52 protein-coding genes (2 of these 52 cut by a window edge) are annotated in these 57,525 nt (G+C 56.5%); 30 read left to right on the top strand and 22 right to left on the bottom strand.

Annotated features, from left to right (window positions below; translation table 11 throughout):
* Both K0H48_RS22285 and fnr read right to left on the bottom strand, forming a co-directional pair.
* Positions 1–4, bottom strand: partial view of an adenine phosphoribosyltransferase gene (locus tag K0H48_RS22285; protein WP_138814379.1) — the beginning only. It extends 545 nt beyond the left edge of the window; 4 of the gene's 549 nt are visible here — the first part of the coding sequence; it begins with the start codon at positions 2–4; the stop codon falls past the left edge of the window.
* 81 nt (positions 5–85) lie between these two features.
* Complete coding sequence (gene fnr / locus K0H48_RS22280) at positions 86–820, bottom strand: fumarate/nitrate reduction transcriptional regulator Fnr (RefSeq protein WP_056861531.1); 735 nt, start codon at positions 818–820, stop codon at positions 86–88.
* Between the two features lie 153 nt (positions 821–973).
* Here fnr and K0H48_RS22275 point away from each other — a divergent pair, with 153 nt between their 5' ends.
* The gene (locus K0H48_RS22275) at positions 974–1,447 is read left to right on the top strand and encodes a hypothetical protein (protein WP_219269205.1); all 474 of its coding nucleotides are present in this window, start codon (positions 974–976) and stop codon (positions 1,445–1,447) included.
* A 6-nt stretch (positions 1,448–1,453) separates the two neighbouring features.
* On the opposite strand, the gene hemN is transcribed toward K0H48_RS22275, so the two are convergent.
* The 6 genes from hemN to ccoG all read right to left on the bottom strand — a co-directional run bounded on the left by hemN (position 1,454) and on the right by ccoG (position 8,410).
* Entirely contained in the window at positions 1,454–2,836 is a 1,383-nt protein-coding gene (gene hemN, locus K0H48_RS22270; protein ID WP_219269203.1) for an oxygen-independent coproporphyrinogen III oxidase, read from the bottom strand.
* 103 nt (positions 2,837–2,939) lie between these two features.
* Entirely contained in the window at positions 2,940–3,623 is a 684-nt protein-coding gene (locus K0H48_RS22265; RefSeq protein WP_219269201.1) for a sulfite exporter TauE/SafE family protein, read from the bottom strand.
* Positions 3,616–3,828, bottom strand: a complete 213-nt coding sequence (gene ccoS, locus K0H48_RS22260; RefSeq protein WP_017134806.1) for a cbb3-type cytochrome oxidase assembly protein CcoS — start codon at positions 3,826–3,828, stop codon at positions 3,616–3,618. The genes K0H48_RS22265 and ccoS overlap by 8 nt, the downstream gene beginning before the upstream one ends.
* A gap of 22 nt (positions 3,829–3,850) precedes the next feature.
* Entirely contained in the window at positions 3,851–6,301 is a 2,451-nt protein-coding gene (locus tag K0H48_RS22255; RefSeq protein WP_219269200.1) for a heavy metal translocating P-type ATPase, read from the bottom strand.
* A 124-nt stretch (positions 6,302–6,425) separates the two neighbouring features.
* Positions 6,426–6,965, bottom strand: coding sequence for a FixH family protein (locus K0H48_RS22250; protein WP_056861526.1), 540 nt, complete (start codon positions 6,963–6,965; stop codon positions 6,426–6,428).
* 17 nt (positions 6,966–6,982) lie between these two features.
* Positions 6,983–8,410 carry a cytochrome c oxidase accessory protein CcoG gene (ccoG, locus tag K0H48_RS22245; protein WP_219269198.1) on the bottom strand — a complete coding sequence of 476 codons (1,428 nt, stop codon included), beginning with the start codon at positions 8,408–8,410 and terminating at the stop codon, positions 6,983–6,985.
* A gap of 588 nt (positions 8,411–8,998) precedes the next feature.
* On the opposite strand from ccoG, the gene K0H48_RS22240 reads away from it, so the two are divergent.
* The gene (locus K0H48_RS22240) at positions 8,999–9,472 is read left to right on the top strand and encodes a hypothetical protein (protein ID WP_219269196.1); all 474 of its coding nucleotides are present in this window, start codon (positions 8,999–9,001) and stop codon (positions 9,470–9,472) included.
* A gap of 169 nt (positions 9,473–9,641) precedes the next feature.
* On the opposite strand, the gene ccoP (K0H48_RS22235) is transcribed toward K0H48_RS22240, so the two are convergent.
* The 8 genes from ccoP (K0H48_RS22235) to ccoN (K0H48_RS22200) form a co-directional block, all read right to left on the bottom strand.
* Positions 9,642–10,619, bottom strand: a complete 978-nt coding sequence (gene ccoP / locus K0H48_RS22235) for a cytochrome-c oxidase, cbb3-type subunit III (RefSeq protein WP_219269195.1) — start codon at positions 10,617–10,619, stop codon at positions 9,642–9,644.
* The gene (locus K0H48_RS22230; protein ID WP_005790274.1) at positions 10,616–10,801 is read right to left on the bottom strand and encodes a CcoQ/FixQ family Cbb3-type cytochrome c oxidase assembly chaperone; all 186 of its coding nucleotides are present in this window, start codon (positions 10,799–10,801) and stop codon (positions 10,616–10,618) included. The genes ccoP (K0H48_RS22235) and K0H48_RS22230 overlap by 4 nt, the downstream gene beginning before the upstream one ends.
* Before the next feature lie 5 nt (positions 10,802–10,806).
* Positions 10,807–11,415, bottom strand: a complete 609-nt coding sequence (gene ccoO / locus K0H48_RS22225) for a cytochrome-c oxidase, cbb3-type subunit II (protein ID WP_056861521.1) — start codon at positions 11,413–11,415, stop codon at positions 10,807–10,809.
* A complete protein-coding gene (gene ccoN, locus K0H48_RS22220; RefSeq protein ID WP_219269193.1) occupies positions 11,415–12,857 on the bottom strand; it encodes a cytochrome-c oxidase, cbb3-type subunit I in 1,443 nt (480 codons plus the stop codon). The genes ccoO (K0H48_RS22225) and ccoN (K0H48_RS22220) overlap by 1 nt, the downstream gene beginning before the upstream one ends.
* Positions 12,858–13,207: 350 nt before the next feature.
* Positions 13,208–14,155, bottom strand: a complete 948-nt coding sequence (gene ccoP, locus K0H48_RS22215; RefSeq protein ID WP_219269191.1) for a cytochrome-c oxidase, cbb3-type subunit III — start codon at positions 14,153–14,155, stop codon at positions 13,208–13,210.
* A complete protein-coding gene (locus K0H48_RS22210; protein ID WP_138814390.1) occupies positions 14,152–14,352 on the bottom strand; it encodes a cbb3-type cytochrome c oxidase subunit 3 in 201 nt (66 codons plus the stop codon). The genes ccoP (K0H48_RS22215) and K0H48_RS22210 overlap by 4 nt, the downstream gene beginning before the upstream one ends.
* A gap of 3 nt (positions 14,353–14,355) precedes the next feature.
* On the bottom strand, positions 14,356–14,964 hold the full coding sequence (gene ccoO, locus K0H48_RS22205) for a cytochrome-c oxidase, cbb3-type subunit II (protein WP_017134815.1): 609 nt from the start codon (positions 14,962–14,964) through the stop codon (positions 14,356–14,358).
* Positions 14,965–14,974: 10 nt separating this feature from the next.
* The gene (ccoN, locus tag K0H48_RS22200; RefSeq protein WP_219269188.1) at positions 14,975–16,399 is read right to left on the bottom strand and encodes a cytochrome-c oxidase, cbb3-type subunit I; all 1,425 of its coding nucleotides are present in this window, start codon (positions 16,397–16,399) and stop codon (positions 14,975–14,977) included.
* A 79-nt stretch (positions 16,400–16,478) separates the two neighbouring features.
* Here ccoN (K0H48_RS22200) and K0H48_RS22195 point away from each other — a divergent pair, with 79 nt between their 5' ends.
* Positions 16,479–17,171: an alpha/beta family hydrolase gene (locus K0H48_RS22195; RefSeq protein ID WP_219269185.1), complete on the top strand. Its 693-nt coding sequence runs from the start codon at positions 16,479–16,481 to the stop codon at positions 17,169–17,171.
* Positions 17,172–17,249: 78 nt separating this feature from the next.
* On the opposite strand, the gene K0H48_RS22190 is transcribed toward K0H48_RS22195, so the two are convergent.
* On the bottom strand, positions 17,250–18,815 hold the full coding sequence (locus K0H48_RS22190; RefSeq protein ID WP_219269183.1) for a PAS domain-containing methyl-accepting chemotaxis protein: 1,566 nt from the start codon (positions 18,813–18,815) through the stop codon (positions 17,250–17,252).
* 475 nt (positions 18,816–19,290) lie between these two features.
* Between K0H48_RS22190 and K0H48_RS22185 the strand changes: the two genes are divergently transcribed.
* The 15 genes from K0H48_RS22185 (at position 19,291) to K0H48_RS22115 (ending at position 37,439) form a co-directional block, all read left to right on the top strand.
* Positions 19,291–20,145, top strand: a complete 855-nt coding sequence (locus K0H48_RS22185) for an SDR family oxidoreductase (RefSeq protein WP_219269181.1) — start codon at positions 19,291–19,293, stop codon at positions 20,143–20,145.
* A 17-nt stretch (positions 20,146–20,162) separates the two neighbouring features.
* Positions 20,163–21,173, top strand: coding sequence for a polysaccharide biosynthesis protein (locus K0H48_RS22180; RefSeq protein WP_219269178.1), 1,011 nt, complete (start codon positions 20,163–20,165; stop codon positions 21,171–21,173).
* The gene (gene wecB, locus K0H48_RS22175; protein WP_219269175.1) at positions 21,166–22,287 is read left to right on the top strand and encodes a non-hydrolyzing UDP-N-acetylglucosamine 2-epimerase; all 1,122 of its coding nucleotides are present in this window, start codon (positions 21,166–21,168) and stop codon (positions 22,285–22,287) included. The genes K0H48_RS22180 and wecB overlap by 8 nt, the downstream gene beginning before the upstream one ends.
* Before the next feature lie 40 nt (positions 22,288–22,327).
* Complete coding sequence (locus K0H48_RS22170) at positions 22,328–23,953, top strand: class I SAM-dependent methyltransferase (protein WP_219269173.1); 1,626 nt, start codon at positions 22,328–22,330, stop codon at positions 23,951–23,953.
* A complete protein-coding gene (locus K0H48_RS22165; RefSeq protein WP_219269171.1) occupies positions 23,950–25,164 on the top strand; it encodes a glycosyltransferase family 4 protein in 1,215 nt (404 codons plus the stop codon). Before K0H48_RS22170 ends, K0H48_RS22165 begins: the two co-directional genes overlap by 4 nt.
* Positions 25,161–26,384, top strand: a complete 1,224-nt coding sequence (locus tag K0H48_RS22160; RefSeq protein ID WP_219269170.1) for a glycosyltransferase — start codon at positions 25,161–25,163, stop codon at positions 26,382–26,384. Before K0H48_RS22165 ends, K0H48_RS22160 begins: the two co-directional genes overlap by 4 nt.
* A complete protein-coding gene (locus K0H48_RS22155; protein ID WP_219269168.1) occupies positions 26,381–27,178 on the top strand; it encodes an ABC transporter permease in 798 nt (265 codons plus the stop codon). Before K0H48_RS22160 ends, K0H48_RS22155 begins: the two co-directional genes overlap by 4 nt.
* A gap of 8 nt (positions 27,179–27,186) precedes the next feature.
* Entirely contained in the window at positions 27,187–28,566 is a 1,380-nt protein-coding gene (locus K0H48_RS22150) for an ABC transporter ATP-binding protein (RefSeq protein ID WP_219269167.1), read from the top strand.
* Between the two features lie 7 nt (positions 28,567–28,573).
* Entirely contained in the window at positions 28,574–29,617 is a 1,044-nt protein-coding gene (locus tag K0H48_RS22145; protein ID WP_219269166.1) for an acyltransferase, read from the top strand.
* A gap of 51 nt (positions 29,618–29,668) precedes the next feature.
* Positions 29,669–30,472: a glycosyltransferase family 2 protein gene (locus tag K0H48_RS22140; protein WP_219269164.1), complete on the top strand. Its 804-nt coding sequence runs from the start codon at positions 29,669–29,671 to the stop codon at positions 30,470–30,472.
* A gap of 30 nt (positions 30,473–30,502) precedes the next feature.
* Positions 30,503–32,941: a YfhO family protein gene (locus tag K0H48_RS22135; protein WP_219269162.1), complete on the top strand. Its 2,439-nt coding sequence runs from the start codon at positions 30,503–30,505 to the stop codon at positions 32,939–32,941.
* 192 nt (positions 32,942–33,133) lie between these two features.
* Positions 33,134–34,141, top strand: coding sequence for a lysylphosphatidylglycerol synthase transmembrane domain-containing protein (locus K0H48_RS22130; protein ID WP_219269160.1), 1,008 nt, complete (start codon positions 33,134–33,136; stop codon positions 34,139–34,141).
* 9 nt (positions 34,142–34,150) lie between these two features.
* On the top strand, positions 34,151–35,182 hold the full coding sequence (locus tag K0H48_RS22125) for a glycosyltransferase (RefSeq protein ID WP_219269159.1): 1,032 nt from the start codon (positions 34,151–34,153) through the stop codon (positions 35,180–35,182).
* A gap of 53 nt (positions 35,183–35,235) precedes the next feature.
* Positions 35,236–36,201 carry a glycosyltransferase gene (locus tag K0H48_RS22120; RefSeq protein WP_219269157.1) on the top strand — a complete coding sequence of 322 codons (966 nt, stop codon included), beginning with the start codon at positions 35,236–35,238 and terminating at the stop codon, positions 36,199–36,201.
* Positions 36,198–37,439, top strand: coding sequence for a glycosyltransferase family 4 protein (locus K0H48_RS22115; RefSeq protein WP_219269155.1), 1,242 nt, complete (start codon positions 36,198–36,200; stop codon positions 37,437–37,439). Before K0H48_RS22120 ends, K0H48_RS22115 begins: the two co-directional genes overlap by 4 nt.
* On the opposite strand, the gene K0H48_RS22110 is transcribed toward K0H48_RS22115, so the two are convergent.
* A complete protein-coding gene (locus K0H48_RS22110) occupies positions 37,413–38,201 on the bottom strand; it encodes a CPBP family intramembrane glutamic endopeptidase (RefSeq protein ID WP_219269153.1) in 789 nt (262 codons plus the stop codon). The two genes, K0H48_RS22115 and K0H48_RS22110, sit on opposite strands and share 27 nt — an antisense overlap.
* A gap of 411 nt (positions 38,202–38,612) precedes the next feature.
* On the opposite strand from K0H48_RS22110, the gene K0H48_RS22105 reads away from it, so the two are divergent.
* The 4 genes from K0H48_RS22105 to rfbC all read left to right on the top strand — a co-directional run bounded on the left by K0H48_RS22105 (position 38,613) and on the right by rfbC (position 42,470).
* The gene (locus K0H48_RS22105; RefSeq protein WP_219269151.1) at positions 38,613–39,473 is read left to right on the top strand and encodes a DMT family transporter; all 861 of its coding nucleotides are present in this window, start codon (positions 38,613–38,615) and stop codon (positions 39,471–39,473) included.
* A gap of 571 nt (positions 39,474–40,044) precedes the next feature.
* Positions 40,045–40,941, top strand: coding sequence for a dTDP-4-dehydrorhamnose reductase (gene rfbD, locus K0H48_RS22100; RefSeq protein WP_219269149.1), 897 nt, complete (start codon positions 40,045–40,047; stop codon positions 40,939–40,941).
* Positions 40,942–40,943: 2 nt separating this feature from the next.
* Entirely contained in the window at positions 40,944–41,828 is an 885-nt protein-coding gene (gene rfbA, locus K0H48_RS22095) for a glucose-1-phosphate thymidylyltransferase RfbA (RefSeq protein WP_219269147.1), read from the top strand.
* 96 nt (positions 41,829–41,924) lie between these two features.
* Positions 41,925–42,470 carry a dTDP-4-dehydrorhamnose 3,5-epimerase gene (rfbC, locus tag K0H48_RS22090; protein WP_219269145.1) on the top strand — a complete coding sequence of 182 codons (546 nt, stop codon included), beginning with the start codon at positions 41,925–41,927 and terminating at the stop codon, positions 42,468–42,470.
* A gap of 60 nt (positions 42,471–42,530) precedes the next feature.
* Here the strand turns inward: rfbC and K0H48_RS22085 are convergent, their stop codons facing one another.
* Together K0H48_RS22085 and K0H48_RS22080 are read right to left on the bottom strand one after the other, a co-directional pair.
* Positions 42,531–43,427, bottom strand: coding sequence for a DMT family transporter (locus K0H48_RS22085; RefSeq protein WP_219269142.1), 897 nt, complete (start codon positions 43,425–43,427; stop codon positions 42,531–42,533).
* Positions 43,428–43,491: 64 nt separating this feature from the next.
* Entirely contained in the window at positions 43,492–45,117 is a 1,626-nt protein-coding gene (locus tag K0H48_RS22080; protein WP_219269140.1) for a methyl-accepting chemotaxis protein, read from the bottom strand.
* A gap of 387 nt (positions 45,118–45,504) precedes the next feature.
* Here K0H48_RS22080 and aceK point away from each other — a divergent pair, with 387 nt between their 5' ends.
* The 5 genes from aceK (at position 45,505) to K0H48_RS22055 (ending at position 53,972) form a co-directional block, all read left to right on the top strand.
* A complete protein-coding gene (aceK, locus tag K0H48_RS22075; RefSeq protein WP_219269138.1) occupies positions 45,505–47,214 on the top strand; it encodes a bifunctional isocitrate dehydrogenase kinase/phosphatase in 1,710 nt (569 codons plus the stop codon).
* Between the two features lie 405 nt (positions 47,215–47,619).
* Complete coding sequence (gene hrpA, locus K0H48_RS22070; RefSeq protein ID WP_219269137.1) at positions 47,620–51,531, top strand: ATP-dependent RNA helicase HrpA; 3,912 nt, start codon at positions 47,620–47,622, stop codon at positions 51,529–51,531.
* A 334-nt stretch (positions 51,532–51,865) separates the two neighbouring features.
* On the top strand, positions 51,866–52,987 hold the full coding sequence (locus K0H48_RS22065) for a beta-ketoacyl-ACP synthase III (RefSeq protein ID WP_219269136.1): 1,122 nt from the start codon (positions 51,866–51,868) through the stop codon (positions 52,985–52,987).
* A 143-nt stretch (positions 52,988–53,130) separates the two neighbouring features.
* Complete coding sequence (locus tag K0H48_RS22060) at positions 53,131–53,745, top strand: RNA polymerase sigma factor (protein WP_016973332.1); 615 nt, start codon at positions 53,131–53,133, stop codon at positions 53,743–53,745.
* Positions 53,739–53,972, top strand: coding sequence for an anti-sigma factor (locus tag K0H48_RS22055; RefSeq protein ID WP_138814421.1), 234 nt, complete (start codon positions 53,739–53,741; stop codon positions 53,970–53,972). The genes K0H48_RS22060 and K0H48_RS22055 overlap by 7 nt, the downstream gene beginning before the upstream one ends.
* A gap of 120 nt (positions 53,973–54,092) precedes the next feature.
* On the opposite strand, the gene K0H48_RS22050 is transcribed toward K0H48_RS22055, so the two are convergent.
* Positions 54,093–55,415, bottom strand: coding sequence for a putative porin (locus tag K0H48_RS22050; RefSeq protein WP_017134842.1), 1,323 nt, complete (start codon positions 55,413–55,415; stop codon positions 54,093–54,095).
* Positions 55,416–55,697: 282 nt separating this feature from the next.
* On the opposite strand from K0H48_RS22050, the gene K0H48_RS22045 reads away from it, so the two are divergent.
* The 3 genes from K0H48_RS22045 to K0H48_RS22035 all read left to right on the top strand — a co-directional run bounded on the left by K0H48_RS22045 (position 55,698) and on the right by K0H48_RS22035 (position 57,405).
* Positions 55,698–56,822: a GNAT family N-acetyltransferase gene (locus tag K0H48_RS22045; RefSeq protein WP_219269135.1), complete on the top strand. Its 1,125-nt coding sequence runs from the start codon at positions 55,698–55,700 to the stop codon at positions 56,820–56,822.
* Positions 56,823–56,900: 78 nt separating this feature from the next.
* The gene (locus K0H48_RS22040; RefSeq protein ID WP_058422112.1) at positions 56,901–57,179 is read left to right on the top strand and encodes a BrnT family toxin; all 279 of its coding nucleotides are present in this window, start codon (positions 56,901–56,903) and stop codon (positions 57,177–57,179) included.
* Positions 57,157–57,405: a BrnA antitoxin family protein gene (locus tag K0H48_RS22035; RefSeq protein ID WP_219269134.1), complete on the top strand. Its 249-nt coding sequence runs from the start codon at positions 57,157–57,159 to the stop codon at positions 57,403–57,405. Before K0H48_RS22040 ends, K0H48_RS22035 begins: the two co-directional genes overlap by 23 nt.
* Before the next feature lie 54 nt (positions 57,406–57,459).
* Here K0H48_RS22035 and aqpZ read toward each other — a convergent pair whose 3' ends face one another.
* Positions 57,460–57,525: the final stretch of an aquaporin Z gene (aqpZ, locus tag K0H48_RS22030; RefSeq protein WP_017134844.1), read on the bottom strand. The gene runs 636 nt beyond the window's last position; the window shows 66 of its 702 coding nt (coding positions 637–702); the start codon falls outside the window, past its right edge; it ends in the stop codon at positions 57,460–57,462.

Here is a 57,525-nt window from a genome sequence, read left to right as displayed (position 1 = left end):
TCATCGTCGAAGAGTCCTGGGAGCGGAAAACGGACTCGAAGTATACCTGCGGCCTTGCCGATTGGCGCGGCCGCAAGCGTCTGCCTCAGACTTCCAGCGAGCCTCCGGCCAGTGCGCACAGCTGGATCGGGTCGAGGATATGCACTTCCTTGCCTTCGGCGGCAATCAGCTCGTTTTGCTGGAAACGGGTAAACACACGGGATACGGTTTCCACCGCCAGGCCCAGGTAATTGCCGATTTCGTTGCGCGACATGCTCAGGCGGAACTGGTTGGCCGAGAAGCCACGGGCACGGAAACGTGCCGACAGGTTGACCAAAAACGTGGCAATGCGCTCGTCGGCGGTTTTCTTCGACAGCAGCAACATCATCTGTTGGTCGTCACGGATCTCGCGGCTCATCACCCGCATCAACTGGCGGCGCAGTTGCGGCAGTTGCAGGGCCAATTCATCCAGGCGCTCGAAGGGGATTTCGCACACCGAGGTCGTCTCCAGGGCCTGGGCCGACACCGGGTGAATCTCGGTGTCCATGCCGGACAACCCGACCAGCTCGCTGGGCAGGTGGAAGCCGGTGATCTGCTCTTCGCCGCCGTCGCTAAGGCTGAAGGTCTTCAACGCGCCTGAACGTACTGCATAAACGGAATCGAACTTGTCGCCCTGGCGAAACAGAAACTCGCCTTTTTTCAGCGGACGACCGCGTTTAACAATTTCGTCCAGCGCTTCCATGTCTTCCAAATTCAACGAAAGTGGCAGGCAGAGGGGGGCCAGGCTGCAATCCTTGCAGTGAGCCTGGCTGTGAGCGCGCAGTTTAACTGGCTCGGACATTTCTTAAATCCTTGTGGGAAAACACACATAAGACGTAAGGGTAACGCACCGGGGGACTGTGAGGCCAGCGTGTACAAAAAAGCAGCAAAGATATAAAGCTTTTTGTATCGGGGTCGATACAAGATCACAACTCAATAACCGTGGACCAGAGCCATGTCTTCCATCATGGGTGTCAATCCTTCAAGTATTCGTATTCCTGCTGCGCCACAACCCCAAAAGGACGCGGTGGCAGACAACACCAACAGCGCTTCGACACCGCAGGTTGATTCCGCGGCGGTCGAAGGTGTGGCGGTTACAATTTCCGGCGCGGCGATGAAAGCTGCGGCGGATGAGAAAACCTCCAACAGCGATATCGACGACAGCGGCCTGGCGGATAACGTCAAGAATCTGCTGAAGATGATTCGTGAGATCAAAAAGCAGATTGCCGAGAAGCAGGCTGAGATGGCTGCGCTGATGGCAGATAAAAACCTCAGCCCTGATCAGATGCGAGCCCGCCTCTCCGGTCTGCAAAGTGCGTTGAGCGCCTTACAAGCCAGCTTGGTTGGCATGCAGACGTCTTTGACTAAGGCGATGAAAGACATGAGCGCGAGCGACGCAGCTAAGACCGCTGCCCTGGCAATGAAGTAGCTGCCCTTAGATCACCCGCGAGAATCGCTGCCTGTTCTGGTGCTCCAGGTAGGCATCGAACACCATGCACACCGAGCGCACGAGCAAGCGCCCGGCGGGCAATACGCGAATGCCGTGTGCATCCAGTTCGATCAGGCCGTCGGCGGCCATTGTCTCCAGCTGTGGCCAGAGTTCGTCGAAATAGCCGCGAAAATCGATGTTAAAGGCCTGTTCGATCCGCTCGAATGCCAGGCTGAAATTGCAGATCAGCTGCTGAATCACTTCCCGCCGTAAACGATCGTCCGTGGTGCATACCAAGCCACGGCTGGTAGCCAGTTGCGCGCCGGCCAGGGCGTTCTGATAGTGATTGAGGTCGCTGCTGTTCTGGCAATACAGGTCGCCGATCTGGCTGATCGCCGACACACCCAGCCCAATCAAATCGCAATGCCCGTGGGTGGTATAGCCCTGGAAGTTACGCTGCAGCGTGCCTTCTTCCTGGGCCACGGCCAGTTCGTCATCCGGCAGGGCAAAGTGGTCCATGCCGATGTAGCGGTAGCCCGCGCGGGTCAGTTGTTCGATGGTGGTTTGCAGCATCAGCAGTTTTTCTGCCGGTGAGGGCAACTCGTCGCTGTTGATGCGCCGCTGCGGCATAAAGCGCTCGGGCAGGTGCGCGTAGTTGAATACCGACAGGCGATCCGGTTGCAGGTTGATCACTTCTTCGACGGTGCGCGCAAAATTCAGCGGCGATTGCTTGGGCAGACCGTAGATCAGGTCGATATTGATCGAGCGAAATTGCAGGGTACGCGCCGCATCGATCACTGCGCGGGTTTCTTCCAGGCTTTGCAGGCGGTTGACCGCACGCTGCACCTCGGGGTCCAGGTCCTGCAGGCCGATGCTCACGCGGTTAAAGCCCAGTTCACGCAGCAGCCCCATGGTCGCCCAGTCGGCTTCGCGCGGGTCGATTTCGATGCCGTAGTCGCCAGAATCGTCATCGAGCAAGTTGAAGTGCTGGCGCAGGCGCGTCATCACTTGGCGCAGTTCGTCGTGGCTGAGAAAGGTCGGCGTGCCGCCGCCGAAGTGCAGTTGCTCCACGGGCTGTTTCGGGTCCAGGTGGCAGGCCACCAACTGGATTTCCTGCTCCAGGCGTTGCAGGTAGGCCTGGGCACGGCCACGGTCCTTGGTGATGACCTTGTTGCAGGCGCAGTAGTAGCAGATGTTCGCGCAAAACGGCACATGCACATACAGCGACAAGGGCCGTACGGCCTTGCGGCTGTCGCGCAGGGCGTGGAGCAGGTCGAAGGTGCCGACCTGGCTGTCGAATTGTACGGCGGTGGGGTAGGACGTGTAGCGCGGCCCCGCCAAGTCGTAGCGGTGAATCAGATCTGTGTCCCAACGAATGGCGTCGAGCATGCGGGCGGTCCCCCGGATTGGCTAGTGGGCCGAGTCTAGGGGCGCGCCGCCGGTGCCATCTTGATTTGCATCAACGGGGAGCGGCGCTATGCCACATGGCGATTTAATGGCCCATTAGCCAGTGTTGATGCGGGCCTGGCAACGTCCAGACGCCGAAGAGCATAACCAGCACGCCACCGGCCACACGCACGCTGCGTTTGCGCAGCACCGCAGTGACACGTTCCGCCGCCAAGCCAGTAGCCAGCAGTACAGGCCAAGTTCCAAGCCCGAAGGCCAGCATCAGCACTGCACTGTCCAGCGCATTACCCTGGCTCGCCGCCCACAGCAGCGTGCTGTAGACCAACCCGCACGGCAACCAGCCCCACAGCGCGCCCAGCAGTAATGCGCGTGGCAGGCTGGACACCGGCAGCAAACGGTTGGCGACCGGCTGTATGTAGCGCCACAGGCCGCGCCCGAGGCTTTCGATACGGGTGAGGCCGCTCCACCAACCGGCCAGGTACAAGCCCATGCTGATCAGCAACAACCCGGCGAGCACGCGCATAAACATCGCCGCCGGGCTGTTGGCCACCGCCCAGCCGGCCAGGCCGATCAATAACCCGGCAGCGGCGTAGCTGAGGATACGCCCCAGGTTGTAGGCGAGCAGCAGGCGAAAACGGCGGCTGCGTTGTTCTTTGGGGATTGCCAGGGTCAGCGCGCCCATCAGCCCGCCGCACATGCCCAGGCAATGGCCGCCGCCCAAGAGCCCGAGGATCAAGGCCGAGACCAGCAGTGGCGCCAGCTCAAGCATGGGGCGGGTCTTTGGGCGGTTGCTCGGCCCGGTTGGCTTCGTCGACGCCCGCCAGGTGGTTCGGGTCCTGATCGTCGAACAGCACGCTGTGGGCCGGGCCGTCGAGGTCGTCGTACTGGCCGCTGTCCACCGCCCAGAAGAAAATGTAAATGGCCACGCCCACTAACAGCAGCGCCGCCGGAATCATCACGTAGAGAGCTGGCATCTGTACTCCAGGCCCGCGCGGCTCAAGCCGGCAGCGGGCGGGTGACTAAGGTGGCACTGCTAACCTGCGGGCTCGGCAGGCGGGTCAGGCGCAAGGCGTTGAGCACCACGGTCAACGAGCTGAGCGACATGCCGATCGCGGCCCAGATCGGGGTGATCCAACCGAGGGCGGCAAACGGCAGCATAAGGCCATTGTACAGCCCGGCCCACAGCAGGTTTTCAAGGATAACTCGGCGGGTGCGTCGCGCCAGGGTAAATGCCTGCACCAATGCATCCAGGCGGTTGGACAACAGCACGGCATCGGCGCTGGTTTTTGCCAGGTCGGTGGCCGAACCCATCGCCACGCTGATATCGGCGGCGGCGAGCACCGGCACATCGTTGACGCCGTCGCCGAGCATCAGCACCTTGCGGCCTTGCTGGTGCAATTGTTGCAGCACCTGCAGTTTGTCGTCGGGGCGCAAGCCGCCTTTGGCCTCGTCGATGCCAAGCTCCAGCGCGACACTGGCGACCATCGGCGAGCTGTCGCCCGACAGCAGCAGCGTGCGCCAGCCTCGCGCTTTGCACGCAGCCAGCAGGGCGGGCGCATCGCTGCGCAGGCGGTCGTCCAGCACGAACCAGGCGAGGGCGCCGTTACCGTCGCCCAGCAGCAGCCATTGGCCTGCTTCGTGCGGCGAAGCGGGAATTGCGCAGCCGCTCAATTGGCACACAAAGCCAGGCTGGCCGATGCGCAATTGGCGCTCGCCCACACGACCTTCCAGGCCCAGGCCCGGGAAGCTCAGGACTTCCTCGGCGGCCAGCGGCGCACGCCCGAAGGCACGGGCAATCGGGTGTTCGGAGCGGTTTTCCAGCGCGGCGGCGAGGCCCAGGCAATCATCGCTGTTCAGTGCGCTCAACGGGCGGATGGCACGCACGGCCAGGCGGCCTTCGGTGAGGGTGCCGGTCTTGTCGAAAATCACCGTGTCGATCTGGTTCAGGCCTTCCAGCACATGGCCGCGGGTCAGCAGCAACCCGAGTTTGTGCAGCGTGCCGGTGGCAGCGGTGAGGGCGGTCGGTGTGGCCAGGGACAACGCGCAGGGGCAGGTTGCCACCAGCATCGCCAACACAATCCAGAACGCCCGTGACGCGTCCAGCTCCCACCACAGCAGGCCGATCAGCGCGGCCGCGATCAGCGAGCACAGCAGAAACCACTGGGCAGCGCGGTCGGCGATTTGCGCCAGGCGCGGTTTCTCGGCCTGGGCCCGTTCCAGCAGGCGCACGATGGCAGACAGGCGGGTGTCATGCCCCAAGGCGCGCACTTCGACGCTCAGCGCACCTTCGACGTTGAGTGTGCCGGCGGTGACCGCATCGCCGACGTTGCGCGGCTGCGGCAGGTATTCGCCGGTGAGCAGGGATTCATCAATGCTCGACTGGCCGTCGAGAATCACTCCGTCGGCCGGCAGCACGGCGCCTGGATGCACCAGTACGCGGTCGCCCACGGCCAATTCGCTGAGCAGGATGCGCTCGCTCTGATTGTCACCTTTAAGCCGTAAGCACGAAGCCGGCAACAGGTTGACCAACTGCGCGGTGGCGGCGGCGGTGCGCTCCCGCGCCCGGCGCTCCAGATAGCGCCCGGCGAGCAGGAACAGCGCGAACATACCCACCGCGTCGAAGTACAGCTCGCCGGTACCGGTGATGGCCGTCCAGATACCCGCCAGGTACGCGCCGCCAATCGCCAGGGACACCGACACATCCATAGTCAGGTGGCGCGTGCGCAGGTCGCGCAGGGCGCCTTTGAAGAACGGCGCACAGCTGTAGAACACGATGGGCGTGGTCAGAAACATCGCCACCCAGCGCAGGATCACGTGCAACTCCGGGCTCAGGTCGATATTGAATTCCGGCCAGGTCGCCATGGTCGCCATCATCGCCTGGAACCACAGCAACCCTGCCACGCCCAGTTGGCGCAAGGCCCGGCGGTTTTCGCTGGCCAGTTGCTCGGCGGCGCGATCGGCCTGGTAAGGGTGGGCGGCATAGCCGATATGGCGCAGCTCGCTGAGCACCTGGCTCAGCGGCAATTGCCCGTCGGCCCAGCGCACGTGCAGGCGGTGATTGGACAGGTTCAGTCGCGCCTCGGCGACGGCGGGCAGGCTGCACAAGTGTTTCTCGATCAGCCAGCCACAGGCGGCGCAGCTGATGCCTTCCATCAGCAGAGTGGTTTCAGCCAGCTCGCCCTCGTGGCGCACAAAGGGTTGTTGCACGTCGGCGCGGTCGTACAGCGCCAGTTCGTCGACGAGTTGCACCGGCAACGCCTCAGGGTTGGCCGAGGCTTCGCTGCGGTGCTGGTAATAGCTTTGCAACCCACCGGCTACAATCGCTTCGGCCACTGCCTGGCAGCCTGGGCAGCACAGTTCGCGGCGCGCGCCGAGGATTTCGGTGGTAAACCGGCTGCCGGGCGGGACGGGCAGGGCGCAGTGGTAGCAGGGGGTTGGGCTGGTCATGGTTCAATTCCACAGATCGTTCCCACGCTCTGCGTGGGAACGCCTCGCTGGACGCTCCGCGTCCGCTTTTGTGACGCAGAGCGTCACGGGCTGCATTACCACGCGGAGCGTGGGAACGATCAAGCTACTTTTTCAGGTCTTCGGCACCCTGCAATGGTTCATCACCCAGCAGCAAGTCCTTGTCGTGGCTGACCTCTTCTTCTTCGAACAGGCGCCAGGTCTTGTCGCCCTCCACGCCGAGCAATTCCACGAAGCGCCGGCCCTCTACCTTGTCGGTGACCTGGCCGATGTAGCGGCCGGGTTCGCTGTCGCTGCGGGTCAGGTTGATCTTGCGGTCTTTCTCCGGCTGGGTCGGGGAAATCAGGTTCAGTTCCAGAGTGTTCGGGTTGCTGTAGCCGGTCAGTTGCAGTTCGACTTCACCGGTGAGCTCGTCCAGGTGCAGCTTGCCGCGCAGTTGCAGGGTCTGGGCCAGCCGCTCACGGTCCAGGGAGCGGTTGATGCCTTTGCCGGCCTCGTAATAGTTGTCGTTGACCAGGTTGTCCGGGTTCTTCACCGCAATGGTCACCATGGACAAGGTCAAGGTCACCGAGCAGGCCAGGATCCCAATAATGATCCAGGGCCAGAGGTGCTTGTACCAAGGGCTTGCGGCAGTAGCTGCGGGCATTGTCGTGCTCTCTTTTATTAGCGGACTTGTGGGCCGATGAATCGGCTCTTGGCTTCAATGTGGACGCTGTCGTCATCGGCATCCCTGAGTATGAATTTCACCTCGTTGGTGCTCGATGGCAGTTGCTCAGGGGCGCTGGACAGCTCTACCGGCATGGTGAAGATGTCCCCGGCGGCGACCTTGATCTCGCGCCGGCCTTGCAGCTTGAGGTCGGGCAAGCCCGAGGCGTCAAGCACGTAAGTGTGGTCGCGCTGGTCCTTGTTCATGATCTTCAGGCTGTAGACGTTTTCGATGCGGCCTTCGGCGTTTTCGCGGTAGAGCACGCGGTCTTTGCTGACGTCGAAGCCCACCAGCGAGCGCATGAAAAATGCACCGGCCAACAGACCGATCATCGCCAGCAGCACCAAGGCATAACCGATCAGGCGCGGGCGCAGCTTATGGGTTTTCTGCCCGGAAAGGTTGTGCTCGGTGGTGTAGCTGATCAGGCCGCGTGGGTAGTCCATCTTGTCCATGATGTTGTCGCAGGCGTCGATACAGGCGGCGCAGCCGATGCACTCGATTTGCAGGCCGTCACGGATGTCGATGCCAGTAGGGCACACCTGCACGCACATCGTGCAATCGATGCAATCGCCCAGGCCCTGAGCCTTGTAGTCGATGCCCTTTTTGCGTGGGCCACGCACTTCGCCACGGCGCGGGTCGTAGGACACGATCAGGGTGTCTTTGTCGAACATCACGCTCTGAAAACGTGCATACGGGCACATGTAGATGCACACCTGTTCGCGCAACCAGCCGGCGTTGCCGTAGGTAGCCAGGGTGAAAAAACCGACCCAGAAATACGACCAGCCATCGGCCTGGCCAGTGAAGAAGTCGAACACCAGTTCGCGGATGGGCGAGAAGTAGCCGACGAAGGTCATGCCGGTGACAAAGCCGATCAGCAGCCACAGTGTGTGCTTGCTGAATTTGCGCAGGAATTTGTTCGCGCCCATCGGCGCTTTGTCGAGCTTGATGCGCTGGTTGCGGTCGCCTTCGGTGACCTTTTCGCACCACATGAAGATCCACGTCCACACGCTTTGCGGGCAGGTATAACCGCACCACACGCGCCCGGCGTACACGGTGATAAAGAACAGGCCAAAGGCCGCAACAATAAGAATGCCCGAGAGCAGGATGAAATCCTGGGGCCAGAAGGTCGCGCCAAAAATGAAGAATTTACGTTCCGGCAGGTTCCACCACACCGCTTGGTGGCCACCCCAGTTCAGCCACACGGTGCCGAAGTAGAGCAGGAACAAACCGGCGCCGCCGAGCATGCGCAAGTTGCGGAACAAGCCGGTGAAGGCGCGGGTGTAGATTTTCTCGCGCGAGGCGTAGAGGTCGACAGTCTTGGTGTCAGAGCTGCTCGCGTTTTTGGCAGGCGGGGTAACGTCATGTACCGGTATCTGGTTGCTCATCATTGCATCCCACGGCGGTGGAGATTTGCCTCGGCCAGTACGTGCCAACCGGGGTCAAATTGGGGGTGTTGCAGTGGCGTAATGATACGCCTCTAGTACAGCTGAACAGGTGCGACCTTTGGTCGCGTTGGGGGAAATCAATTGATGGTGTACGTGATCTGGATCAATTGACTTGGGAAGTATGGCCGGTTTTTGTGGGTAGGCAGGTCATTCGTCCTTTGGATCGGTCAGTGGGGGACCGTTGAATCTGACGTCGCTGGCGTACGGGTGACGACGTAAAGCCTATGCCTCAATGCTCGGGTGGCAATCAGCGCGTCACGTTCATTGACTGAATCGGTTATGTGTTTTTTTGTTGTGCGATTTATAAAGAATTAGCACATGAAGTGCAAAGTATTCCCGCTAGGATAATAGTCGGTCGGTAAGCGGTAAATATATATTTTATTTATATATTCAATGTTGATCTGCGTAATAGGGCGGCTGAGAGTAAACGTGTAATTTTGTTTTTCTGGGCGGAACTGTTGGATGCTTTTTGCGAATAATCAGATATCTGCGCAAGGTCGCAGATCTCTTTTTATGTTGAGGTGAAAAATGACTGCTATTACTCCATATTCGCACGGATTTCCGTGCACACTTCCATGGTCACGCCCAGGTAAAATTCCAAGTAGGCCGCCAGCACCCGTTGAGACTCGTGCCGCTGCAGAGCTGAGGGCGGCGATAAATTTGGCGCATGACTTTGAAATATTCGAAGATCCCAAGTTGCCCGGGAGCATTACACTCAAGTCGCTCTGGGCCGTGGCCACCGGCGAGAAACCGGGGGTGTCAAAAGCGCATCAAGCATTAGCCAAGAAAATGTTTATGCTGCCAGGCTTCCTCATTAAGCTGGATGTTATAAATGGGTCGTCCCCAACGCTTTATGATAAGTCTGATGGTGTGATCAAGCGCGCCAATATAGAAAGTTTTATAGGCTCGCACCCATTGCGTCTGACTGCGCCCGCACCGGTAAATTCACGGCCTCATTGCGGCGGAGCACAAGAACACAATTCATGCAAGCCGAAATATTGAAAGATTGGAGTTCTACTAAAGTGCCAAACCGCTCCAGTGTTGATGTTGAATAAATAGGCGGCGCATTGATGTCGCGAAAAAGTTGCAGCGGGCGATGTGCCTGACTTGCTGCTTATGCATGAAAAAGCCTCGCCAACGAAAAGTGGCGGGGCTTTTTTATCTGTCAACTTTACTGCGGATCAGGTGTTTTTTCCCCATGGGATAAACTGTAAACATACGCCGCCAGCAAGTGCACCTTGTCATTGCCTTGCAGCAACTCCTGCGCCGGCATCTGGCCCTGACGGCCATAACGAATGGTCTGCTGCAGTTGCGCGAAGCTTGAGCCGTAGATGAATGCGCCAGGGTGAGTCAGGTCTGGCGCGCCCATTGCTGGCGTGCCTTTACCGGCCGGGCCGTGGCAGGCCACGCAGTTGGCGGCGAAGAGTTTCGCGCCGTTGGCCACATCGGCCTTGGTGCCTTCCGGCAGTTTGCGGCCATCGAGGTTGGTCACCACAAAGCCCGCGACGTCGGCCACGCCTTGCTCGCCAATGACCTCGGCCCAGGCCGGCATCACCGCGTGGCGGCCTTTCATGATCGTCTCTTTGATGGTGGCCGGCTCGCCGCCCCAGCGCCAGTCGGCGTCGGTCAGGTTGGGAAAGCCGTAGGCGCCCTTGGCGTCGGAGCCGTGGCACACCGAGCAGTTGGAGGCGAACAAACGGCCGCCCATCTTCAAGGCTTGCGGGTCTTTGGCGACTTCCTCAATCGGCATTGCGGCGAATTTGGCAAAGATCGGGCCGAACTTGGCGTCCGACTTGGCCATCTCCTTTTCCCATTCGTGTACGCCGGTCCAGCCGGTCTGGCCGTTGGCGAAGGGCGTTTGCTTGTCGTTGTCGAGGTAGTTGTAGCCCGGCAACAGGCCTTTCCAGTTGCCCAGGCCGGGGTACAGCGCCAGGTAGCCGAGGGCAAAAATGATGGTGCCGACGAACAGCATGAACCACCACTTGGGCAGTGGGTTGTCGTACTCCTCGATACCGTCGAACGAGTGGCCGACGGTCTCGTCCGTCTGTTCGGTGCGCTGGCCCTTGCGGGTCGACAGCAGCAGCCAGGTCAGGGCGAAGATGGTACCCAGACTGAGGACTGTGACGTACAGACTCCAGAACGTAGTCATTCTTTGTTACTCCTAGAAGCTTGCTCGACGTGCTTGATGGCCTCGGGATCATCTGCAAAGGGCAGCATGGTCGCGTCGTCAAACTCCGACTTGCGGCGTGGGCTGAACACCCACAGCGCCAGGCCGACAAAGGCCACCATCACCACAACGGTGCCCAGGCCACGAATCATCCCGATATCCATGAAGATCACCGTTTGCTTTTGATGATGGTGCCAAGGCCTTGCAGGTAGGCCACCAATGCGTCCATTTCGGTCTTGCCCTTCACGGCAGCGGCTGCACCGGCGATGTCTTCATCGGTGTAGGGCACGCCCAGGGTGCGCAAGACTTCGAGCTTCTTGGCGGTGTCCTTGCCGTCGAGCTTGTTTTCCACCAGGAACGGGTACGCCGGCATTTTCGACTCAGGCACTACGTTGCGCGGGTTGTACAGGTGCGCGCGCTGCCAGTCATCGGAGTAGCGTCCGCCGACACGGGCGAGGTCCGGGCCGGTACGTTTGGAACCCCACAGGAACGGGTGGTCCCACACGCTTTCACCGGCCACCGAGTAGTGGCCGTAACGTTCGGTTTCGGCGCGGAACGGGCGGATCATCTGCGAGTGACAACCCACACAGCCGTTGGCGATGTAGACATCGCGGCCTTCCACTTCAAGGGCGGTGCGCGGCTTCATGCCTTCGACCGGCTTGTTGGTCACGTCCTGGAAAAACAACGGAACGATCTGGGTCAGGCCGCCGATACTCACGGCGATGACCATGAAGAAGGCCAGCAGGCCGATATTCTTCTCGACTACTTCATGCTTCATCAGTGAGCTCCCACAACGGCGATCTTGGCGGCGGCTTCGGCTTCTACCGGGTCGGAGGCACGCACGGTGCGCCAGACGTTGTAGGCCATCAGGAACATGCCGGAGGCAAAGAATGCACCGCCCAGGGCGCGCACGATGTAACCCGGATGGCTGGCTTGCAGCGCTTCGACGAAGGAGTAGGTGAGGGTGCCGTCATCGTTGATGGCGCGCCACATCAGGCCCTGGGTGATGCCGTTGACCCACATCGAGGCGATGTAGAGCACGGTGCCGATGGTGGCCAGCCAGAAGTGCGCGTTGATCAGCCCGACACTGTGCATCTGCACACGGCCGAACAGTTTGGGGATCATGTGGTACAGCGCGCCGATGGAGATCATCGCCACCCAGCCGAGCGCGCCGGCGTGTACGTGGCCGATGGTCCAGTCGGTGTAGTGGGACAGCGAGTTGACCGTCTTGATGGCCATCATCGGGCCTTCGAAGGTCGACATGCCGTAGAACGCCAGCGATACCACCAGAAAGCGCAGGATCGGGTCGGTGCGCAATTTATGCCAGGCGCCTGACAGCGTCATCATGCCGTTGATCATGCCGCCCCAGCTGGGTGCCAGCAGGATGATCGACATGGCCATGCCCAACGACTGCGCCCAGTCCGGCAACGCGGTGTAGTGCAGGTGGTGGGGACCTGCCCAGATGTACAGGGTGATCAGCGCCCAGAAGTGCACGATGGACAGGCGATACGAGTAGATCGGGCGTTCGGCCTGCTTGGGCACGAAGTAGTACATCATCCCCAGGAAACCGGTGGTGAGGAAGAACCCTACAGCGTTGTGGCCGTACCACCACTGGATCATCGCGTCGGTTGCCCCGGCATAGGCCGAGTAGGACTTGAACCAGCTCACCGGCAAGGATGCGTGGTTGACGATGTGCAGCATCGCCGTCACCAGGATGAAGGCACCGTAGAACCAGTTGCCCACATAGATGTGCTTGGTCTTGCGCTTGACGATGGTGCCAAAGAACACCACGGCATAGGTCACCCAGACGATGGCGAGCAAAATCGCGATCGGCCATTCCAGCTCGGCGTATTCCTTGGTGGTGGTGTAGCCCAGCGGCAGGGTGATGATGGCGCCGAGGATCACGGCTTGCCAGCCCCAGAAGGTGAAGGCGGCGAGGCCATCGGAGATCAGTCGCGTCTGGCAGGTTCGCTGCACGACATAGTAGGAAGTGGCAAATAACGCACAACCACCGAAGGCGAAAATCACCAGGTTGGTGTGCAGCGGGCGCAGGCGGCCGAAGGTCGTCCATGGCAAGCCGAAATTCAACTCCGGCCACACCAGTTGCGAGGCGATAAACACCCCGAGCCCCATGCCAAGGATCCCCCAGACCACCGTCATCATGGCGAACTGGCGGACGACCTTATAGTTATAAGCAGTCGGACTGATTGCTGTGCTCATTCTAAGGTTCCACGGTTTAGGTTTTTTTATAGGTAAAATCGGCCGCAAGTATGTAGAAAGCGAGGGGCCATTGCAACGCAATGACTGACCTGTATCAATGCGTTCCGAGCCAGATTCTGCGCCCTTTCCATGTTTTGCGTAGGGACAAAATCGGAAATGGAAAGCTGATCGAGTGGACAAGAAAATTTCGGGGTCGCAACGGGAGTCGTTGCGTGTGCCGGAATCGGTCCGCTGTGCAAGCAAGCGTAGACCCGAATGGCGGGAGGGGAAAGTTGGTGTTCAGAAGGGTGCGACACTTGGTCGCTTAAAAACAATGAGCTGCCGCCCCATCTTGGGGCGGCAGTCGGTGATTACTCGGCCTGGCTTTCTGGCGTTGCGCCATCAGCGGTATGGGACAAGCTGTACACATAGGCCGCCAGCAGGTGCACCTTGTCATTGCCTTGCAGTACATCCTGTGCAGGCATCTGGCCTTGGCGACCGTGGCGGATGGTCTGCTGCAACTGGGCCAGGCTGGTGCCGTAGATGAAGCCGGCGGGCTCGGTCAGGTTCGGCGCGCCCATGGCTTCCATGCCGTGGCCTTGTGGGCCGTGGCACGCCACGCAGGTGGTGTTGAATGCGGCTTGGCCGGCCACCAAGTCGGCCGTGTTGTCGGCCGGCAAGGGCAGCTTGGCCAAGTCATGACGCACATAAGCGGCGACATTCTTCACGCCGTCCTCACCGAGTATTTCACCCCAGGCCGGCATTGCCGCGTGGCGCCCGCTCATGATCGTCGACTTGATCGCTTCAGCCGAGCCGCCCCAGCGCCAGAGGTTGTCCGCCAGGTTCGGGAAACCATACGCGCCCTTGGCATCCGAACCGTGGCACACCGCGCAATTGGACGCGAACAGGCGACCACCCATTTTCAGCGCCTGCGGGTCTTTGGCCACGTCTTCCACCGGCATGGCCGAGAATTTGGCGAAGATCGGCCCGAACTTGGCGTCGGCCCTGGCCATTTCCTTGTCCCATTCCTTGGTCTGGGTCCAGCCGTCTTCATAACCCGGCAACACGCCTTTCCAGTTGCCCAGGCCCGGGTAGAGGATCAGGTAGCCGACCGCAAACACCAACGTGCCGGCGAACAGCATGAACCACCACTGGGGCAGCGGGTTGTCGTATTCCTCGATACCGTCGAAGGCGTGGCCCATAGTCTGGTCCACGCTGCCTTTGGTCTCGCCCTTGCGGGTGCCGACCAACAGCCAGGTCAGCCCGATCAGGCTGCCGAGGGTCAATACGCAGATCCATGTACTCCAGAAGGTAGTCATGGCTGGGTGCTCCTTGTTGCAGGCTCTTCTTGAGCGTCGGGTGGGGAGGGTTCATCAGCAAACGGCAGCAGGCGGGCCTGCTCGAAGTCCGCATTGCGCCGGTTGTTGAACACCCACAGCGACAGGCCGATAAAGGCGATGGCGACCACCAGCGTGCCAAGGCCGCGGATGGTGCCCGCATCGAATTCAAATCCCATGGCTCACCTCTTGCTCTTGATGGCAGTGCCGAGCACTTGCAGGTATGAAACCAGCGCGTCCATCTCGGTCTTGCCCTTGAGGCTGGCGACGGCGCCACTGATGTCGTCGTCGGTGTAGGGCACGCCGAGGGTGCGCATCACTTTCAACTTGGTCTCGGTGTGGCTGCTGTCGACCGGCGCGGTGACCAGCCACGGGTAGGCCGGCATTTTCGATTCCGGCACCACGTTGCGCGGGTTGTACAAGTGCGCGCGGTGCCAGTCGTCCGAGTAGCGTGCGCCGACGCGTGCCAGGTCCGGCCCGGTGCGCTTGGAACCCCACAGGAACGGGTGGTCCCACACGCTTTCGCCCGCGACCGAGTAGTGGCCGTAGCGTTCGGTTTCGGCGCGGAACGGGCGAATCATCTGCGAGTGGCACTGCACACAGCCTTCGCGGATGTAGATATCGCGACCTTCCAGCTGCAGCGCGGTGTAGGGCTTCATGCCTTCCACCGGTTTGTTGGTGACGTCCTGGAAGAACAGCGGGACGATCTGGGTCAAGCCGCCGATGCTCACGGCAAGCACCATCAGCAGCATCAACAGGCCGACGTTTTTTTCAATCGTTTCGTGTTTCATCATCGACTCCTCAGGCCAGCTGCGCAGTGGTAGTGGCTTCGACGGGTTGCGCCGAACGCACGGTGCGCCAGGTGTTGTAGGCCATCAGCAACATGCCGCTGAGGAAGATCGCCCCGCCCACCAGCCGCACGATGAAGCCAGGGTGGCTGGCCACCAGGGTTTCGACGAAGGAGTAGGTCAAGGTGCCGTCTTCGTTGACTGCACGCCACATCAGGCCCTGGGCGATGCCGTTGACCCACATCGAGGCGATGTAGAGCACGGTGCCGATGGTGGCCAGCCAGAAGTGCGCGTTGATCAGGCCAAGGCTGTACATCTGCTCGCGACCGAAGATTTTCGGGATCATGTGGTACAGCGCGCCGATGGAGATCATCGCCACCCAACCGAGGGCGCCGGCGTGTACGTGGCCGATGGTCCAGTCGGTGTAGTGGGAGAGGGCGTTGACCGTCTTGATCGCCATCATCGGCCCTTCGAAGGTCGACATGCCGTAGAAGGCCAGGGACACCACCAGGAAGCGCAGAATCGGGTCGCTGCGCAACTTATGCCAGGCGCCCGAGAGGGTCATCATGCCGTTGATCATGCCGCCCCAGCTGGGTGCCAGCAGGACCAGCGACATCACCATGCCCAGCGACTGTGCCCAGTCCGGCAGCGCGGTGTAGTGCAAGTGGTGAGGGCCGGCCCAGATGTACAGGGTGATCAGCGCCCAAAAGTGCACGATGGACAAGCGATAGGAATACACCGGACGCTCGGCCTGCTTGGGCACGAAGTAGTACATCATCCCCAGGAAGCCTGCGGTGAGGAAAAAGCCTACCGCGTTGTGCCCGTACCACCACTGCACCATTGCATCCGTCGCACCGCCGTAGGCCGAGTAGGACTTGGTCCAACTGACTGGCAAGGACGCGTGGTTAACGATATGCAGAATGGCCACGGTGATGATGAACGCACCGAAGAACCAGTTGCCGACATAGATGTGCTTGGTTTTGCGCTTCATCACGGTGCCGAAGAACACCACACCGTAGGCAACCCAGACGACGGCGATAAGAATGGCGATCGGCCATTCCAGCTCGGCGTATTCCTTGGACGTGGTGTAGCCCAGTGGCAGGCTGATAGCGGCCAGTACAATCACAAGCTGCCAGCCCCAGAAGCAGAACGCGGCGATTTTCGGCGCGAACAGCTGGGTTTGGCAGGTGCGTTGCACCGAGTAAAACGAGCTGGCGAACAGTGCGCAGCCACCAAAGGCAAAGATCACCGCGTTGGTGTGCAGCGGGCGCAAACGGCCGAAGCTGGTCCAGGGCAAATCGAAATTGAGCGCAGGCCATACCAATTGGGCGGCGAGAAAAACCCCGAGCCCCATGCCGACGATGCCCCACACCACCGTCATAATGGCGAATTGGCGGACCACCTTGTAGTTATAGGCGGTACTTAAAGTAGTGTTCATGGTTCCCCATCCACGGTTCAACCCAAGCAAATGCGGCACTTGGGCTGGAGTTATAGGCAGACTAAAAAGCGAGGCAAGCATGGGCAAAGAGCACAAGGCCAGTATTGACGGGGATCAATGGGCGCAGTGTGTGCGCGAGCACGGCTGGTTGTGGGATGCGGCGACCGTGGCTAGCGCACGCACACCTGTGACGCTGATCCTGGCCCACGGCGCTGGCGCCCCGATGGACTCATCCTTCATGAATGACATGGCTGCACGCCTTGCCGGGCATGGCGTGAACGTGTTGCGCTTCGAGTTCCCGTACATGGCTCAACGCCGCGTCGACGGCGGTAAACGCCCTCCGAACCCGGCGCCGAAACTGCTCGAATGCTGGCGTGAGGTGTATGCCGAGGTGCGACGTCATGTCGCTGGGAAATTGGCGGTTGGCGGCAAGTCCATGGGCGGGCGCATGGCCAGCTTGCTGGCGGATGAGTTGGGTGCGGATGGGTTGGTGTGCCTGGGTTATCCGTTTTATGCGGTGGGCAAGCCGGAGAAACCACGGGTTGAGCATCTGGCCGGCTTGAAGGCGCCGACGTTGATTGTGCAGGGCGAGCGCGATGCGCTGGGCAATCGGGCGGCGGTGGAAGGGTATGACTTATCGCCGAGTATCGAGGTGATGTGGCAGGTGGCGGGGGATCATGATTTGAAGCCGTTGAAGGCGTCGGGGTTTAGTCATGAGCAGCATTTGGAGGCTGCGGCGGTGAAGGTTTCAAACTTTCTTGCTAGCCTTTAGGGCCTCATCGCAGGCAAGCCAGCTCCCACATTTGGCATGCATTCCAAGTGTGGGAGCTGGCTTGCCTGCGATAGCGATTTACCGGTTAAAGCGCTCTACCAGCGAATACTGGGTATTGGCCGTATGCGTCAGCTCTTCACTCAACTGCGCCGAGTTCATGGCCTGTTCCGAGGTCTGATCCGCCAACAGCGCAATGGTGCTGATGTTACGGCTGATCTCTTCGGCGACTGCGCTCTGTTCTTCGGTCGCGGCTGCAATCTGCGTGGTCATGTCGGTGATATTGGCCACCGCCTCACTGATGCCCACCAGCGCCTGATCCGCCTCCATTACCCGCGCCACACCTTCTTCGGCCTGGCGATGTCCGGCGTCCATGGTTTGCACGGCCGCCGCTGCGGTGTGTTGCAGCTTGGCGATCAGCGTATGGATCTGCCCGGTGGACTCCGCCGTGCGTTGCGCCAGTTGGCGAACTTCGTCGGCCACCACGGCAAAACCTCGGCCCATCTCACCGGCACGCGCCGCTTCGATGGCGGCGTTCAGTGCCAGCAGGTTGGTCTGGTCGGCAATGCCTTTGATCACATCCACCACGCCGCCGATTTCATCGCTGTCCTTGGCCAGTTGGGTCACGGTTGCACCCGTCTCGCCCACGGCCACCGACAGACGCTGGATCGCTTCGCGGGTTTCCCCGGCGATGTCGCGGCCGCGACCGGTCAGGCGGTTGGCTTCCTGGGTAGCATCCGCCGTGCGCTGTACATGGCTGGCGACTTCCTGAGTGGTCGCGGCCATCTGGTTGACCGCCGTGGCCACCTGTTCAGTTTCTACACGCTGGCGTTCGAGGCCGCTGGAGCTGTTATGCGCCAAGGTGTTGGACTGCGCCGCTTGGTCGTTCAGGTGCTCGGCCGTGTCCTGCAAACGTGTCAGACAGGTCTTCAGACGCGCTTCCTGGCTGAGAATCGACATCTCCAGCCGCGCCTGCGCGCCTCGGCTGTCGGTGTACATCTGCGCGATCAGCGGGTCAGACGTGGTCTGCTCAGCCAAACGCAGCAAACGCTTGAGGCCACGCTGCTGCCAGCTCAGCCCCAGCAGACCCAGTGGCACCGACAAACCCGCCGCCAAGGCAAAGCCCCAGTGGGAGTTGAGCGATGCACCGATCATGAAGCTCAGCTGGCTGACCAGGATAAACGGCAGCCAGTCCTGCAACACCGGCAGCCACTTGTCGCGCTGCGGCACGGCCGACTTGCCCTGGTTGATGCGTTGATAGAGCGCTTCGGCCCGGCGGATCTGCTCGGCGGTGGGCTTGATGCGCACCGATTCGTAGCCGACCACCTGGTTGCCATCGAAGACGGGCGTCACATAGGCGTTAACCCAGTAGTGATCGCCGGTCTTGCAGCGGTTCTTGACGATGCCCATCCATGGCAAGCCTTGTTTGAGCGTGGTCCACATATGCGCGAACACAGCCGACGGCACATCCGGGTGACGCACGAGGTTGTGCGGCGCGCGGACCAGTTCGTCGCGGGTGAACCCACTGATTTCGACGAAAGCGTCGTTGCAGTAGGTGATCACACCTTTGGCATCTGTGGTGGAGATCAACCGTTGCTGAGCGGGGAAGGTACGTTCGCGCTGGGTAACGGGTTGGTTATTACGCATGGTTGTTCAATCCGCAAGGCTTTCAGGGGTTATCGGCTGTGGCGAGGCTTTATTTAGCCTATTTTTGTAATAGTTAGCAGGTAGGCCCACCGCACCGCCGGTCTAGTCGTCAGGCGCATGCGGTGATGGCTAAAGGCTACCCTGTCGCCGCTGGCGTGCTCGTCTTTTTTGTTTCCTGGTTTTATTATTGTAAGATTTTCTTTAGCATAGGCGGGTTGGTGCCTAGCGCCAAAAAACCTTATAGATTGCGGTCGTAGCGACGATTTCGGAGTCTCCTTGCCTGAGGATCGGCTCTCGCGAAGCTTGCGGTTTGAGGTGAGCAGAAAACATCAGGCGGTCACGCGAACAATGTGTATCGCGCGTTGTCCGTTAGGAGTGATGTTTTTTGTTACACCTTTAAAGGCTTCAACAGACGTGTCTGTTCACGTTAGAGAGTGAGCGGCTTTGTAGTAGCAGGGAAGTGGAGGTTGAAGCAATGAAAGTTATGGTTTTGGGCGTTTCCGGGATGCTGGGTAACGCGGTGTACCGCGTGCTGTCCGATAATCCTGGTTTGAATGTTTTTGGTACCGCGCGTAGCGAAAGTGCTAGTAATCACTTTTCGCCCGCGTTGGCCGAGAAGTTAGTATTCGGTGTTGATGTTGAAAGCCACGATTCACTTATAAAAGCATTCGGCAGTATTCAGCCGGATGTTGTCGTTAATTGCGTGGGCTTGGTAAAGCAGCTCGCAGATGCCAATGACCCCCTCTTGGCCGTTCCCATCAATACATTGCTACCTCATCGATTGGCCGCGCTGTGCAAAGCCACTGATGCACGTCTGGTACATGTGAGTACTGACTGTGTTTTTTCCGGCACGAAGGGCGGCTACCTCGAATCAGATTTTCCAGATGCCTATGATCTGTACGGTCGCTCCAAATTGTTGGGCGAAGTTGATTATCCCCACGCGATTACTTTGCGCACCTCGATCATCGGTAAAGAGTTGTCCGGGAACCGCAGCCTTGTTGGGTGGTTCCTAGCTCAAGAGGGTCAGGTGAAGGGTTTTACGCGGGCGATATTTTCCGGCTTGCCCACGATGGAACTCGCCAGGGTAATAAATGACTATGTGCTGCCTCATCCTGACCTGCACGGCCTCTATCACGTGTCTGCTAAGCCGATCAACAAGTATGACTTGTTGGGATTAATTGCTGATGTGTATGGGAAAGATATCGAAATACTACCGTCCGATGAGCTGTCTATTGATCGCTCGCTGGACTCGAGTAGGTTTCGAATGGCGACAGGTTATGTGGCCCCGGAGTGGCCGGCGCTGGTCAAGTATATGCATGATTTCAATTAATTTTCAGGTATCTGGCGATGTTCGATAACAAAGTTTTGATGATCACTGGTGGTACAGGGTCGTTCGGTAATGCTGTCTTGAATCGTTTTCTCAAGACGGATGTGAAGGAAATTCGCATCTTCAGTCGTGACGAAAAGAAACAGGAAGATATGCGAATTGCGTTGAATAATCCGAAGCTGAAGTTCTATATCGGCGACGTGCGCAATTACGACAGCATTCGAGATGCGATGAAAGGCGTCGATTATGTCTTTCACGCGGCAGCACTCAAGCAAGTGCCGTCTTGCGAGTTCTACCCGATGGAAGCGATACGCACCAATGTTTTGGGGGCAGAAAACGTCATGAAGGCCGCCATTGATAACAATGTCGACCGAGTTATTGTGCTGAGTACGGACAAGGCGGTTTACCCAATCAATGCAATGGGTATTTCCAAGGCCATGATGGAAAAACTCATGGTCGCCAAGGCGCGGATGCAGGGCAATGGCGAAACGGTGTTCTGCGCCACTCGCTACGGCAACGTCATGGCCTCGCGAGGCTCTGTGATACCGCTTTTCATCGAGCAGTTGAAAGAAGGTAAGTCTATTACCATCACTGACCCGACCATGACTCGTTTCCTGATGTCTCTTGAGGATTCCGTGGACTTGGTATTACACGCATTTGAGCACGGCCGCCAAGGCGATATTTTTGTTCAAAAGGCGCCGGCATCGACAATTGAAGTGCTTGCCCAAGCGTTGAAGGAACTGTTCGAAAAAAACAACGAAATTCGCGTCATCGGCACACGTCATGGCGAGAAGCTTTACGAGTCGCTTGTATCTCGTGAAGAACTGGCAAAAGCAGAAGACATGGGTCAGTACTATCGCGTTCCGGCCGATAACCGGGATCTCAACTACGCTAAATTCGTCGTGGAGGGTGAACTGGGTATTGCCGGTTCCGAAGACTACACGTCGCACAACACTGTTCAGCTCAATGTTGATGGTGTCAAACAATTGCTTTTAAAACTGCCGTACATTCAGGGGCAACTCAATGCTTAAAGTGATGACCATTGTCGGGACGCGTCCTGAGTTGATCAAAATGTCCCGGGTGATTGCGGAGTTTGATGAGCATACTCAACACATCCTGGTGCACACCGGGCAAAATTTTGACTATGAGTTGAACCAGGTTTTTTTTGATGACCTAGATATTCGCAAGCCTGATTATTTCCTCGGTGCGGTTGGCAGTAACGCCGCACAAACCATCGCCCGCGTCATTGAAAAAGCCGATGAAGTGATGGAGACCGAGAAGCCTGACGCATTACTGTTGTACGGTGACACTAATTCGTGCCTGTCAGTCATTGCAGCCAAACGTCGTAAGATTCCGGTATTTCATATGGAAGCCGGTAATCGTTGCTTCGACCAACGTGTTCCCGAAGAGCTGAACCGTAAAGTCCTGGATCACCTGAGCGATATCAACCTTGTTCTGACGGAGCACGCGCGTCGTTACTTGCTGGACGAGGGAATCCCGCCGGACCGTATTATTAAATCCGGTTCCCATATGCAGGAAGTGCTTGAGTACTTTAAGCCCAAGATTGCCAATTCCGAGATTTTGCAAAAACTCGAATTGAAGCCTAAAGAGTTCTTTATCGTCAGCGCTCACCGCGAAGAAAACGTTGATACACCTGCCAACCTACAGGACCTGCTCAATACCTTGCAGGCGCTGGTTGAAGCCTATGGCAAACCAGTAATCGTTTCCACCCACCCGCGTACTCGGCAGCGTCTCGAGGCTCTGGGCATGGAAGGGTTGGACGCGAGAATCCAGTTTCTCAAACCGTTCGGATTCTTTGATTACATCCGTTTACAGATGGAGGCGTTTTGTGTGTTGTCAGACAGCGGCACGATCACCGAAGAAGCGTCTCTACTGAACCTGGCCGCCATCACTATCCGTAATGCTCACGAGCGTCCTGAAGGTATGGACCAGGGGACGCTGATTATGAGCGGTTTGAAAGCCGAACGTGTCCTTGACGCCGTTCGTATCGTCACCAGCCAACATCAAGACGCCGTCGCGCCGCGCATCGTTCCGGATTATGAGGGTGGCATTGTTTCACAGAAAGTTTTGCGTGTTGTAATGAGCTACGTAGACTTTATTAATAGGACAGTTTGGTCCAAGTGATTGGAAACGTATATACCTAAAAAACAGCGAGATATTTGATATGAGTACAGATACTGAGACGCTGGACGCAATATATAACGCAGGAGAGCGTCTGGTACCAGGAGAGACTCATGACCGTGCAGAGATTGTTCGCCATAAAAGCAGTTATCAGCTCTTTCGCGACATCATTGAATCTGATATTCGGGAAAATCCGGCGATGATAGAGTCGGGTATCACCGTACTCGATATTGGCTGCGGTACCGGTCACGGCACCTACATGCTTGATACTATTCTTGGTGTCAAGATTGTCGGCATTGATCCAAGTGTTGAGTCCATCCAGTACGCAAAAGATAATTATGGTTCGATCAATATCGACTATATCAATTGCGACGCTGAAGCCTTTGTTAGTCAGTCCAAAGGCTTTGATTACGTGGTTTCTCGTCACGCTCTCGAGCACGTCGAAAATGGTTTGAACTTCGCGCTGCGGATCGCGTGTCGTCGTCGGCTGATGGTGAATGTACCTTTCAATGAGTCGGAAGGTAATATTCATCATCTTGTACACCGTATCAAAGAAGAGCATTTTGATGCTTACCCTAATAAAGAGTTTTTTTATGAAGGGTTAGACGGTGTAACTAAGATGGCGCGCGATGAAGAAGATCCGCCTAACTCCATTGTGTGCATTTCCAGTGTAGCGGAGCTGAAGGCGGTAAGAGAGCTCATTGAATTTCCTGTCCCAGCGTGGAAGCCTGAATTTTTGCAAAATTTGGGTATCGAATCACTTGAGGCAAGTATTCAGACTGCCGAGTTACTGTCGCTTCAGAAACAAACTCAGCTTGTTGAAAAAGAAGCCCAGCTGGAAAATCATCACGCGAACCTGAAAAACTTAGAAGGAGATATTCTTCGGCGTGAAGCATGGGTCGCGGAAAAAGAGGTGCAGCTTGCCAACCATGAGCTGAACCTCAACGGCATCAAGTCAGCCCTCGTCGAGCGTGAAGTCGCGATTGCAGAAAAAGAACAGCAATTGATTGAGCATGGTGCCAATCTGGAAGGCATCGAGGCGGGTCTGCACCCCCGTCAAGTGGTCGTTGCAGAGGCGGAAGGCGGTATTCAGCGCCGTGAGGCTCAGGTTTTTGAAAAAGAAGTGCTGATGGTGGCTCTCGAGTCCAACTTGAAGGGCATTCAGGAAGACCTCGCTCGACGTGAAGCGGCGGTTGTCGAGAAAGAAGCGCAGTTGCTGAATCACGAGAGCAACCTGAACGGTATTCAGGAAGATCTGGTGCGGCGTGAAGCCGCGATTGCCGAGAAAGAAGCGCAGTTACTGGGTCATGAGAGTAACCTGAATGGTATTCATGAGGACCTAGTTCGACGTAATCAGAAGATGTCCAGCAGTGAGCAAGACATTCTTCGGCGTGAAGCGGGTATTTCCGAGAAGGAAGCTCAGCTTACGGCCCGTGAGTTAAGAACAGTGGAACATGAGGCGAACATTGCTCACCAGAACAACGCTTTGTCTGTTCGGGAAAGTCAAGTTCGACAAAGTGAAGTGGGTGCTGTAGAAGAGCACGCGCGGCTTGCAGTCCGAGAAAAAGAACTGGCTGAGATGGAAATCGCTTTGGCTCATCGCGAAACGTTGATTTCTAATAGTCTTATTTCGAAAGTAGCCCTAAAACTAGGTTCGTTCCGTAAATGAAAATTCTGCAAGTTAATGGCTATGAGTCGCCAGGACGGCGCTTTAACGGACTGTCCATCACCCCTTTATTAAAGACGCATGATATTGAATCCCAGCACCTCGTTTGGGAGAAAGATAGTCAGAATCCGGAAGTTTTGACGTTCGAGGGCGATAAGACTCGAAAAATAAATCGGATCGTAAACCGCTTTGAGCGTCTCACCTCAACGCAGTCTATGTTCTACCCGCATGCAAAGCAGATGATGAAGATGCCCGCTTTCAAAGAGGCGGATGTCGTGCACTTGCACATTATTCATTCGGGGTACATGAGTCTTTCCCATCTTCCGGAAATCACTCGGCGCAAGCCCACTGTATGGACCTTGCACGATCCTTGGGCGATGACCGGGCACTGCATCTATCCCTTTGAATGTGAGCGTTGGAAGACCGGCTGCGGCAGTTGCCCAGACTTGAATATTCACTTTCCATTACTCAGGGATACCACGCGGTTTTTGTTTAATTACAAAAAACGCTCGTACAAAAAATCCAAGTTTGATGTGATTGTGGCTTCGCAGTGGATGCGTGACATGGTCGAAGCGTCTCCATTGTTCGAGGATGTTGACATCCACCATGTACCTTTCGGTTTGGATCTGAACTTTTTTTCACCGACGGCCTCTCCGGATGCGCGTAAACGCTTTGGCATTCCTGACGACGCTTTGGTTATTTGCTTCCGCGCAGTCGACAATCAGTTCAAGGGCTTGCCTTATATTATCGAGGCGCTGGAACGTATCAAGACAGATCAACCGATTTGCCTGCTCACGCTCAATAGCAAAGGGTTGATGGAGCGGTTTTCTGATCGTTTCCAGTTGGTCGAATTGGGCTGGACCAATAACGAGGAAGAGGCGCGCGACGCGTTTGTGGCTTCGGATATTTTTCTGATGCCCTCCATCGTCGAAGCGTTTGGCGTTATGGCCATCGAAGCGCTCGCCTGCGGTAAACCGGTCGTGGTGTTTGATGGCACTTCCTTGCCTGAAGTTACCTTCGCTCCCGACGTCGGTATTTCCGTTCCCATGCACGATGGGGCGGCGCTCTATGAAGCCCTCCAGCATTTGATCGATAACCCGCAAGAGCGACTTGAGCGTGGGCGCAAAGGTCGCGAAATTGCAGAAAAGCATTATGGTGATGAGCTATACGCACAACGCCTGGCTGATGTTTACAAAACGGTCGCGGCTAAATGAAGTTACTGCTCTTAACCGATATTCCGCCATGCCGGAACTTCACTGCGGGTCTGGTGCTTGATCGCCTGGTCAGTTTTCTGCCCAAAGACCAGCTTGCGATCTGTGCTGTGGTCAACCCTGCACTGCAGCCGGAAATACCGGCTGAACTGGACGACGTCCCGAGGTTGCTATTGAAGAAACCGCGGGAGGCGTCGGTCAGGGTTCTTCCGCGTAGAGCCGGTGTGTTGTCGGCGTTTCCTTACGAGCTGCTTCAGGCTGGCCGAGTGCGTAACGATCTACTGCCTAAAATCGTTGAGTTCGCTAAAGCCCAGCGGGTAGACGCGGTTTGGGTCGTGCTGCAGGGGCAGACCATGGTTCGGCTCGCGCGTCAGCTGACGCAAAAGCTAAATGTTCCCTTGTTGACCCAAGTGTGGGATCCGTTTGGCTGGTGGTTGCAGGCGAACCGCATTGACGGGTTTACACGTCGCCGACTTCAAAAGGAGTTCGACGACGTTCTTAAACACAGTACGTCTTGCGCAACCGCATCCTGGGCGATGTCTGAGAACTACTCGGCCAAATACAACGTCGCCAACGTTCCTGTGATTGCGGGCCTACCCCGTGAGTTGGCAACTGAACCCGCAGCGCGTCCTCATGTGCGCGACGAGTTCATTATCGCAATGGCCGGACAGTTTTATGCGCAGGCAGAATGGCAATGTCTTCAATATGCGCTTAATGGGTGCAACTGGACGGTTGCCGGCCGGCGCATACGTGTCCGGATAATGGGCGGGGGGTTCAGTGCATTTACTCAGAGCCCATCCAACTTTGAATATCTGGGATGGAGAAGCCAGGAAGAAACCATCCGCTTGTTGGCGGATTCGGATCTGCTGTACATGCCTTATTGGTTTTCCGAGGAGTACCGAGAAGAGTCGAGTAACAGTTTCCCGTCCAAACTGGTTACCTATTTCGCAGCAGGGCGGCCGGTGTTCTGCCATGCGCCTGCCTATGCGTCCCCTGCCAAATATGTTGAGGCTAACGACGCAGGTTACCTCTGCCAATCCTTGGACACGGCCACGATCGTTGCGTGCCTGGAGAAGGTTATCCAGGATGAGGAGACCTATGGGCGATACGCAGCGAATGGGCATTCATGCTTCATGAGGGATTTCACCCTAGAGCGAATGAAGACGTCGTTGCTCGAGTTTTTGGGTGACCATACAAAGGCCGCTGCGGGGCTAGCTACATGAATCAACATATCCTGACCGCGCATGTACGACATTTTGACCTCATTAAGCAGTTAATCAAGCGTGATATCGATATGCGCTTTAAGGGCGCACTGCTGGGTGTGTTATGGCCCTTGATTACGCCGCTGCTGACCTTGGCGATGTATGCCGTGGTGTTCGGTTATTTCCTCCCATCGCGCTGGCCGGGTGTCGATGGGATAACCGGATTCGCGCTGATGCTGTTTCCGGGGTTGATCGTATTCAATTTCTTTGCCGAGTGCGTAAACCGTGCACCGAACCTGATTACGCAGAACCCCAACTTTGTGAAGAAAGTCGTCTTTCCGGTTGAGTTGTTAGTGTGGGTGCCTATCGGCTCGGCCGTCTTTCAATTGTTGCTGAGCAGCGTTGCCTGGATGGCGATAGCGCTGGCGGTAAATGGCAGTCTGCAATGGACCATCGTCTTCCTGCCATTTGTCATTGCCCCGATGGTGCTGTGCCTGCTGGGTATCACTTGGTTCCTAAGCGCATTGGGCGTTTTCTTGAGAGACATCGCCCAACTGACCGTGGTAGTCACCCAAGCATTGATGTTTTTCTCTCCCGTGCTGTATCCGCTGGACAAGCTGCCGGCTTGGGCCAGCAACATCATCATGCTCAACCCCCTTACGTTCATCGTAGAGCAAAGTCGACTGGTATTGATCAATGGGGTTATCCCTGACTTTCGGGGTCTGTTGATCTACACCGCGGTGAGCTTGTTTGTGTGTTCGCTGGGGCTTCGCTTCTTCAGGTCGGTCAGACATGGCTTCTCGGATGTTTTATGAGTGTTGAAATGAACAGCGAAATCAAAGCCCTCCCCGTCATCGAAGTTTCAGACCTTGAGAAGGCTTACCATATCTATGACTCACCGCATGATCGTCTGAAGCAAATTTTCTTTGGGTGGAAGCGCAACTACTACCGTGATTTTCTTGCCTTGAAGGAAGTGAGCTTCGAAGTACTTAAAGGGCAGTCTGTAGGTGTTATTGGTCGTAACGGTGCAGGCAAAAGTACCCTGCTTCAATTGTTGACGGGCACATTGACGCCGACCAAGGGTTCAATAAAAGTTAATGGGAAAGTTGCAGCAGTGCTTGAACTGGGTTCAGGCTTCAATCCTGAGTTCAGTGGCCGGGAAAACATTTACCTCTATGCCAGTCTGTTCGAGCTGAAGAAGTCATGCATTGAAGAGCGGTTCCAGAAAATCGTCGATTTTTCGGAGCTGGCGGATTTTATCGACCAGCCGGTCAAAGCCTATTCAAGTGGCATGCAGGCACGTCTGGCTTTTTCGGTGATTGCGCACGTTGATGCCGATATTCTGATTATCGATGAAGCTTTGTCCGTGGGGGATGCTTTCTTTGCACAGAAGTGCATGCGGTTCCTTCGGCAGTTTCAGGAGAAGGGCACCATACTCTTCGTTAGTCATGATTTGGCTGCGGTCACTGCATTCTGTGATCACGCGATATGGCTGGAGGGAGGTGCTGTTCGTGAGGCCGGTAGCGCCAAGGAAGTGTGTGAAAACTACTTCGCTCAGCAATACATGCAACACACGGGGGCCGAAATTGTCACTGTTGCAGATGCGGCGGTGACGACAGACGATTCCGATGCGGCGACCGAGCAAGAGCCCGAATTTGACATTATCGAGCAGCAGGTGGTTTCCATCGCGGATGGGTCAATTGCTAAAGGCGACCAAGAAATCGAGTGCTTCGGTTTCAATGAACAGTCGTCAGCATTTGGAACCGGGGGCGCGGAGATTCTGAAAGTCAGCTTTACCAATGAGTCCGGCCATCCCTTGATCGTCAGTGAGGGCGGCGCACAGGTGGTGGTCAAGGTCGTGGCAAAAGCTAATCATGACATCGACCTTCCGATCTTGGGGTTCACGATAAAGGACCGTCTGGGTCAACCGTTGATTGGGGGCAACACCTATCACTCGTACAAAAAGTCTCCCGTAAGAGTAGAGGCCGGCAAACGTATTGAAGCTGCCTTTCACTTCAAGTTACCTATTTTGGCCATCGGGGATTACTCGATTGTCGCGGCTATTGCCAATGGAACCTTGCAGGAGCACGTACAGTTGCATTGGATGCACGATGCTGTTCTGTTTAAAGTAGCTGCCTCAAGCATTGACGGTGTGATTGTTGGGGCACCGTTGGACAAAATAATACTTACTTCAAGGGTTTAGCACCGCTATGACACAACAACAAATGGGGCGATTGGCTTGGGCAGACTCATGCCGCCTGATTGCAATGCTGGGGGTTGTTATCATTCATGTTTCAGCACCGATATTCTACAACTATAGAAACATAAGTCTTGGGGACTTTCTAACTGCCAACGCTCTTGACTCCATTGCGCGCGTGGCGGTCCCCTTGTTTGCGATGCTCTCTGGCGCACTTCTCTTGGGGAGAGAAACGTCTGGTGCTTTTAGAGGCGTAGCGTCCCGTATAATGAAAGTCGCAGTACCTCTGGCGTTCTGGAGCGTTCTGCACGTTTTCTGGATTTGCTACTGGCAGGGGCTGCCGCTGAGTATCCCATCGGCGCTGCTACAGGCATTCAACGGCCCGGTTATGTATCATCTGTGGTTCGTTTATATGATCATAGGGATCTACATCGTTTTGCCTATTCTCCAGCCTCTTTCCGCAGCGATCCTTTCGAGTAAGCATTTTGCCGCTTACTTCTTCGGGATCTGGTTTCTGGCGAATGCGGTAAGGATTTATGATCATGAGCCGATACTCAACCACCTAGTACTAACTGACTTCTTGCATTGGCCAGGTTATTTCCTGCTAGGCTACTACTTGGCGCACGCCGAGGCGGTTAAGAAACTATCCTCGTGGTACAGCGGCATTGTGTTTGTCCTGGCAAGTGTCACGACATTTTTAGTCAGCTGGTACTTGAACTCTAAATCACCCACCCCGGTTGAAACCGCGCTGGAATATTTCAGCCCTAATGTCATGATTGCGGCGGTTGCGGCATTCATGCTAATCGGGAAAATCCGCCTTTCGCCTGAGCTTGCAAAGCCTGTGGCGTTTTTGTCGGGCCTGGTGTTCCCTGTGTACTTTATGCATCTGCTGGTCATTGAACTTATCAAGGGCGGCATGTTTGGCTTTACCTTATCGCTGTCAACAATGTCAGCCTTCGCCAGCATCATCAGTTTATCGCTCAGTGCATTTATAGTTAGTTTGGTTATCGCCGCGTTGAGCCGTCTGGTTCCTTATTCGTCCAGACTGGTTGGTTAACAAAAAACAAAAAATATACTGAAGCAACATTTTTAGGGAAAGGGGAAATATATGAGCATTGAGACTAATCCAGCACCACACGAAGACGTGACGGCCGGCGTACCCACGCGAAAAGAAGATCCTATCGATTTGACCATCGTTATTCCCTGCCTGAATGAGGCAGAAAATATCGTTGGGATTCTTGACAGCGTCAAAAAAGCTGTGAGCGGCAAGGAATTCACCACCGAAATTATTGTCGTTGATGACAAAAGCGATGATGAGACCTATAGCCTGGCCTCCGCATGGAGCGAACAAAACCGAGATCACTTGCCTGTTCGCGTTATCAGCCGCTCTCTTCATCGTCGCGGCTACGGGGCAGTCGTTCGATATGGTGCCGCTCACGGGATTGGCCGTTATTGCATTTTCGTCTCAGCCGATGCGGTAGATCCTATCCACCTGATTCCACCACTTTATGAAGAGATGGAAAAGGGTGCCATTTTGGCCCAGTGCTCTCGTTATATTCAGTCGGGCGATGACGGTACCATTCCATTTAAATATAAGTTTTTCCAGTTTTTCTTCCGTATCGGCGTCAAGCTGGCACTGGGTCAGTATATTCCTGACTCGACTTACGCCTTCAAAATGTTTCGTAGAAGAGAAACACTGGGTGTCGGCCTGAGCCAAAACAGATTCAGCATCAGCCCGGAAATCACCTTTAAATCGATCTTGATGGGAGGCGAAGTAAAATACATCGCGGGTGCACAGGGGGTCCGTGAGCGGGGCGTTTCAAAGTTTATCTTTCATAAAGAGGGGTTGGGTTTTGGTTATTGCCTGATTCGTGCGTTTTTACACAAGACTAAGTTGGTCTATTGGTTCTAATTTTCTTTAACAAGTATTTTTGGAACTGCCGTGTCTAACTTATTTTGTGATCAAGCGTCACGATCGTATCCGAAGCGGCCTCTTTTGGAAGCCTGTCTGGTCGCTTTGCTGCTCATCTTGGCCGCCTTCCCTGATGTCTTGTTCAATGGTGCGAGTCTGCGTCTTACGGATCAAGTGACAGGTGCCGTAACGGGGTTGCAGAAAAAATCGGTTTACCCCATTCCAATGGGGACGGACTGGTGGGGGGGCTATAACGATAACGGTGGGGCGACTTATCAGTCTGACCCTATGATCCAGTTTATGGCCCATACCTTGAGAAACGGTGAGTCGCCTTACTGGAACCCTTATTCTGCTGCCGGTGCGCTTGGCCCTGAGGCGCTTGTTGATCAGAAGTTTTCTGCGTTGACGGTCGTAAGTGCGTTATTCGGCGGCAGCTCTCTCAGCTTCAACATTGCTATTATGATCGCCCTATATTTTGGGGTGTTCTTCATCTATCGCACCGTCCGGGAAGTGTTTGGGCTATCCTCTATCGCCGCTGCAAGCGCTGCGACGTTCTACCTGCTCAACGGTTATATCACTGCGAACCTTGGTTCAAATGTTACTCAAAGCTATCTCTATATCCCAGTCTGTCTATACACCGCATTAATCCTAATTGATCGTATCTCGGTATTGACTTGGAGTATGGCGGTACTGGCGTTTGCGTTGTTCTTTTCATGCACGTTCATGCCGACCACTATTACCGGGCTGCTGGCGATAGGGCTAATAGTTGTTGGCTGCCTGATAGCTTCCATCCAGACGGGTAAGTATTCGATCAAGCAGGGCTTTTTTGTTCTAGCTGTTCTGGGGACAAGCGTGTTGGCGTCAGGCCTATTGCTGGCACCGTTATACTTTCCCTTCCTAGAGAACTTGAAAAGTCTCGGTACGCTGGACGATTACTCGAAAAGGATATTCTGGGGGCTGCGTTTTCCCAACGCATTGGCGTCCTTTTATACCCCGAGCCATCTGTTTGAATCGTATAACGCCATGGAGCCAGCAGCGGCTTTTTGGGACGACGCCGGCTCCATTACCGGCAATAGCGTTTTTCACAGTGGGGTCGTGGCCATCGCTTTGGCCAGCTGTGCATTTTCGGCACGCCTGAAGCACTTCAAGTGGCTGGTATCGCTCTGTGCGCTGGGCGGCTTGTTTATCGTGGTACGGCTGTTTGATCCGGTATGGATTCACTGGTTATTTTCATACTTACCTATCGTTGGGAATATCGGGAGCCAGTATTGGTGGCCCGTGATCATGCTTGCTATGGTGGTGCTGGTGGGTTTTGGCGTCAATAACTTACAGCAGCGCGATTTCTATCTGCTGCCGTATATAGTGGTTATGGCAATTCTCGTTGCATCCCTAGTCTACTTGTTCAATCTATTTGGACTCCACGCGCCTGCGTTGGAGTATAAAACAGATTCCTTGTACTTCATCGTTGCCACGGTCGTGTTAACGAGTGTCGTTGTATTTGCTCTAAAGTATGTGCCGCGTACGGCAAAGTGTTCGGGTGCAGTGCTTCTGGTGGTGCTGACTATGTTATTTGTTGAACTGTTGGGGTGGGGGAAAATGAGTCGCTTTGAAAGAAGCGATGTATTTGACAAAATGCCAGTCGCCATACAGTTTGTAAAAGATAATATCGGTCACTACCGGACCTTAAATTTTGGCCAAGGCGGTCTAGATCCTGAGCTAGGCTCTGCTTATCAGATTCAAGAAGTGTCGACCATGAACCAAGGAAACCTGCCGGCATTCAATGATTTTTTCTATTCAACCTTCAACTTGGCTAACACTCAACGGATTGGGTATGACGCTAGATTTGCGCCGCGAGGATCTTTTCCAACCTTCATGTTAATTCAGGACAAGCCGAATGCGAACTCCATCAATTGGGAGGCTGTCGACGTGTTGGGAGTTAAATATGTACTGTTACCTGTTGCTTACTCGGCGTACAAGGAAGAGTTGAAGCGTGTGGGCTTCGTCGAGGCTTACGAAAGTCAACGTACTGTTGTCATGGAAAACACCAAGGTGCTGCCGAGAGCTTTTTCGGTCAGGATGGCGGAGCGACCGGATAATAACAGCGCGAAGCTGCCACCTGGCTTCAGGAATACGCTGGTGCCAGCGGTCATAGAGACTTACCGCAATGGCAAAGTGGTAGTCAGTGGTGATGTGACTGAAGAGTCATTGGTATTCCTTTCGGATAACTGGCACTCCAACTGGAGCGCGCTGTTGAATGGCCAGAAAGCGCCGATCATCAAGGTCGAAAACACATTCCGTGGCGTAATTGTTCCTCCTGGCCATTACACGATCACGATGGAGTACCAACCCAAAAGCTTGTCATGGGCGCTGGGGTGTTCATTGTTGATCGTATTGTTGTTAATTTCGCTGGGGTTATGCAGTAAGCGCACTGATGAGTTACTCCGTGAGCGCTTGGCCGCATTTCACTGACGAAGCGCGTATTAGGCTGGAACGGAGGCCAGCCTATGCGTGTATTCTGTTTCCGGTGAGGGTCCCGCGATGGCGGGTAAGGTGGCATTAGCATCGCGGATGGACGGTATTGATAGCTTCGGCGCATGATATGAGCTTAAAACCACGGTGCAATGCGCATTTCAGAAAAAACAGGCTAAAGAGTAGGGGATTATGCGTTATATAAAAAAGAGCCATGTTTTTTTGATTATAAAACTGTTGCTTGCTGGTGCGCTGGTCGTGGCGCTTCTGAACGGTGGTCAGTTGGACTTTGGTTCAATAACAGTAGTGTTCGATCATATCGATCTTTTTGTTCCGGCCTTGATTTGCCTGTTTTTAGGGATTTTGATTAGCGGCTTTCGCTGGTGGCTATTGCTTAAGGCGACACAGAATATAATTCCACTGAGTACGGTGCTTAATCTGCAGTTGATGGGCAGCTTTTTCTCCACCTGGCTACCAGGGGCGGCTGGTGGTGACGCGGTTAAGGGCGTACAGATCTTTCGACTGTTGGAAAGTGGCCGATCGACAGCGCTTATTTCAATCGTCACAGACCGAGTGTTTGCTATGTTAGGCTTGGTGTCTGTCGCAATGCTGGTTTCAGTTTTTCTACCGGCTGCCGTATCTCCGGATTCAGAGTTTCATCAATATATCGGTTTACTAAGAGTTCTGGTGTTACTGTCTTTCATGAGTTTGATACTGTTGGTCTTGGGGGTCTTTGTTGCGTTGAAGTTTTCCCTTATTGATCGGTTGCCGATAAAAGTTCGACATCACCTTCAGCCGTTCGGTTTGACGCTGCTCATGTATGTCCGTGCCTGGCCAACGTTGTTGCTTTGTTGGGTCGCCTCGTTGGCTGCGACGGGTATTGTGATTATTGGAATGGTGATAATTGCGTCAATGTTTCCGTTCGCCGCGAATGCGGAAGTGACTGCCATTGCGGGTGTATTCGGGAACTTATTCTCGGTTATTCCCATAACGCCAGGTGGTTTAGGTGTCGGTGAGTCTGTGTTTTCTAAAGTGTGCATCGAGTTAGCTAACAGGGTTGCTCCCTTTGCGACGATTTATTTCTGTTTTCGAGTTGGCATGCTTGTGGTGAATATTCCTGGAATGGTCGCGACTCTACTGTACAGCACAAAGAAACATCGTGAGAAAACACAGAGTTTGAGTGCTGAAAATCTCGCGTAGGAGTTTGTGATGCTTTCGATTCCTGAGAAGGAGTTACCGGTTGATGATTTCTCGCCGTTGGTGACAATCGTTATTCCGGTTTTCAACGGGTCGGCTTTTTTAGGTGGAGCGATAGAGAGTGCGCTGGGGCAAACATACTCGAATATAGAGGTCATTGTTGTAAACGACGGTAGTCATGATGACGGGGCGACTGAACGCGTCGCCCTTTCGTTTGGAGATCGCATCCGTTACTTAAAAAAGATTAATGGTGGTGTCGCGTCAGCATTGAACTGTGCGATACGTGAAATGGCAGGAGAGTATTTTTCCTGGTTAAGCCATGATGACCTCTATACCCCCCAAAAAATCGCCCAACAGATCAGTTTTTTGAACAAATACGAAACTGCTCGAACGGTTATCTATTCTGATTATTCAATTTTCACGGACGAGGCGAAAACAGACGATATTTCCGTTTTTATGCCAGGGGTGCCGCCTGAGTACTTTCGCTATTGGCTGACCGCGCGTAGCGCCTTGCATGGTTGCAGTTTGCTGATACCACGAGGTGTTTTTGCGGAAGTTGGAATGTTCAGTGAGGGCTTACGGACGACGCAGGATTATGATTTATGGTTTCGTGCTGCAGAATATTTTGCATTTATTCATATGCCCTCCGTTCTTATTCGTGCTCGTAGCCACGCTGGCCAGGATACGCGTAGCAAAGTCGAACTTGCCTTTAAAGAGTCGAGTGAATTATACCTGGCTTTTGTGAAGAAACTTTCATATTTGGAGGTGCCTGGAGCATCTTCACATGAAGTGGGTGGTAATTATTTGATATTGGCCTCAAACTTAAGGGGGCGTGGCTTTATAGCCGCAGGACAGTATTGTGCTGGTGTGGCCAGGCATTGCGGCGTTTCCTCTATTCGCATACTTACAGTAACCAGTCAGGCTGGCTGCGCCTATTTTCTAAGGAAAACCATACTGAGATTATTGTCCTCGCGTACTAAACAGAGAGTGCGCCGCGCCTATAGTCGTCTGTGCGAAATCCAGAGAGGTTTTAAGGTTCTTTGAACACTCCAAGGAAACTATTTTTACACGCACCTGGTATTCATGTTGGTGGCGGATTGACGCTTCTGCAAGCGCTTTATTCTGTGGCAGATAGTCGTGTGGATTTCGAGCAACTGGATACTCGAGCTGCGCACCTGATACCCTCGTCATCCGCTGAGCGACACTTAATACGACCCTCGTTTTTTTCCAGGCTTGCTGCCGAGTTCAGGCTTAAGCAGCATGTCGCCAAAGGCGACGTGGTGCTTTGTTTCAACGGCTTGGTCCCATTATTTCGCTGTCAAGGCGAAATAACGGTATTCCTGCAGAACAGACTGCTGATTTCCACCGCTCGCCTGCATAATTATTCGTTGAGAACCCGGCTACGCCTAACTGTCGAACGTTTTTTGATAAAAAACTTGGCGCACCGGGTCAATAAATTTATAGTGCAAAGCCCTTCGATGGCGGAACAAACCCGCGCGTATTTAGGTCCTAATACCACCATTGTGATTTGTCCATATATTGCGAACTCCAGTAGGTCTGCTGTTGTCACTGATAGAGAGCGGCGCTTTGATTTTGTTTATGTTGCTAGCGCAGACCCTCATAAAAATCATGAATCGCTATTGCGCGGGTGGTCACAGTTGGCGGAGCAGGGTATACGCCCCAGTCTGGCGCTAACCCTTTCCCTGGATTCACCCTTAGCTGCGCAGGTTGCAGACTTGAAAGAGCGCTGGGGGTTAGACGTCACTAATCTCGGTTCACTAACATCAACAGAGGTTGGCAGTCTTTACGCTCAAGCAGGGGCCTTGATCTACCCCTCTTTTACCGAGTCGTTGGGGTTGCCTCTGATCGAGGCTTCTCGAGTGGGCCTGCCCATCATCGCCGCTGAGCTTGACTACGTCAGAGATATTGTTGACCCTGTGGAGACTTTTGATCCTCACTCAGCCACTTCTATCGCGCGTGCTGTCAAACGTCATCTCGGTATTGTGAGTTTGCCTCAAGCCATATTCGGTCCAGAGGTGTTTTTAAGAGAAGTATTAGAATGAAAGTTTTAGTGTGGGCGCAATATTTTTGGCCGGAAAGTTTTCATATCAATCATGTGGTAGAAGAACTGCAGGCTCAGGGCGTGGACGTTACCGTTCTGACCGGTAAGCCAAACTACCCTGAAGGAAAAATTTTTCCCGGATATCGCGCGATGGGGATTCACACTGAACACCATGAGGGTGTAGAAATAATCAGGTTGCCTTTGCGCGCTCGAGGTAAGAACTCGGGAAAGGGCATGGCACTGAATTATCTGTCATTTATTGTATCTGGTTACCTGTTCGCCCCTTGGGTGTTACGCGGTAGAAAGTTTGATGTGGTTTTTGTCTACGCCCCATCGCCTCTGCTTCAGGCACTTCCGGCTGTATACGTTTCATTCATCAAGCGTGCCGCGCTAGCAGTTTGGGTGCAAGATATTTGGCCTGAGACCTTGCTGGCTACAGGATTTGTTAAGAGTAAAGTGATTTTAAAACTGGTCGAGTATTTTGTACGCTATATTTACAGGTTTTCGGATTCAATTTTGATTCAATCGGAGGGATTTCGCTCATCGGTACAAAAACTCACGAAGAAGTGGAGCAAGATCAGGCTACTGCCTAATTCGTCTAAAGAGTTAGTCCGGACCGCGCCCCCTGCATCCTCTAAATTGCACGAGATTTTTCGTCATTTTTCGGTAGTGTTTGCGGGTAATGTAGGTTCTGCTCAGTCGTGTAACACTATTGTAGAAGCCGCTTACCTTTTGCGTGAGCACGAAGGTATTAAGTTCTTTGTCGTAGGAAGTGGTAGTGCGGAGGAAGCTGTTGCTCAAACAATTCAAGACTTGGGCGTTACAAATGTGGAATTGCTGGGGCGTGTATCCCCTGAGGAAGTCGCTGATATCTATACGGTCTCGTCGGTGTTGCTGGTAACGCTGAAGGGTGATGCTGTCCTTTCCGCGACGATTCCAAGTAAAGTCCAGGGTTATCTGGCAGCTGGCAAGCCTATTATTGCCAGCTGCAATGGGGAAACGGCGCAGGTTATCTTGGATGCACAGGCGGGTTTAAGCTCCCCGGCGGAAGATTCCGGGCGTCTTGCGGATGCTGTTCTGGAGCTATACAACAGTGATCCTTCGCGTCTGGCAGCAATGGGGAAGAGTGGGCGGGAGTTCTTCCTGAAGCATTATCACCTGCCGGCAAGGACCGCTGAACTGATAGAGCATTTTCAAGATTTGAAGCGTTCTTCAGCTAAGCATCGGGTAGGTGAATAGAGTAATGTGGATCAGATTTAAGCCGAAGTGGGTAGCAATAGCAGCACACAGGCCCCCAAAGCGATAAGCAAGGCCGTAGCCTATGCCTGCAATACTCGCCAGAAGGGCCCACTGCCAACCTGCGCCAATGTGCACAAAACCGAACAAAAGTGAGGCCAGTAGCAGTGCGAGATTCTCGCCGTATGGCAGGTTTTTGAAGCGTTGGCTTAGACCTCCCTGAATGTAGCCACGAAACAGCGCTTCCTCCACCAGTGTCACCAGCAGCAGGTTGTTCAGTACCCACAGCCACATCTGGTCCGGCCATTTGGGTGCCGAGGTGATAATCCCAAGTAACACCGCGCAACCTAGCGCTGCAACGGCCGTCAGGGTCAAGGCCAAGGCTGCAACGCAAATGGTCAGGCGCAATGAGCGTCGCACCACAATCCAAGGACAGGCCAGCAACAGCCAAAAGCCAATCAGTGGTTTGTCCTGGTTCAGGTACATCGAGAAAGGCACTGCGTCTGGGGTAAAGCGCTGCGGGTCAATCCCGCGCCCATTGTAGAAACCCGGCAACCAGTGCATCGCCAGGCCCAGCGCCAATACGATGAATAGCCCGTGGCCGAGGTAACGCGCCCACGGCGTGCGTTGCTGGCGCACGGCGTAGCCGGCGATCAGCAGCAGGGCGACCGACACCGCTGCCAGCGCGCCGAGTTGCCCATAGGTCAAGGCTAGTACATAGCCAATGGAGAGAAGCGCCAGGTACAACCAGGGCAGAGCGAGCATGTGAAATCCTTGGATAAAAACTGGTCAGCATTATAGCGACCGTGCCTACGCCTCAAAGTGAAAACTCCTCAACGCGAATAGAGCTGATTGCAAAACCTGTCGACGGCTGGTTATAGTCAGCGCTCTTCAACCCTTCACACAACATCAGCCCATGCCAGCTTCCCCTCGCATAGCGGTAGTCGATTCAGCGGTCAACGCTGTGGTCGTGCCGTGCGGGAAAAAGCAGCCTGCGCAGATCAGTCACTATCCCCCACCTGTCAGTAGCACGGCGGTGTACGCAGTCGTATCACCGCCGGGTGTTCGCATTTGGGGCTGATCAGCGAATCGCTGTTCCCCAGTGCCCGCCTGAAAAACCTACTGAGTTTCAGCCTTAGCTGAATTGGCTTTTTTGCCTGATGACAGGTGGTATTCATGTCTATTCTTTCGAAACAATCCGTGGCCGAGGCGGCCTCGACGAGTCTGTTTGTGCTGCTGTGGAGCAGCGGGGCGATTTTCTCCAGGCTGGGCCTGGCCCATGCTTCGCCCTTTGCCTTTCTGTTGATCCGTTTTGCCATCGCCCTGGCAGGGTTGGTGATCTTGGTGCCGATCCTCAAGCTGAAGCTACCCCGCACCGGCAAGTCGATGTTGTATGCGGCGGCGACCGGACTGGTGCTGTTGGGGGCGTATCAGATTTTCTATCTGCTGGCTCTAGACCTCAAAGTGACGCCCGGCGTGATGGCAACCATCATGGGCGTGCAGCCGATCCTGACGGTGGTACTGATGGAACGTCAGCGTTCGTTAAGCCGCATGTTCGGCCTGACGCTGGGGTTGGCGGGGTTGATCATCGTGGTCTACCAGGGCATTGGGCTGTCGGGTATGTCTCTGGCAGGGATGCTGTTCGGGCTGCTGGCGCTGGCGAGCATGACCTTTGGTTCCATCATGCAGAAGCGCATTACTGACAACCCCTTGGGCACGCTGCCGGTGCAGTACCTGGCCGGGCTGTTGCTGTGCTCGGTATTTGTGCCATTCCAGCCCTTCCACTTTGAACACAACGCCGGCTTTTACCTGCCGGTATTGTGGATGGGGTTGGTGGTGTCATTGCTGGCGACGCTGTTGCTGTACCGCTTGATTGCGCGAGGCAATCTGGTAAATGTCACCAGCCTGTTTTACCTGGTGCCGGCGGTAACGGCCGTGATGGACTATCTGATCTTTGGCAATCGGCTCGCGGTATTGAGTGTGCTAGGGATGGTTTTGATCATCATCGGCTTGGCGTTTGTCTTCCGTAAACACTAGAAGGTGAGCACCAAGGGGGCGGTAGATCGCACGCCTAAACGCCCCCTTGGGCATCAGAGGGTCATGTTGTACCTGTAGGGCGATGCTGTAATAATTCCGCCCTTTAGAATGTAAGTTATTATTTTATATGGGGTAATCGGTGCGTCTGCAGATGGCGGCTGGCTGAGCAACGCTGCCGGCTTCGGTCGAGGGTTTCTCTCTAGTGACAAAGTCGTGGTTGCAGACCGTATTTGTTTAAAATCCGTCTCTATACTCTCGTCGTATTAAATGTGGCGGTTTCGTTGGTGCAACGCCTAATTACCCCCGTTTCGGCGACCTCTTCGTGTTTCAAGCACGCTCATTCAGCGTGTTTCTTGCCTGTGAATCGTCGAGGCGGTTTTATCAGACGAGTGCTAGGGTTTCGGTTGGCCGGTGTGAATCGGCAGACGTTGATGGGAAACTTCGGGCTCATCCTTGCGACATTACTGAAAAGATTTAACTCAATGACTATCTTAGTAACCGGCGGTGCAGGCTTTATCGGTGCAAACGTGGCATTGGCCCGGGTAGTGAAGCGCTACTCGGAGCGTTCTGTATGAGAATCTTACTGCTTGGCAAAAATGGCCAGGTAGGCTGGGAACTCCAACGTAGCTTGGCGCCTTTGGGGCAAGTCCTGGCGTTGCACTCCAAAAGCCCGGACTACTGCGGTGACTTGAACGATCTGCAAGGGCTGGCGGTTACCGTGCAGCGGTTTGCGCCTGACGTAATCGTCAACGCAGCGGCTTACACCGCCGTCGACAAGGCCGAGAGTGAGCCGGGCCAAGCGCTGCGCGTGAATGCTGAAGCCCCCGCGGTGCTGGCAACAGAAGCCCGAAAGCTGAATGCGTTGCTGGTACATTACTCCACGGACTATGTGTTTGACGGCCAGGGTGATACACCGTGGCAGGAAAGCGACCCAGCGGGCCCGCTGAGCGTCTACGGCACGACCAAACTGCAAGGTGAGCAGGCGATCCAGGCCTCCGGCTGCACGTACCTGATCTTGCGCACCAGTTGGGTGTATGCGGCGCGCGGTAATAACTTCGCCAAGACCATGCTGCGACTGGCAGCAGAACGTGACAGCCTGAATGTGATCAACGACCAATTTGGCGCCCCCACCGGGGCGGACCTGCTGGCGGACGTCACCGCCCATGCTATCCGTGCGGTGCGTTTGAACCCTCAATTGCAAGGCATCTACCATCTTGCGGCAGCCGGTGAGACCACTTGGCACCGGTATGCCCGTTTCGTGCTCGAACAGGCGCAGGCGGCAGGTATGGAGCTCAAAGTCGCTTCGGCATCCGTCGGCGCGATAACCACGGCCGCTTATCCCACGCCTGCCAAGCGTCCTGGCAACTCTCGACTCAATACTCAAAAACTGCAGAATGCCTTCTCCCTTAGCCTGCCTGAATGGCAGGACGGTGTGGCACGGATGCTTAAAGAAATTCTAGAGAAATGACTATGCTAAAACGCAAAGGAATTGTTTTGGCCGGCGGTTCGGGCACGCGCCTTCACCCTGCAACCCTGGCTATTTCCAAACAGTTGCTACCGGTTTACGACAAGCCGATGATCTACTACCCTCTGACCACGTTGATGCTGGCGGGTATTCGCGACATTCTGATCATTTCCACGCCACAGGACACCCCGCGATTCGAGCAACTTTTGGGCGATGGCAGCAACTGGGGTTTGAACATTTCCTACGCTGTACAGGCGTCTCCGGATGGCCTCGCGCAGGCGTTCATCATCGGTGAGGACTTCATCGGTAATGATCTGTCTGCACTGGTGCTGGGTGACAACATCTATCACGGTCATGATTTTAATGAGCTGCTCAAGAGCGCAATGTTGCGTCAGGACGGCGCCAGTGTCTTCGCGTATCACGTGACCGATCCAGAGCGTTATGGCGTCGTAGAGTTCGATACCGAGGGCAAAGCGATCAGCCTGGAAGAGAAGCCGCTGCAACCCAAGTCAAACTACGCAGTTACCGGTCTGTATTTCTACGACCAGGACGTGGTTGAAATGGCTAAAAGTATCAAGCCATCGCCGCGTGGCGAACTCGAAATTACCGACCTCAACCGTCTCTATATGGAGAAGGGCAAGCTGTCGGTTGAGATTATGGGTCGTGGCTACGCATGGCTGGATACAGGCACGCATGACTCACTGCTACAGGCCAGCCACTTCATTGCAACGCTTGAGCATCGTCAGGGGCTTAAAGTCGCCTGCCCTGAAGAAATTGCGTTTCGCCAGAAGTGGATTGACTCCGAACAGTTGGAGAAACTTGCGGTGCCGCTTTCCAAGAATGGCTATGGCCAATATCTCAAGCGATTGCTCAGTGACAAGATTTTTTGATGGCCTGAGTGGAACGCGGCATCCCCGGTTGCTGCCTTAAGGTCGATCTGTGGCACCGCCAAGCTGGCCCAATAACATGTTGGAGACACCGTAAAAATGATAGCCACTTCCCTCGCCATCCCGGACGTTATTCTGTTTGAACCGAAAGTATTCGGGGACGAGCGCGGGTTTTTCTACGAAAGCTTCAATCAGAAGGTTTTCGAGGAGGCTGTAGGAAAACCTTTCCACTTCGTGCAGGACAACCACTCAAAATCTGCAAAAGGCGTGCTGCGCGGCCTGCATTATCAAATCAAGCAGGCCCAAGGAAAGCTGGTGCGTGTGATACGCGGAGAAGTCTTTGACGTAGCAGTGGATCTGCGTAAAAGCTCGCCCACATTCGGCCAGTGGGCGAGCACTTACCTGAGCGAGAGCAACCGAGCCCAGCTTTGGATACCCGAGGGGTTCGCTCACGGCTTCGTAGTGCTGTCTGAAAGTGCTGAGTTTCTGTACAAAACCACCGATTACTGGGCGCCAGAGCATGAGCGCAGTCTTGCCTGGAATGACGCCGATGTGGCTATTGATTGGCCGATTTCCGAGCCGCCTAAGCTGTCGGCCAAAGATACCAATGCCACCCGTTTTGCTGAGGCTGAAACCTTCGCCTAGCTGACCTTCCTGTCAGGTTCTTGAGTGTGCCCACACCCGTCCTGGGCTGGGCACGATCTCCTACAACGCTTTAGCCAATTTCCCGGGCCGCAACACCAACCACAACGCCCCCCCAATCAACACCCCGCCATACAAATGCGCCATCGACAACGGCTCCCCCAGCAACAACGCGCCCCACAACACCCCAAACGGCGGAATCATAAAGGTCACCGTCATCGACTTCACCGGCCCAATCGATGACAGCAAACGGAAGTACAGGATGTAGGCAAACGCCGTACACACCAGCCCCAACCCCAGCAACGACGACCATACCTGCCAGCCGCCCCAACTTGCCGGTGGATGGCTGATGGCGCTGTAGGCAAAGAACGGCAGTAAGAACAGGGTAGCGCCGAGCATGCTCCCTAACGCCGAAAGTCGGCTGTCCAGGCCGCCACGTTGATCGAGCCAGCGCCGCGCGAGGAAGCCGGCGAAGCCGTAGCAGGTGGTGGCCAGCAGGCAGGCCAATGCGCCCATCAACAGGTCCCTATCAAAGGCTACCGGCCCGGCACGGGTCAGGATTCCGACGCCAAACAAGCCCAAACACACACCGGCGATTTTGGACGGCGTCAGGCGCTCACTGAAGAACAACCCGCCGATCAAAACGCCCATCAGCGGCGTGGTGGCGTTGAAGATCGCCGAGTAACCCGCGGGCAGCACCTGGGCCGCCACCGAGTACATGGTGGCGGGAATGCCGGAGTTGATCACGCCGAGCAGCAGCACGGTCTTGAACTTGCCCTGGAAGTCCCAGTTCACGCGCATCACGGTGAGTATTACCAGCAGGCCGGCTGCCGCAATCGACACGCGAAAAAACGCCGTCGGCACCGTGCCGATTTCCGGCGCGATGATGCGCATGAACAGGAAGCTCGCGCCCCAAATGGCAGCCAGCCCCAACAGGTAGAGGGTGTCGACAGGTCTCACGGAACACTCCTACATCAATAAGCCGGCGAGTGTTGCCCAGTGGCCTGCGCGACACAATCGCTAATTACAGGACAAACCGCGTGACCATGCCGTTGAGGTCCACCGCCAGGCGTGACAGCTCCTGGCTGGCCGCCGAGGTCTGGGTGGCACCGGCAGCGGTCTGGGTCGACAGGTCGCGGATGTTCACCAGGCTGCGGTCGACGTCGCGGGCCACTAGCGCCTGTTGCTCGGCGGCGCTGGCGATCACTAGGTTGCGTTCGCTGATCTGCGAGATGGCCGCGGTGATTTTTTCCAGGGCGCTGCCGGCGCTGTTGGCTCGCTGCAAAGTCTGGCCGGCGTGTTCGGCGCTGCTGTTGAGCGCTTCGACGGTGCCTTGGGTGCCTTGCTGGATACCGTTGATCATCTGCTCGATTTCTTCGGTGGAGTCCTGGGTGCGTTGCGCCAGCGAGCGCACTTCGTCGGCTACCACCGCAAACCCACGCCCGGCCTCGCCGGCGCGGGCGGCTTCGATGGCGGCGTTAAGCGCCAGCAGGTTGGTTTGCCCGGCGATGCCGCGGATCACTTCCAGCACTTTACTGATGTCCTGAGCCTGCACCGCCAGGCCTTCGGCCTTGCTGGACGCGCCGAGCACTTCATCTACCAGGTTCTGGATCGAGCTGATGGTTTCGCTGATCTGGTAATGACCGTGCTTGCTGTCTTCGTCGGAGGCCTTGGACGCCTCGGCGCTGGACACCGCATTGGCCGCGACTTCGTCCACCGCTGCGCTCATCTCGTTGACGGCGGTGGCGGCCTGCTCGATCTCATCGTTCTGCGCTTGCAGGCCACGGGTGCTCTGTTCCATCACCGAACTCATCTCTTCGGCGGCGGACGCCAGTTGCTGCGCCGACTCGCTGATGCCATGAATGGTGGTGCGCAACTGGTCCTGCATGGTGGCCAGGGCCGTCAGCAATTGCGCCGGTTCGTCGCTGCCTTTGACCACGACGGGCTGGCTCAAATCGCCACCAGCAATGGTGCGCGCTACGGCCAGGGCCTGGCCGAGCGGGGCGGTGATGCTGCGAGTCAGCAGCCAGGCGAGCAACAGGGTCGCGATCAGTGCACACACAATGATCAAGCCGACCACCCACTGCGCGCGGGTATACATCTGCGCCGCTGCGTCTGCGGCGGCTTCCACGCCTTTCTGGTTGAAGGTGATCATGTCCTCCAGGCTTTTATTCAGGACCGTACCCTGCGGGCCGATGCGTGTGTTGAGCAGGTCGATGGCGTCTTGCTGCTGGTCCTTGTCGACCAACTCCATCATCTGGCTGACGATGCTGTTGTAGGTGTTCACATCGCTGTTGAGCTGCTTGAGCATGGCGCGTTCATCGTCGCTGCTGAGCAGGTCCGTGTGGTGCTCAAGCAGGGTTTTGAGTTCGCTGCGCTGGCTGGCGATCAGGCTTTTGCTGTTGTCGCGGATCCGTGACTCGTCGGTGGTCGCCATGCGCATCGACTCCAGGCGGATGCTGGCGATGCAGGCCGCCGCGTCGTGGATATTCTCGATGCTCGGCATCCACGACTCTTCAATCACCAACGCGCTTTCGCGCAGCTTGGCCATCTGCCCCAGGCCAAACATTCCGACGATCACCAGCATGCTGGCCAACACCCCAAAACTCAGGCTGGCGCGCAGACCGATCGGCATATTCCTCAATGACATCTTAGTGCTCCTTAGGCGGTTTGAACCGGTTCCCTTGTCGGTCTTCAGACCTTGTTAGGTTGGGAAGGGCGCGCTATATATCAAAGTGCCATCAAGGTGGTAATCGGGGTTTCCCCTAAGTGGTATCAAGGGTGTTACATACGTTGAGAATTCACAGGTTTGCGCGGTTTCCTGGCAACGAGCGTCAAGCCCCGCAGCTCCAGGCCTGTAGCGGTGGGCGGCGCGACTTTATAGTGTTTTTGCTGACCGTACGGTCGATTGGTGAAAATTGAAAATAAATGTACAAATTGCATGATGTTGTACAGTCAGGCCGTGCAAATCATCCTTCTCCTGCCTCGATTCACTGGCTAAGCTCTGGCATCCAGATACCCGTTCGAGGTTGCCCGCATGTCGCCATCCGCCCCTGCCATCGCCCGCATGATCCTCGATGGTTTCGACGATTACCGTGAGCACTTTCGCCAGATCACCGACGGCGCTCGCGAGCGTTTCGAAAAGGCTCAGTGGCAACAAGGGCAGGCGGCATCAGCGGCGCGGATCAATTTGTATGAAGAGAAGGTCGCTGAAGTCACGGCGCGTCTGCGTGCCCACTTCGATGAGGCGGCGTTGCTGGCAGTGGACGAGTGGCCATTGGTCAAAAGCGCGTACATCGGCCTGATCGACCTGCGTTTTGACGATGAGCTGTCCGAGACCTGGTACAACTCGATCTTCTGCGGGCTGTTCAGCCATGACCTGATCAGCGACGGCTGCATGTTCATCCACACCACGCGGCCCAGCCTGCGCCGGGCGCGTGCGGCGCAAACGCGTACCTATAAGCCTGCGGGCGACCTGGCGGCGACGCTGGCGCAGATCTTCGCCGATTACCGCTTCAGCGAAGCCTACGCCGACCTCGACGGCGACCTGCGCCGCCTCCAGGCGCAGCTGCGCGAAAACCTGCCGGATTGGGTGTGCAAAGACCCAGAGCTGAGTATCGAGCTGTTCTCTTCGGTGCTCTACCGTAATAAAGGCGCCTATCTGGTCGGCTGCATTTACACCCGCGACGAGCAGTGGCCACTGGTGATCCCGTTGTTGCACCGCGAAGGGCGCGGCATCCAGATCGATGCGCTGATCACCGACGAAGCCGATGTGTCGATCATCTTCTCCTTCACGCGCTCCTACTTCATGGTCGATGTGCCGGTGCCGGCCGAGTTTATCGGCTTTCTCAAGCGCATCCTGCCTGGCAAGCATATTGCCGAGCTGTACACCTCGATCGGTTTCTACAAGCACGGCAAGTCGGAGTTCTACCGCGCGTTGATCAACCACCTGGCGACCACCGATGATCAATTCATCATGGCGCCCGGCGTGCGCGGCATGGTTATGAGTGTGTTTACGCTGCCGGGTTTTAACACCGTGTTCAAGATCATCAAGGACCGTTTTTCGCCGTCGAAGAACGTCAACCGCGCCACGGTGATCGAGAAGTACCGGCTGGTTAAAAGCGTTGATCGCGTGGGGCGCATGGCCGACACCCAGGAGTTCGCCGACTTCCGTTTTCCCTTGAGCAAATTCGAGCCCGAATGCCTGGCCGAACTGCTCGAAGTGGCCGCTGGTACGGTGCAAGTGGAGGGCGATACGGTATTGATTCGCCACTGCTGGACCGAGCGGCGCATGACCCCGCTCAACCTCTACCTCGACAACGCCAACCCCGCCCAAGTGCGTGAAGCCCTGGAAGACTACGGCCTGGCGATCAAGCAACTGGCGGCGGCGAACATCTTTCCCGGCGACATGCTGCTGAAGAACTTCGGCGTCACCCGCCACGGTCGTGTGGTGTTCTATGACTACGATGAAATTTGTTTTCTCACCGAGGCCAATTTCCGCCACATCCCCGCACCGCGTACGCCTGAAGATGAAATGGCCTCGGAGCCCTGGTACTCCATCGGCCCGCTGGACGTGTTCCCGGAAGAGTTCCCGCCGTTCCTGTTCGCCGACGCCGGCCAGCGCAAGCTGTTCGACGAGTTGCATGGCGAGTTGTACAACGCCGACTACTGGAAAGGCCTGCAGGAAGCGATTCGCGCCGGCAAGGTGATTGATGTGTTTCCGTATCGGCGCAAAGACCCGCTGTAAACGCATATACCGTTTGGGAGGAGGCTTGCTCCCGATAGCCATAGCAATTTAACAACGTCTGTGCGAAGTGGGCTGTTGTGGCGAGCAGGCTTGCCCTGCGTTGGGCTGCGCAGCGGCCCCAAAAACAGACTCAGAGTTCGTTCAGGAGTATCTCGGTGTCTACAAGGGGGCTGCTGCGCAGCCCAACGCAGGGCAAGCCTGCTCGCCACCGGGGGAACGTGGGGCTTTAAAAAGTTGTGTAGATACCTATCCCCCGATAGCGGTGTATCGATTGAGGATTGAGCTGCTGATACACCGCTTTCGCGAGCAAGCCCGCTCCCACATTTAGAGAGGCGTCTGCCAGATGAGGCGCTTTTCTGCCACACTTGTCGGCCGTGCATAAATAGACGACCTGCAAAGTACCTGATGACTGACCAAGCGCCCGCTATCGACCAACTGCTCAAAAACCTCGATCACGCCATGCTCGCCGACCGCCACCGCTTGCGGCGCCAGTTGCTTGAGCTGCGCAAGAAGCCCGACGAGCAGAAGCTGGCGCAGTGGGTCACGCGTATGCAGGCGTCCTGCGCCCAGGTCACCGCGCGGCGTGCCAGCCTGCCAGTGATTCGCTATGACGACAGTCTGCCGATCGCGGCCAAGCGTGACGAGATCAAAGAGGCGCTAAACAAGCATCAGGTGCTGATCATTGCCGGTGAAACCGGTTCGGGTAAAACCACCCAGTTGCCGAAGATCTGCCTGGAGATCGGTCGTGGCCAGTACGGGCTGATCGGCCACACCCAGCCGCGCCGGATTGCTGCGCGCAGCGTCGCCAGCCGGGTTGCCGAAGAACTTGCTACGCCATTGGGCGCGCTGGTCGGCTATCAGGTGCGTTTCGAAGATCAGAGTGACTCCAACACGCTGATCAAGCTGATGACCGACGGTATTTTGCTGGCGGAAACCCAGAACGACCGTTATCTGGAACGCTACGACACGATCATCGTCGACGAAGCCCACGAACGCAGCCTGAACATCGACTTCCTGCTCGGTTACCTGAAAACCCTGCTGCCGCGCCGCCCGGACCTTAAAGTCATCATCACCTCGGCGACCATCGACCTGGAGCGCTTTTCCAAGCACTTTGACGATGCGCCGATTGTCGAGGTCTCGGGCCGCACCTTCCCGGTCGACACCTGGTATCGCCCGCTGACGCTGGAGCAGGACGAGGAGGGCAACCGTGTCGAGGATGACTTGACCGTCGACCAGGCGATTCTCGCCACCCTCGACGAAATCGCCGCCTATGAGCGCAGCGAACGCCGCAGCCCCGGCGATGTGCTGGTGTTTTTGCCGGGTGAACGCGAGATTCGCGATGCCGCCGACATGCTGCGCAAGGCCCAGCTCAAACACACCGAAATTCTGCCGCTGTACGCGCGCCTGTCGCCGGCCGAACAGCAGCGGATTTTCCAGTCCCACCCAGGCCGCCGCGTGGTGTTGGCGACCAACGTCGCGGAAACCTCGCTGACCGTGCCGGGCATTCGCTACGTGATCGACAGCGGCACCGCGCGCATCAGCCGCTACAGCTACCGCGCCAAGGTGCAGCGCCTGCCGATCGAGGCGATTTCCCAGGCCAGTGCCAACCAGCGCAAAGGCCGCTGCGGCCGGGTTGAGCCGGGCATTTGCATTCGTTTGTACAGCGAAGAAGATTTTATCGGCCGCCCGGAATTTACCGACCCGGAAATCCTGCGCACCAACCTCGCCGCCGTGATCTTGCAGATGCTGCACCTGCGCCTGGGCGAAATCACTGACTTCCCGTTTATCGAGCCGCCGGATGGCAAGGCGATCAGCGACGGTTTCAACCTGCTGCAAGAACTCTCGGCAGTCGACCGCAACAGCCAGCTCACGCCCCTGGGCCGTCAGTTGGCGCGCCTGCCGGTGGACCCGCGCATGGGCCGCATGCTGCTCGAAGCAGCCAAGCTTGGCAGTTTGCAGGAAGTGTTGATCGTCGCCAGCGCCATGTCGATCCAGGACCCACGCGAGCGTCCGCCGGAGCGCCAGCAAGCCGCCGACCAGGCCCACGCACAGTGGAAAGATGTGGATTCGGACTTCGCCGGGCTGGTTAATCTGTGGCGCGGCTTTGAAGAACAGCGCCAGGCGTTGACCGCCAGCCCGTTGCGCAACTGGTGCCGCAAGAACTTCCTGAATTACCTGCGCCTGCGCGAGTGGCGTGACTCCCATCGTCAGTTGAGCCTGATCTGCCGTGATATGCAGCTGACGGTCAACAAGGAACCGGCTGACTTTGCGAAACTGCACAAGGCGGTGCTGTCCGGTTTGCTAAGCCAGATCGGCCAGAAAACCGAAGACGGCGATTACCTCGGCGCACGGCAGCGGCGCTTCTGGATTCACCCGTCCTCAGGCATCGGCAAAAAACGCCCGCAATGGCTGATGACTGCCGAACTGGTAGAAACCACCAAACTGTATGCGCGCATGGTCGCCAAGATCGATGCCGACTGGATCGAGCCGCTGGCCGGGCATTTAATCAAGAAAAACCACTTCGAACCGCACTGGGAAAAGAAGCGCGGCCAAGTGGTGGCGTTTGAGCAGATCACCCTGTTCGGGCTGATTGTGGTCGGGCGCCGGCCGGTGCATTACGGGCCGATTGACCCGGTGGTGTCCCGCGAGTTGTTTATTCGCGAAGGTTTGGTACGCGGCGAGATTCAATCCCGCGCCAAGTGCCTTACAGCCAACCAGCAACTGCTGGAACAGCTCGATGAACTGGAGGCGAAGGCCCGTCGTCGCGATATTCTGGCGGATGAAGAAACCCTGTACGCCTTCTATGACGCGCGCTTGCCGGCAGAGATCCACCAGACCGCCACGTTCGACAGCTGGTACAAGGTCAACAGCCAGAAAGACCCGCAGTTGCTGATCATGCGTGAAGAAGACGTGCTGGCCCGCGAGGCCAGTGAAGTCACGGCCGCGCATTACCCGGACACCCTGCACCTGGGCGACCTGGAGCTGGCCCTGAGTTACCACTTTGAACCCAACCACCCCCGCGACGGCGTCACCTTGCGCGTACCGGCGCCGCTGTTGCCGGCGTTGCCGCCCGAGCGCTTGGAGTGGCTGGTGCCGGGTGTGATCGAAGCCAAGTGCATTGCACTGGTGCGCAACTTGCCCAAGGCGCTGCGCAAGAACTTTGTGCCGGTGCCGGATTTCGTCAAGGCCGCCTTGCAACGTATCGAATTTGGCCAGGGTTCGTTGCCCCAGGCGCTGGGCCGCGAACTGTTGCGCATGACCGGCGCGCGGGTCAGCGATGAGGCCTGGGCCGAGGCGGCGCAGCAGGTGGAAAGCCACCTGAAGATGAACCTGGAGGTGGTCGACGGCCAGGGCAAGTTCCTGGGCGAAGGCCGCGATCTGGCCGAGCTGACCGCACGTTTTGCCGAGGCCAGCCAGGCTGCACTGGCGGTGCCGCAGACTGCGAAAAGCCAGCAGCCGGTAGAAGCGAAGGTGTTTGCCGCCGTGGCGGAAAAGACCCAGCAAAAGATTGCTGGCCTGTCGATGACGGTCTATCCGGCACTGGTCGAAGAAAACGGCACGGTCAAGGAAGGGCGTTTCTCCACCGCCGCCGAAGCTGAGTTCCAGCACCGCCGGGCTTTGCAGCGCCTGCTCATGCAGCAATTGGCGGAACCGGCAAAATTCCTGCGCGGCAAGTTGCCCGGGTTGACCGAATTGGGCCTGATGTACCGCGAACTGGGGCGTATTGATGCGCTGGTGGAAGATATTCTGCTGGCCAGCCTCGACACCTGCGTGCTCGAAGGTGAAGCCAGCCTGCCGCGTGACGGTGCCGGTCTGGCTGCGTTGGCCGAACGCAAGCGCGGCAGTTGGACCGAACACGCCGAACGCCTGGCGCGCTTGACCCTGGACATACTGAAACTCTGGCACGGCCTGCAGAAGCGCTTCAAAGGCAAGATCGACCTGGCTCAGGCGGTGGCGCTGAACGACATCAAGCAGCAACTCGGCAACCTGGTGTATCCAGGTTTTGTGCGCGAAACCCCGGTGCAGTGGTTCAAGGAATTGCCGCGTGTTCTCAAGGCCATCGAACTGCGCCTGGAGAAACTGCCGAGCCAGGTGCAAAAAGATCGGGTCTGGAGTACTGAGCTTGGCGGCTTGTGGGCGCAGTACCAGAACCGCCTGAACAAACACGCCCAGGAAGGCAAGCGCGACCCGCAGCTGGAGCTGTACCGCTGGTGGCTGGAGGAATACCGGGTGTCGCTGTTTGCCCAACAGTTGGGCACCAAGGTGCCGATTTCGGATAAGCGTTTGAGCAAGCAGTGGAGCCAGGTCGAAGCCTGAGTTCCTTTTGGATCTCCCAAACAACACCTGACCCCTGTGGGAGCTGGCTTGCCTGCGATGGCATCACCACTGTTTGACTGATACACCGCAGTGTCTGCATCGCAGGCAAGCCAGCTCCCACAGTGGATTGCGGGGGTTAATCCTGGGGATGGCGCCAAATCCGCGAGGTTGTGGCAAACTTCGCAGTCATAAAGACCGGTAACGCCGCCAAACACTGTGGCGCGCTGGGATAAAGCGTTGCCAGTTTGCTGCCCGCTGGAGGGCATCGAACGACTTAAAGTTTGGTACGACGGTACCAATTTCTTCTCTGCCTGACAGATTTAGAGGAACGACCGTGCATAACGTCGTCATCAGCGGCACTGGCCTGTACACCCCGGCCAACAGCATCTCCAACGAAGAGCTGGTGCAGTCTTTCAATGCTTACGTGCAACAGTTCAACAGCGACAACGCTGCGGCCATCGAGCGCGGTGACGTGCAGGCGCTGACCGAGTCGAGCGCGGCGTTTATCGAGAAGGCTTCAGGCATCAAGAGCCGTTTTGTGATGGACAAGGACGGCATCCTTGACCCGCAACGCATGGCCCCGCGCTTGCCTGAGCGCAGCAACGACGAGTGGTCGGTACTCTGCCAGATGGCCATCGGCGCAGCCGAACAAGCCCTGCAGCGCGCCGGCAAGACCGCCGCCGACATCGATGGCGTGATCGTCGCCTGCTCCAACCTGCAGCGCGCCTACCCGGCCATCGCCATTGAAGTCCAGGAAGCCTTGGGCATTCAGGGTTTTGGCTTCGACATGAACGTAGCCTGTTCCTCGGCTACCTTCGGCATCCAGAACGCCGCCAACAGCATCCAGTTGGGCCAGGCTCGGGCGATCCTGATGGTCAACCCGGAGGTCTGCACCGGCCACCTGAATTTCCGCGACCGCGACAGCCATTTCATCTTCGGTGATGCGGCCACGGCGGTGATCCTCGAGCGCGCTGATCTGGCGACCTCCGAGCATCAGTTCGACGTAGTGAGCACCAAGCTGCTGACCAAGTTTTCCAATAACATTCGTAACAACTTCGGTTTCCTCAACCGCACCGCCGAAGAAGGCATCGGCGCGCCGGACAAGCTGTTCGTGCAGGAAGGCCGCAAAGTCTTCCGGGATGTCTGCCCGATGGTTGCCGAGTTGATCGGTGTACACCTGGAAGAAAACCAGCTGAGCGTGACCGACGTGAAGCGCTTCTGGCTGCACCAGGCCAACCTGAGCATGAACCACCTGATTGTGAAGAAACTGCTGGGCCGCGAAGCCTCGGTGGAAGAAGCGCCGGTGATCCTTGATACTTACGCTAATACCAGCTCGGCGGGCTCGGTGATCGCGTTTCACACCTATCAGGACGATCTGCCCAAGGGCGCTGTTGCAGTGCTCAGCTCGTTTGGTGCGGGTTACTCGATTGGCAGCGTGATCCTGCGTAAGCGCTAATCTTTGGATCTGGCCCGATTTAATGTGGGCGCCGGCTTGCCTGCGATAGTATCGCCTCGGTGTATCTGAACGACCGGGGTGTCTGCATCGCAGGCAAGCCAGCTCCCACATCGACCGTATTCCAAAGTAATTAGAGGTAAACAATGGCAGCAGCGGACGACGCGCACCTGCTTGAACGGCTGCTCAAGGGCGAGCAGCGGGCCTACAAGGAACTGGTCACCACCTACCAGAGCGCCATGCGCGCGGTTGCCTATGCGATTGTCGGCCAGCGCCACGCCGATGAAGTGGTGCAGGACGCCTGGCTGTCGGTGGTGCGTAACCTGGCCAAGTTCGAAGGGCGCTCCAGCCTCAAGACCTGGCTGCTGACCATCACCGCCAACTCCGCCAAGGGCCGCTACAAACAGAACCGCCGGGAAGTATTGCTCGATGATTTGCCTTCGCCCCACGGCACCATTGGTGATGACCGCTTCGTCCCCGACGACGGCCACTGGGCCGTTGCGCCTTACGCCTGGCACCAGGATACCCCGGAGGCCTTGCTGACCGAGGATGAGCTGCGTAAATGCCTGGAGCATACAATCCTGAGTTTGTCGGAGCTGCAAAGCAGCGTACTGGTACTGCGTGAACGTCAGGGCCTGGAGTTGGAGGAAATCTGTAATCTTCTGACCCTCTCGCTCTCCAATGTCCGTGTGCTGTTGCATCGAGCACGGCTTAAAGTCTTCGCCACGGTGGAGCATTTTGAGGAAACGGGCGAATGTTGACCTGTAAGGAACAAGTGGCGCGGTCCAGTGATTACCTCGATGGGCAATTGACCTTTCGAGAGCGTCTGCTGGTGCGTCATCACTTGATGTTCTGCCCCAACTGCCGGCGATTTATTCGTCAGATGCGCCTGCTGCAGGCGACATTGAAGATCATGCCGCAGGAGCCGGTAAAGGATGCTGATGCTTTGGCTGAGCGGCTGGCTGCCGAACGGCTCAAGGATCAGTAAAGGCGGGGTAAAGGCAGGCTCGCGTGGGTGAGTCGAACGGATGATGGGGATCGACCCGCCCACGCAAGGCTGTTGAAACCACCTCGGGCCGTCCTGGCCCAAGGTTTATTGCACACACATTTAGAACTTGGCTTCAGCATCCAACTGCAGGGTGTTGGTGTTGGCATCACGCTGCGTACGGCTGGCGTAGTCAGCCTTGGTCAGGAAGTACGTGGCGCCGAGGGCGAAGTTCTTGTCGATGTCGTAGCTGACTTTGAGCTTGTGGCCGCGCGAACCGGTGGTGCCGTTGGCGAAGTCCGAATCGGTGAAGGCGCCTACGACCGCGTCACGCTGAGTATCGCGGTAGTTGTAGTCCAGGTTGAAACCGAACACCTTTGACTTGGCACCGATCAACCAGGCGGTGTCCTGATCGGTCACCGCATCGTTGTTTTTCACGTACTGGCCGTAGAACGCCAAAGGCACGGCCAGGCCGCCGATGTCGGCTTGGGCAAAGCCTTCATACAGGCGGAATTCGTTGTTGGCCGAGTTGCCGTTGACTGCCAGCGCGCATGGCGTGGTGGTGGTTGTGCAGCGGCTGTCCTTGTCGTTCTGGTAGGCGTAGACACTGCCGCCCAGGGTCATCTTCAGGTTGTCGGTGAGCGAGAACCGCGTGCCCAACTGGCCAGACGTCAGGCGCAGGTCGTGGCGAAATTGCACGCCGTCGCCGTCAACGTTGTCCTTGAGGTTGTAGTTACCCAGGCTGCCGAACAGCTCGGCGCTGCCGCCCAATGGGTACTTGTAGGTGACGGCCAAGCCTTCAGGGTTGATGTCGCTATCCCAGATCACGTCGCCCATGTTCACCCACGGCTGCAGCATCTTGCCGCCGATCACGTGCAGGTTCTTGATCTGGTCCGGGTGATAGTCGATGTAGCCCAGGTCCAGCCAGATCGACTTCTTGTCGAAGTAGTTGTCCTGGTCCTGGTTGGTGGAGCGCGCGTCATCGCTGCTGCCGGTGGCCACGCGGATGCCGGTGTCGACCTGGGAGTTGATCTCGGTGTAGGCGCCCAGGCGGGCACGGATACGCTGACGGTCTTTGTCGCGGCCGCCGTTATTGGATTCACCCTGGATTTTCACGGTTTCCTGACGGAAGCGCACATCGCCCTTGAGCTGGGTACGCGCGGCCCAGGCCAGCTTCTGATCGAAGACGCTGAGGTCGTTGGTTTTCTTCGCGGTGGCCGCGATCTGCTCGTTGGTCTCTTGTTGAGCTTGCTGTGCGATCTGCTTTTCTTTCTGGTCCTTGGCTAATTCCGTTTGCAGTTCAGTGTACTGCGCAGCGGTGATCTGGCCGTTGGCCTTGAGCATGTCGAGCAATTTAGCGTCGACTGCAGCGCTGGCCGGAACGCTCAGGGCCAGCAACAGGCCGCCACACAGGGCCGCCGCAGTTTTAGTGGAAGCAAGACGCATATCAATCTCCGAAAGTGAGGAGGGATGGCAAACCATCCAGGACACAACCGACCGATGACGGACGGAAAATAGCCGCCTGGTAGAACCAGGCGCTCTAAAAACAGGCGTCAGTATCGCGATCGTTTATGACGGAGTAGTGGCTAAGTGATTTCACCTAGATGACAAATTATTTAATCTGGAACTAATCGTTACCAGGTTTGTCGAGCTCGTTTCGAGGTGTGCCTGGCGCCGCGATAGGCGATACTCGCCAGGCTTTCACGCCAAGAAACAGTGAGGATGCCGATGCCGTTGCAACGCCTGGACAGCCTGTCCGCAATCGCCCCAGAGGTCTGGGATGCCCTTGTGCCGCAGGCACAACCCTTTGTGCGGCATGCCTTCCTGAGTGCGCTGGAAGACAGCGCCAGCCTGGGCCCGCAGTCCGGTTGGCAGCCCGAGCATTTGTTGCATTGGGAGGGCGAGCGACTGGTGGCCGCCTTGCCCAGCTACCGCAAGTGGCACTCTTACGGCGAGTACGTGTTTGATCACGGCTGGGCGGATGCCTGCGCGCGCGCGGGCATCGAGTACTACCCCAAGTTGCTGACGGCGGTGCCATTCAGTCCGGTGAGTGGCCCGCGCTTATTGGCCAGGAATGCCGAGGACGGGTTTGAGCTGCTGGGCAGCCTGCCCGGTTATCTGGAAATCGAAGGGCTCTCCAGTGCCCATATCAACTTCACCGACCCGTTGGCCGACACGGCATTGGCCGGGCAATCGGGTTGGTTGCAGCGCCTGGGCTGCCAGTTTCATTGGCAAAACCGCGGCTATCGCGACTTTCAGGACTTCCTTGATGCCTTGAGTTCACGCAAGCGCAAACAGATGCGCAAAGAACGCGAGCAAGTGGCCGGGCAGGGCATCGATTTTGAATGGTTGCAAGGCCATGAGTTAAGCGAGGCGCAGTGGGATTTTGTCTACGCCTGCTATGCCAACACCTACGCGGTGCGTCGCCAAACACCCTACCTGACCCGCGCCTTTTTCAGCCTGCTGGCCGAACGCATGCCCGAGGCGATCCGCGTGGTGCTGGCCAAACAAGGCACACGCCCAGTAGCCATGGCCTTCAGCCTGATCGGTGGTGACAGTTTTTATGGCCGCTACTGGGGCTGCCTGGCGGAGTTCGACCGCCTGCATTTTGAAACCTGCTTCTACCAGGGCATGGACTACGCCATCGCCCACGGCCTGCAACGTTTTGATGCCGGCGCCCAAGGCGAACACAAGTTGATTCGCGGCTTTGAGCCAGTGATCACACGGTCGTGGCACTACCTGCGCCATCCCGGTTTGAAGAATGCCGTTGAAGACTTCCTGGAACGTGAGCGCGTGGGGATTCTGGCGTATGCCGAAGAGGCGAGGGCTGCGCTGCCTTATCGGCAGGGCTAAACCGTCGGTCTGGCTGACCGGGCAAGAAAGTCTTGAAACCACTATCCTGTATGTACAAAAGTACATACAGGATGTGTCATGCTTTTTGAGTGGGATGAGTCCAAAAATCAGATCAATATCGCCAAGCACGGCATCGATTTCAATGACGTCCCCGATATCTTTCGGCATCCAATGCTGGCCTTACGCGATGATCGGGCAGATTATGGCGAAGAGCGTTGGATCAGTATTGGCTGGATAAAACTATTAATGGGTGTGGTCGTATACACCGAACGGTGTGGTGATGTGATTCGTATCATCTCCGCCCGAAAAGCAACCAAGAAGGAGGCCAAATACTATGACGCAAACATCGAAAACTGATTGGGAGCGCTTGGCCAAGATGAACGACGAATCAATCGATACCAGCGATATTCCTGAGCTGGACGCCGACTTTTTCCGGCGTGCGCAGCTACGTGTGCCGGTGAAGCAGGCAGTCACCATTCGGCTCGATGCTGATGTGCTGGAGTGGTTCAAAGGCCAGGGTACCGGCTACCAGACGCGCATCAATCAGCTATTGCGCCAATACATGCAGGCCCATCAAGGCTGACATCAGCTTATTTGACACAGCCCTGCCTTACCGGCAGGGCTGAACCCGTTTGCCTCAGGCTGGCTGCTCCTTGCCCAGCCATCGATAGGTCACGCCGCCGATTACAGCGCCGAGGATCGG

It is taken from the genome of Pseudomonas sp. Xaverov 259, from assembly GCF_019352915.1.
Taxonomy (GTDB): Bacteria; Pseudomonadota; Gammaproteobacteria; order Pseudomonadales; family Pseudomonadaceae; genus Aquipseudomonas.
Note: the sequence above shows the minus strand (reverse complement) of the source record. Positions and strands in the feature narration are given on the sequence as shown.

Coding starts and splice junctions, on each gene's coding strand:
- wecB (WP_219269175.1), top strand. CDS start 21,166: ATGCTTAAAGTGATGACCATTGTCGGGACGCGTCCTGAGTTGATCAAA.
- K0H48_RS22250 (WP_056861526.1), bottom strand. CDS start 6,965: ATGCCCGCAGCTACTGCCGCAAGCCCTTGGTACAAGCACCTCTGGCCC.
- ccoN (WP_219269188.1), bottom strand. CDS start 16,399: ATGAACACTACTTTAAGTACCGCCTATAACTACAAGGTGGTCCGCCAA.
- K0H48_RS22050 (WP_017134842.1), bottom strand. CDS start 55,415: ATGCGTCTTGCTTCCACTAAAACTGCGGCGGCCCTGTGTGGCGGCCTG.
- rfbD (WP_219269149.1), top strand. CDS start 40,045: ATGAGAATCTTACTGCTTGGCAAAAATGGCCAGGTAGGCTGGGAACTC.
- K0H48_RS22195 (WP_219269185.1), top strand. CDS start 16,479: ATGGGCAAAGAGCACAAGGCCAGTATTGACGGGGATCAATGGGCGCAG.
- K0H48_RS22185 (WP_219269181.1), top strand. CDS start 19,291: ATGAAAGTTATGGTTTTGGGCGTTTCCGGGATGCTGGGTAACGCGGTG.
- K0H48_RS22045 (WP_219269135.1), top strand. CDS start 55,698: ATGCCGTTGCAACGCCTGGACAGCCTGTCCGCAATCGCCCCAGAGGTC.
- rfbC (WP_219269145.1), top strand. CDS start 41,925: ATGATAGCCACTTCCCTCGCCATCCCGGACGTTATTCTGTTTGAACCG.
- K0H48_RS22160 (WP_219269170.1), top strand. CDS start 25,161: ATGAAGTTACTGCTCTTAACCGATATTCCGCCATGCCGGAACTTCACT.
- K0H48_RS22080 (WP_219269140.1), bottom strand. CDS start 45,117: ATGTCATTGAGGAATATGCCGATCGGTCTGCGCGCCAGCCTGAGTTTT.
- K0H48_RS22060 (WP_016973332.1), top strand. CDS start 53,131: ATGGCAGCAGCGGACGACGCGCACCTGCTTGAACGGCTGCTCAAGGGC.
- ccoO (WP_056861521.1), bottom strand. CDS start 11,415: ATGAAGCATGAAGTAGTCGAGAAGAATATCGGCCTGCTGGCCTTCTTC.
- hemN (WP_219269203.1), bottom strand. CDS start 2,836: ATGCTCGACGCCATTCGTTGGGACACAGATCTGATTCACCGCTACGAC.
- ccoO (WP_017134815.1), bottom strand. CDS start 14,964: ATGAAACACGAAACGATTGAAAAAAACGTCGGCCTGTTGATGCTGCTG.
- K0H48_RS22115 (WP_219269155.1), top strand. CDS start 36,198: ATGAAAGTTTTAGTGTGGGCGCAATATTTTTGGCCGGAAAGTTTTCAT.
- K0H48_RS22230 (WP_005790274.1), bottom strand. CDS start 10,801: ATGGATATCGGGATGATTCGTGGCCTGGGCACCGTTGTGGTGATGGTG.
- K0H48_RS22130 (WP_219269160.1), top strand. CDS start 33,134: ATGCGTTATATAAAAAAGAGCCATGTTTTTTTGATTATAAAACTGTTG.
- K0H48_RS22255 (WP_219269200.1), bottom strand. CDS start 6,301: ATGACCAGCCCAACCCCCTGCTACCACTGCGCCCTGCCCGTCCCGCCC.
- K0H48_RS22150 (WP_219269167.1), top strand. CDS start 27,187: ATGAACAGCGAAATCAAAGCCCTCCCCGTCATCGAAGTTTCAGACCTT.
- K0H48_RS22040 (WP_058422112.1), top strand. CDS start 56,901: ATGCTTTTTGAGTGGGATGAGTCCAAAAATCAGATCAATATCGCCAAG.
- K0H48_RS22265 (WP_219269201.1), bottom strand. CDS start 3,623: ATGCTTGAGCTGGCGCCACTGCTGGTCTCGGCCTTGATCCTCGGGCTC.
- K0H48_RS22165 (WP_219269171.1), top strand. CDS start 23,950: ATGAAAATTCTGCAAGTTAATGGCTATGAGTCGCCAGGACGGCGCTTT.
- K0H48_RS22275 (WP_219269205.1), top strand. CDS start 974: ATGTCTTCCATCATGGGTGTCAATCCTTCAAGTATTCGTATTCCTGCT.
- K0H48_RS22240 (WP_219269196.1), top strand. CDS start 8,999: ATGACTGCTATTACTCCATATTCGCACGGATTTCCGTGCACACTTCCA.
- ccoG (WP_219269198.1), bottom strand. CDS start 8,410: ATGAGCAACCAGATACCGGTACATGACGTTACCCCGCCTGCCAAAAAC.
- K0H48_RS22145 (WP_219269166.1), top strand. CDS start 28,574: ATGACACAACAACAAATGGGGCGATTGGCTTGGGCAGACTCATGCCGC.
- K0H48_RS22170 (WP_219269173.1), top strand. CDS start 22,328: ATGAGTACAGATACTGAGACGCTGGACGCAATATATAACGCAGGAGAG.
- K0H48_RS22105 (WP_219269151.1), top strand. CDS start 38,613: ATGTCTATTCTTTCGAAACAATCCGTGGCCGAGGCGGCCTCGACGAGT.
- hrpA (WP_219269137.1), top strand. CDS start 47,620: ATGACTGACCAAGCGCCCGCTATCGACCAACTGCTCAAAAACCTCGAT.
- K0H48_RS22055 (WP_138814421.1), top strand. CDS start 53,739: ATGTTGACCTGTAAGGAACAAGTGGCGCGGTCCAGTGATTACCTCGAT.
- fnr (WP_056861531.1), bottom strand. CDS start 820: ATGTCCGAGCCAGTTAAACTGCGCGCTCACAGCCAGGCTCACTGCAAG.
- K0H48_RS22180 (WP_219269178.1), top strand. CDS start 20,163: ATGTTCGATAACAAAGTTTTGATGATCACTGGTGGTACAGGGTCGTTC.
- K0H48_RS22035 (WP_219269134.1), top strand. CDS start 57,157: ATGACGCAAACATCGAAAACTGATTGGGAGCGCTTGGCCAAGATGAAC.
- K0H48_RS22210 (WP_138814390.1), bottom strand. CDS start 14,352: ATGGGATTTGAATTCGATGCGGGCACCATCCGCGGCCTTGGCACGCTG.
- aceK (WP_219269138.1), top strand. CDS start 45,505: ATGTCGCCATCCGCCCCTGCCATCGCCCGCATGATCCTCGATGGTTTC.
- K0H48_RS22190 (WP_219269183.1), bottom strand. CDS start 18,815: ATGCGTAATAACCAACCCGTTACCCAGCGCGAACGTACCTTCCCCGCT.
- rfbA (WP_219269147.1), top strand. CDS start 40,944: ATGCTAAAACGCAAAGGAATTGTTTTGGCCGGCGGTTCGGGCACGCGC.
- ccoP (WP_219269191.1), bottom strand. CDS start 14,155: ATGACTACCTTCTGGAGTACATGGATCTGCGTATTGACCCTCGGCAGC.
- ccoS (WP_017134806.1), bottom strand. CDS start 3,828: ATGCCAGCTCTCTACGTGATGATTCCGGCGGCGCTGCTGTTAGTGGGC.
- ccoN (WP_219269193.1), bottom strand. CDS start 12,857: ATGAGCACAGCAATCAGTCCGACTGCTTATAACTATAAGGTCGTCCGC.
- K0H48_RS22125 (WP_219269159.1), top strand. CDS start 34,151: ATGCTTTCGATTCCTGAGAAGGAGTTACCGGTTGATGATTTCTCGCCG.
- K0H48_RS22155 (WP_219269168.1), top strand. CDS start 26,381: ATGAATCAACATATCCTGACCGCGCATGTACGACATTTTGACCTCATT.
- K0H48_RS22110 (WP_219269153.1), bottom strand. CDS start 38,201: ATGCTCGCTCTGCCCTGGTTGTACCTGGCGCTTCTCTCCATTGGCTAT.
- K0H48_RS22140 (WP_219269164.1), top strand. CDS start 29,669: ATGAGCATTGAGACTAATCCAGCACCACACGAAGACGTGACGGCCGGC.
- ccoP (WP_219269195.1), bottom strand. CDS start 10,619: ATGACTACGTTCTGGAGTCTGTACGTCACAGTCCTCAGTCTGGGTACC.